The sequence below is a fragment of the Streptomyces sp. NPDC002868 genome, assembly GCF_055563295.1.
Genome location: NZ_JBVHDR010000003.1, coordinates 680,105 through 737,775 on the forward strand (window position 1 = coordinate 680,105; position 57,671 = coordinate 737,775).

Consider the following 57,671-nt stretch of genomic DNA (forward strand, 5'->3'; position numbering starts at 1 on the left):
GGCGACACCTTCGGGAGTCTCTGCGAAGCCGCTCTCCAGGTCCGCGGAGACCGGAAGATGCGTCGCGGCCACGATGTCCCGTGCGTTGCCGATGACCGCGGCACGGTCCAGCAGATTGGCCCCGTCGGGGCAGCCGAGCGCCACGGCGAGGCCCGCACTGGTGGTCGCGAGTGCCGGGAAGCCGAGGCCGGTGAGAATCTGTGCGGTTCCCGCGTTCCACGGGTTCGGAATGACGAATGGTTCGGGTCCCGCGTGCAGATCCCTGAACACGGCGCCCTTTGACTGCTGTTCTGCTGCGGACGGTAACACCGTCACGCCCCCCGTTTCGTCGCTAGATCAATTCGACATGGTGTCCTGCGGGCGTGGCCAGGTCCTCGCTGCCACGCACCAGGGGCAGCAGCACGTCGGTGACGGCAGCGCACCGGTTCATGAAGTAGAAGTGCCCTCCGTCAACCCAGTAGTGGTCCGGCGGGCTTGTGCTCTCGCGGCTCCACGGCTCGAGGCCCGCTGCCTTGACATGCGGGTCGTCCACGCCATTGATCAGCGAGATTCCGATGGTGAGCGGTGCCGCCGACCGGTACCGGTACTCCGCGGAGAGCTGGAAATCGGCCTGGAGTCCGGGCAACAGCAGCCTGCGCAGATCATCGTCCGCGACGGCTTCCGGCGGTATGCCGCCGAAGTAGCTCATGGCCTCGGCGAACTCACGGCCTTCGAGGCGAGCGATCTGGACCGTACGCGCCGACGGTGCCCGCGCGGGGGCATTGGAACCGGACGCCACCAGATGGCGGAGATTGTCCATGTCGCGCAGTCGACGCGCGACCTCGAATGCCACCAGTGCGCCGAGACTGTGCCCGAACAGATAGAACGGCTGCTCGCCGGCGGCTTCGGCGATCGCCGCGGCAGCTCCGTCGGCGAGTTCGGCGATACTCTCCGGGACGGGCTCGTCGGCGCGATAGTCGCGTCCCGGCATGCATATGGGGACAATCTGCGCACTGCCGTCAAGGTCCGGCTGCCAACCGAGGAATGTGCGCGGGCTACCACCCGCATGATGAAAACAGAAGATGTGAGGAACAGATGAGTCGATCTCGTGGGATAAGAACCACTGCTGTTCAGGCATTGACTACCCATCATTCAATTATCTGACTGCTGCCCGCTCGTGCGAAGTTCAGAAAACGGAACTACGCTCCTCCACTTAACTGGACGCATCCCTCGTCACTGAAGTGGTATCGCCTGCTGTTGAGTTGGGGCTCAGCCCCCCCGTAATCAGGAACTTACATGGGCCCTGATCGAACATCAAGCCATTTTGAATTAACGTCCATCTCGGCCGTCGCGTCGAGTGGGCGCCGGGTTCCACGGCTCCGGTGGGGTGGTTGAAACTCATCGGGGTGGGTTGTTGCCGCTGGTCAGCCGAGATTTCCGGAGGGTGTCGAATCGCTGGATCGCGCTGGTGATCACGTCGGTCCCGGGGCAGTGGCGGGTGAACTTCAGGTGCCGGCGGCGGGCGGTGTTGGCGAACTGGGCAGCGGCGGAAAACAGCCGTGGCCACAGGCAGCGGGGCTCCCAGAGCCGGGATCTGCCGGTCAGGGCGAGCATCGGCAGCCGGGCCGGCAGGTCCAGGGCCGAGCTCGACGCTCTCCAGCCAGATCTGGTTCTGCGCGGTTTCGCGCAGGGGCAGGTTGTGCAGACCGGTGGCGGCTACTCCACGGCCCTGATGTGCCACTACCTCGGCGAGGACAACGTCACCACGGTCGAGGTCGACCCGCAGGTGGCGACTCGTGCCGATGCCGCCCTGGAGACCGTCGGCTTCTCGACGTGGACGGTGACGGGCGACGGACTCCTCGGCCACCCGTACCGGGCGCCGTACGACCGCGTCATCGCCACCTGCGCGGTCCGTCGCATCCCGTACACGTGGATCAGGCAGACAAAGCCTGGCGGCATCGTCGTCGGCACGGTCGGCTCCTGGCCGTGGGGAACCGGCCTCGCGAAACTCAGGGTCGACGACGGCGGCACCGCCGAAGGCGCGATCGTCGGGCGCTCCTCCTTCATGCAGGCGCGCGCCCAGGCGATGGTCCCCGTGGCGGGCGATCTCTCCGCCCGGACCGCGTACGCGGACAGCGAGCGGACCGCGCTGGTCTCCCCTCTCGCCCTGGAAGAGTGGATGCCCGCCTTCCTCGCGCAGTTGGCGGCGCCCGGCGCACAGTTCGTCCGCGCCACCCGCAGCGACGGCTCACCCTTGCGGTACCTCTTCGATCCTGAGCCGGAGTCGTTCGCCGAGTTCACCGGCGACGGCGAGAGCTGGACCGTCCGCCAGGGCGGCCCCGCGGCACTCTGGGACGACATCGAACGCTCCCTCACGGCCTGGCAGGACGCCGGGGCGCCAGACATCGACACCATTCGACTCCGCGTGACAACCGCGTCCCACCTGTACTGGATTGACCGGAGCCCGTCACTGCGCTGGGAACACCGGCTCGCCTGAACCACTACCCTCCGAGGATTGGACGACGAATATCAACAAACTGCACCCGCGGTTGGATACCTACGCGGGCCGGCTGGGCCGCGGCACGGGCCTGTGGCACGGCGACGTCACCACCGGGCGTCATCGCCAACTGCAGACTGACCGCCCCGCAAGGGCCACCTCACCGCGGCCGCCGTCCTGACGCCGCCTCCTCGTATCGGTCCTTCCTTGTCGATGCCATGGGGCGTGTGGGACGGTGGGCGGCATGACGAAGTACGTCGCACTGCTGCGCGGCATCAACGTCGGGGGCCACGCCAAGATCGCGATGAAGGATCTCCGCGAGCTGCTCGGCGAGATGGGGTTCGACGAGGTCCAGACGTACCTGCAGAGCGGGAACGTGGTGTTCGCCGACCCTGCGGGTGCCGCGCCGGGCGAACTGCGGGAGCGGATCGAGAAACGCCTCTCCGACGGACTGGGCGTACCGGCCGGCGTGCTGCTACGCACCGGCGAGTCGCTGGCCCGGACGGTCGCCGCCAACCCGTACCTGGACCGCGAGGACGACCCGACCAAGCTGCACGTCACCTTCCTCGCCGAGAGGCCGACCGCCGAGCAGGCGGCCGGCCTACAGACGCCCGCCGCAGAGACTGCCGAGTTCACCCTGGTCGGCGACGAGATCCACCTGCACGTGCCGGGCGGCTACGGGCGGACCAAGCTGAACAACACGTTCATCGAGCGTCGGCTGGGCATCGCCGCCACCACCCGCAACTGGAAGTCCGTCAACGCCCTGCACGTGATGGCGTCCTGACGGGCGCAGGGTCAGCCCCGCAGGTTGATCGGGACGCTGTCGAAGCCCCGGTTGCCGAGGCCCGGGTGGCGCACCGCCGGAGCCGCGGGCTCCAGTTTCGGGAAGCGGGCCAGCAGCCGGCCGAACACCACCTCGGCTTGCAGGCGGGCCAAGTGCGCGCCCAGGCAGTGGTGGATGCCGGCCGCGAAGGAGAGGTGGCCGTTCTCCTTGCGGGCGACGTCGAAGGCGTCCGGGTCGTCGAAACGCTCCGGGTCGTGGTTGGCGGCGCCGAGCATCATCATCACGCCCTGGCCGGGCTTGAGTTCGGTGCCCGCGAAGCTGTGCGGCTCCAGCACGGTGAACACGTCGAACTGGGACGGCGAGTCGAAGCGCAGCATCTCCTCGACCGCCGAGGGCAGCAGTCCGGGGTCCTCGGTGAGGCGCCGCCGCGACTCGGGGAAGCGGAACAGCGCGTCCAGTCCGTTGCCGATCAGGTTGGCGGTGGGCGTGTTGCCCGCGCCGAACAGCAGCAGCGCGGTGGCGATCACTTCGGTCTGGTCCAGCGCGTCGGCCGAGGTGCTCGCGAGCCGGCTGAGCAGGTCATCCTGCGGGCGCTGCCGCTTCTCGGCGATGAGGCCGCCGAGGTAGGAGGCGAGGTGCGCCTGGGCGGCGACGCCGCGGTTGATCTCCGCGGGGCCGGCGGCCGGTTCCATCAGCAGGCCCAACTCGTGGATGACCGGGATCAGTTCGGCCCGGTCGGCCTCCGGGATGCCGAGCAGGTCGCCGATGGTGCTGACCGGCAGCGGCATCGCCAGTTCGGTCATCAGGTCGGCGCCGGGCCGCGCCGCCAGCCGGTCGAGAAGGCCGTCGACGCGCCGGGTGACGCCGTCGCGCAGCGCCTCGACGTGCCGGCCGGTGAAGGCGGAGCTGACGATCCGTCGTAGCCGGGTGTGCTGCGGCGGATTGGTGAGGATCATGCTGTGCTGCATCAGCTCCATGACGCCGCGCAGGTCGTCCTTGGAGACGTCCTTGAGCTGGAGCTTCAGCCACTCGTCGCCCTTGCCGAGCGAGCGGTTGCGCAGCGCCGCGTTGCAGTCGACGTGTCGGCTGAGCACCAGGGTGCCGTCGCTGGTGAGCAGCGCGGGCGCTGCGTTGCGGAGCTGGTGGTAGAGGGGGTAAGGGTCCTCCACCGGCTGCATCATGATCGTGTAGAAGAGCTGTTCGGCTTCGGCGTCGGCGCGAGCGACGACGGGCTCCGCGGGGGGCCTGGCGGGCATGAGTTCTCCCTTCACTGTTCGGAGGGTGACGGATGGTCAGCTACTGGTGAGCTGTGCGCGCAGCTGGTGCTTGAGCACCTTCCCCATCACGCCGCGGGGCAGGGCGTCGACGAGCTGGAAGCGGGTCGGGATCTGGTGCGGCTCGAGCCGCTCGGCGAGCGCCGCCCGGACGGCGGGCAGGCCGTCGTCGGCGAGCACCAGGACGGCAACCAGTTCGACCCGGTCGGTGCCGGCCACCGGCACGCCCAGCACGGCGGCCTGTTCGACGCCGGGGCACTCGTACAGCGCTGCCTCGGTGTAGATGGTGGAGACCAGCTTGCCGTCGACGGTGACGGCGTCGGCCGCCCGGTCGAACAGGTGGAGTTCACCCTCGGCGTCCAGGTAGCCGAGGTCGCGGGTGCGGGTCCAGTCGTCGGTGAGCTGCTCGTCGCGCTCGGCGCCCTCCAGGAAGAGGCGCTTGGGCGCGCCGCAGCGCAGCCAGATCTCGCCGATCTCACCGGTGGCGACGGGGTTGCCGTCGGCGTCGGCAACGAGCAGTTCGGAGCCCTCGCCGGGGCGGCCGACGCAGAACGGCCGGGACACGTCGAAAGTGGCGGCGATCACCGCGGGCACCGCCTCGCGGGCCGCGTACACCGAGGTGACCTGGGCGTTGGGCATCATCCGCTTGAGCGCGGAGGCGGTGGCCGGCGGAAGCGGGGCGGAAGCGGTGGCCAGTGTCTCGACGCAGGACAGGTCGTGGGTCTCGTGGATCTTCCCGGCGACCATCTGGATGCCGATCCACGGGGTGAACATCACCGAGACGATCTGGTACTGCTCGATGAGTTCGCCCATGCGGTTGACGTCGTTGACCGGGCAGAGCACCAGGGTCGCCGGGTTGGTCAGCGCGATGGCCATGGTGGTGGCGCTGGAGGTGGTGCCGAGCGGGATCGGGGCGAGCAGCGGCTTCGGCTTGCCGAGCTGCTTGAAGCCCTCGGGGCCGCGTCCGAAGGTCAGGTTGCCGTGCGGGGTGGCGATCGCCTTGGCCGTTCCGGTGGTGCCGGAGGTGTAGAGGATGTCGGCCAGGTCGTCGGGCCTCAGCTCGACCTTGACGGGGGTGGAGTCGCCGCTGTCGACCTCGTCGACGGTGGCGGCCCAGCCCTCGAAGCCCTCGGGCACCACGACGTCATGGCCGCGGACCAGGCCGGTGACCTGGCACTGGGCGATCCGGCGGTTGAACTCGGCGGCGGAGATGTCCCTGTGCATGTGCACCGCGGTGGCACCGGCGTTGACGATGCCGAGGTAGGCGATCGCGTAGTCGATCCAGTCGAGGCCGCCGAACAGCAGGGCGATCCGCTCGCCGCGGCTGGTGCCCCGGTTGAGCAGGCCACGCGCGACGGCGTTGGCCCTCTTGTACCACTCGCCGTAGCTGAGTGTCCGTTCCCCGTTGATGTTCACGACGATCTGGTCGGGATGGATCTCGGCGCGCAGCCGGAGCAGGTCGGGAACAACCAGCGCGGGTGTGGCGACGGACATGTGCATACCCCCAAGGCCCTGGGATTGTCGGCGGGCCGACGCTACCCAGCGGGCCCGGCCGCCCGACGTACAGGATTGAGCAGTTGAGGGAATCGGTGGATCCGGCGGTGCGGTGGTTCGGGGGAAGCCGAAACGGGCCCGCCGCGGCTGCGGCGGGCCCGTTTCGGCCGGGCGGGTCAGCCCTGGCTGATGCAGAACGGGTGGCCGGCCGGGTCCAGGAAGACCCGCCAGCGCTCGCCGCCGGGCTGGGTCTCCGCCTTGGCGGCGCCGAGCTCCAGCACCCGCTTCTCGGCGGCGTCCAGGTCCTCGGCGGAGAAGTCGAGGTGGAACTGCTGCGGGACGCTCTGGCCGGGCCACTGCGGAGCCTGGTAGTCGGCGACCTTCTGGAATCCCATGGCCGGGCCGCCGTTGCCGTCGAGTCCCGCGAAGTCGTCCGACTTGTACGAGATCTTCAGACCGCTGAGCTCCGAGTAGAACTCGGCCAGCTCGGTGGGGTCGGAACAGTCGAGGGTGACACCGTAGTACTTGGTAAGCACGGGCATGCCGAAACTCCTTCGGTGCAGGTACATGGATTCGGAGGTGGCCGAAAAGCAGCGCACGACATCCGTCGGCTCGGGTCGAGAACCGGCAAGCCGATAGTGACTGTATTTCAGAACTACCGTGGCCACACACAAAAGGCAATGTGCGAGGCCACGCATTCTCGAGTCGAAGGCTACTCGGTGTGGTGACTCAGGACTTGGAGTTCCACACATTCGACTCGGCCGAAGCGTTCGAGACTTGGCTCGCCGAAAACCACGCGTGCTCTCCCGGCATCTGACTCAAGCAAGGTGAACAGCAAGTGGTCCGAGGTCAAACGAACGGGACAAGGGCGAGAAGCTCCACCCGTAGCCGGTCACCGCACTAGCCCTGCAGCAGGGCCAGCAGTTCGGGGGTGTAGAGCTCGGAGACCGGGCGGACCCCGGCCACCGTGTCGAAGTACCGCTGGGTGAGGTCCTCGCTGGTGCTGACCGCCCGCAGCAGCGCCAGGCGCTTCTCGCGGGCGTCGGCCTGGGCGACCAGCAGAGTGCCCTGGTACGGGGGCGTCAACTGCTGGACCACTTCGGTGCCGTAGGCCTCCAGGGCGGCGGTCAGCCGGGCCTCGTCGTGAAGGCCCTCGGCGACCGCGTCGACCAGCAGCTCGGCCTGTAGGAAGGCGTCGCCGATGCCGCGCGCGGTGATCGAGTCCTTGTGGTGGGCGGCATCGCCGACCAGCGCCCAGCCGGGGCCCGACATCTCCCGGAAGTAGTTGCGCTGGTCGCCGGTGCCGCGCAGCCGTTCGGTCTGCTCGGCCCGCTCCATCTGCGCGAACAGTGCCGGGGCGTTGACCTTGACGCCCTCCCGGTAGGCGGCGAAGGCGTCGGTGCGGACCTCCTCGAAGCGGTCCTGCGGGAAGTACGCGGAGATCAGCACCGCGTCGTTGGTGGGGACGGCGGAGACCCAGCCGCGTTCGCCCTCGTACAGCTCGAAGTCGGTCTTCGGGCCGTCCCAGAAGGTGTAGTAGGCGCAGGTCAGCCGCGGGTGTTCGACGGTGGTGCGGGCGCCGACCAGCTCGGCGACGGTGGAGCGCATGCCGTCCGCGCCGACCACCAGCCGGGCGCGTTCGACGGTGGGCCGACCGCCGGGGGTGGTGCAGCGCACGCCGACCACCCGGCTGTCCTCGACCAGCAGCTCGTTGACGCCGCAGTGGTCGCGGAACTCGACGCCGGCGGCCACCGCGCCCTCGACCAGGATCTCGTCCAGCCGGTGGCGGCGGGGGGCGTACGAGGCGTGCACCGTGCCGTTCGGGCTGGCGCAGCCGGCCAGGCGGACGTCGTCGATCTCGTAGACGGTCCGGTCGAGCGGTGGGCAGCCGGTGGCCTTGACGGCGTCCAGCAGGCCCCAGCGCTCCAGGCGGGACACGCCGGGCTGCTGGATGTACAGCGTGGAGAGGGTGTCGGTGCGAAACGCCGCCCGGTCGAGCAGCAGGACCCGGTAGCCCTGCCGGGCGAAGAGCATGGCCGTCGGCCCGCCCGCGCATCGCGCGCCCACCACGATCGCGTCCCACTCCACGACGAGCCACCTCCCGCAGCGGTCCGGGCCAGCGCTGTCTGCGCTGCGCCCACTGCGGGCCCGACCGTACGCAGCCCGGGAGTTCGGGGCCGCCCACTTTTGAGCGTGCCCCGCGGCGACCGGCGGCTACGGGCGGATCAGCGGCAGGATCAGGTCGTCGACCACGGAGACCACCAGTTCGTCGGGGACCGGCGAGGGGTCACTCAGGAAGCGCTGGACCAGCATGGCCGGGCCGATGCCGATGATCAGCGGGCTGATCGAGCCCTTGCGGACCTCGCCGCGTTCGGCGGCCCGTTCCAGGATCCGCCGGAACACGTCCTGGCGGGGGGCGACCACCCGGTCGTTGACGATGCCCATGAACGGCCGGTCCCGGTCCATCTCGGCGAGCAGGCTCTGTACGGCGCGGCCGACCGGGGAGTTGAGCACCGTGGCCTTCTCGCGCATGTGCTCGATCAGGTCCTCGCGGACGCTGGCCCCCTCGGGGAGTTCGTCGGGTGACGGCAGGCTGTTGTCGAGGGCGTCGACCACCAGCGCGGCCTTGTTGGACCAGCGCCGGTAGATCGCGGCCTTGCCGGTGTGCGCGGTGGCGGCGACCGAGTCCATGGTCAGGCCCGCGTAGCCGACGTGGGCCAGCTGTTCGATCACGGCGTCGAAGATGGCCTGCTCAAGGGCCTTCCCCCGGCGCCGAATCGGCGTACCGGCGACCGTGAGTGACCGGGCGTCAGCTGTCATGGCATCCCCCATCCGAGCGACAAGTGAACTCTTGCGTTCCCAATTTGTTGCACGGTAGGGTCCCAGCATAGGAAACTGTGCAGTACCTTATCGAAGATCGAAAGTACGATGACCGAGCTGGACGCTTCCCCCCTGACGGCCTCGGCGCCACGGTGTGGCCGCCGCAGCGGCATGGCTCTTGCCGTGATCGCCGTCGCGCAGCTCATGGTGGTGCTCGATGCGACCATCGTGAACGTCGCCCTGCCGCGGGTCCAGAGCGCCGCCGGGATTTCCACCGAGAACCTGTCCTGGGTGGTCAACACCCACCCGCAACGCGGGTGTACTGATCCGCACCCCCGCGATGCCGGCCGCGCCCGAGGCGGACCTCGACGGGTCCGGCCCCGCGGGCCCGATCGGGGACGTCCCTCCGCTGCGATGAGCGGAACCGGAGCGGGACCCGGGGTGTCCGGCCTGCTACCGGTCGGCCAGTTCCTGGCGCAGGATCCGCTTGAGCACCTTGCCGGTGATGCCGCGCGGCAGCGACTCCCGGGCCTCGACCAGGACGGGCAGCTGGTGCGGCTCGAGCAGTTCGGCGAGGAAGGCGGGCAGTTGGCCGGCGGCCGCCGGGTCCTCCAGTACCACCACCGCGGCCGGGCCCGAGCCCGCGGCGACCACCGCGGCCTCGCGGACCGCCGGGTGCTCGTACAGCGCCGCCTCGACGGCCACCGAGGAGACCCGCACCCCTGCGCCGCTGTCGAGCACGTCGTTGCCGCGGTCGAACAGGTGCAGCCAGCCCTCCTCGTCGAGGTGGCCGAGGTCGCCGGTGCGGATCCAGCCGTCGATCCGCACCTCGGCGTCACGCCGGGCGTCCAGGTAGTGGCGGCCGGGCGCGGCGGAGCGCAACTGAATCTCGCCGACCTCGCCGAGCGGGAGTTCGGCGCCCAGGGCGTCGGCGATCCGGACCTCGCTGCCGCGGGCGGCCCGGCCGAGGGTGCTGGGGCGGGCCGGGTCGAAGGTGTTGACGACAACCGCGGGGACGGCCTCGGACTGCGAGTAGGCGGTGTTCAGCTCCGAGGCGGGGAACAGCTTCAGCAGTCCGCGGCTGAGCGCGGGGGCCAGCGGGGCGGAGGCGATCGCCACCCGCTCGACGCAGCTGAGGTCGTAGCGTTCGCCGAGCCGGGCGGCCAGCATCCGCATCGCGATCCACGGGGTGATCATCACCGAGCCGATCCGGTGACGGCTGATCAGTTCGGCCATCCGCTCCACGTCGTCGACGGCGACCAGCACCAGCGCCGACGGCGAGGTGACCGCGATGATGGCCACCGTGGTGGCGCTGGAGGTGGTGCCCAGCGGCATCGGGGCGAGCAGCGGGGTCGGGTTCTCGAACTGCAGCAGGCCCTCGGGGCCGCGCCCGAAGGTGAGGTTGCCGTGCGGGTTGGTGAATGCCTTGGCCGGCCCGGTGGTGCCGGAGGTGTAGAGCACGTCGGCGATGTCCTCGGGGGCGAGCGGCACGTCGACCGGCGTCTCGTCACCGCTGTCCAGTTCGGCGACCTCGGCGGTCCAGCCGGTGAAGCTCGCGGGCGGGCGCAGCGGGCTGCTGTGGATCACCCCGGCGACCTGGCACTCCGCGAGCCGGCGTTCGATCTCGCGTTCGCCGAGCCGGTCGCTGAGGTGGACGGCGGTGGCGCCGACGCTGAGCACGGCGAGGTAGGCGACCGCGTAGCCGGTCCAGTCCATGCCGCCGTACAGCAGGCCGATCCGGCGGCCCTTGGTGACGCCGGCGGCGAGCAGGCCGTGGGCGGTGCGGTCGACCCGGCGCTGCCAGTCGCCGTAGTTCAGTGCGTCGGTTCCGTCGATGTTGAGTGCAATACGGTCCGGATACCGTTCGGCCCGCTGGCGCAGCAGATCGGTGACTCGGACCACGGTGCTCGCTCGTTCCATGTCGACTCCTCGACCGCAGGGCTGGAAATCCCACGCTACGAAGCCGCTATCGCCTTATCTGCTCAGAATTGCGCGACTGCCGTGGCGCCTTGCGGTATACCGTCGAGAGGTTGGTGAACCAGTACGCATTTTTTCGGACCGACCGGAGAGAGCTGATCATGACTCGGATTGCTAATTCCGCGTGGGAGACATCCTCCTGGGAAGAATCCAACTATTTCGAGCCCGCGGACGGTCCGCCGCTTATCCGCGCCGATGTGAAGCGCGTCTTCCACGGTGATGTGGAGGGCACCGGCGAGGCGGTCCTAATGTGCTGCCGCCCGGACGAGAAATCGGCCGGATACGTCTCCACCGAGCACATCGTCGCCACGCTGGCGGGACTCTCCGGCACCTTCGTGGTCCAGCACGGCGCGTCGATGGGCGCCGACCGGCCGCAGACCATCGGCTTCGTGGTCCCGAACTCCGGCACCGGCGGCCTGACCGGCCTCAGCGGCACCTGTGCCTTCGGCCACGACGAGGAGGGAAAGGCGTACTTCCGCCTGGAGTACCAGCTGCCGTGAGACGACGCCGTCCCCGCACCGGCAGCGGCCGGTCCGGGGACGTCGCGCGTTCAGCGCGCGATGATCTCCAGGGCCACCGCAGGGCGGCCGCCGAACCGCCGGCCGACCAGCTCGGCGAAGGCCTTCATCGGCTCGGCGACGCTGGTGACCGGCGGATTGAGGCCGCCCAGGTAGGCGCGGTGTGCCTCCAGCGAGGCGATGCCCGCCTCCAGATGGTCGGTGACGTCGACGGCGTGGGTGGGCTGCGGGGAGTTGGCCATCGCCACGTACGTGACGCCTGACCAGGGCTCCAGGCCGAGGTCCTCGAAGATCCACCGGTTGCCGGCGTCACCGACGGCGTCCAGTACGGCGTGCGCGGTGTGCCGGTGATCAGGGGTGTTCCACTTGCCGGTCGAGGTGGTCTCCCGGCCGTTGAAGCCGAGCACGAAATCGGGTCGGTGGCGGCGGATCGCGGCGGCGATGTCCCGGCGCAGGCCGAGCCCGTACTCGATCTCGCCGTCGCGGTGGTCCATGAACTCGACCTCGGAGACGCCGACGATCTTGGCGCTGGCCCGCTGTTCGGCCTCGCGGACCGCCGCTGACTCGGCCGGGGTGAGGCCGTCGATGCCGGCCTGGCCCCTCGTCACCAGCAGGTAGGAGACGCTCTTCCCGGCGGCCGTCCAGGCGGCGACGGCGCTTGAGGTCCCGAACTCGATGTCGTCCGGGTGGGCGACCACAGCGAGGGCGCGGTTCCAGTCGTCGGGCAGGCTCTGCAGATCCTCAACGGTCATCGTGACACTCCTTCGGTTGGCAGCTGACGGTTCGTCGGTGCGGACGGCCAGAGGTCGAGGTCCGCCCGGATCTCGTCCAGCAGGCCGGCCGCGTGATCCTTGAGGTAGAAGTGGTCGCCGTCGAACTCGCGGAACCGGAAGGCGCCCGCGGTGACCTGCGCCCAGGCCGCCAGCTCGTCCGTGTCGGCCTCCGGGTCGTCCCGCCCGACGAACGCCGAGATCGGGCAGTCCAGGCGGGGCGCGGGCAGCGGCGTGTAGGTGTCGTTCAACTCGAAGTCGGCACGCAGCGTCGGCAGGAACAGCCGTACCAGTTCGGGCTGTTCCAGCACGTCGGACGGGGTGCCGTTGAGCCGGGCCACCTCGGCGAGGAAGGCCGCGTCGTCGAGCCGCGCGTAGGACGCGCGGCGTGCGGGCAGGTGCGGGGCGCGGCGGGCCGAGACGAACAGCCGCACCGGGGCGGGCAGGCCGAGCGCCACGAACCGCCGGGCCAGCTCGTAGCAGACGGCGGCGCCCAGACTGTGCCCGAACAGGGCGTAGGGCCGGTCGAGTTGAGGGCCGATCAGTTCGGCCAGCGGGCCGATCGCCTGTTCCATCGTCACGTACGGCAGCTCGCGGATCCGGCTCTCCCGGCCGGGCAGCACCACCGGGCGGACCTCGATGCCGGGGGCGAGCGCGGCGCGCCAGGGGTGGAAGAACGCGCCGCCGCCGCCGGCGTGCGGCAGGCAGAACAGCCGGAGCTCCGCCTCGGTCCTGCTCATGTCATACCCCCTCGTTGGCGAAGACCACGGCGGAATGGAAGCCGCCGAAGCCGAAACTGTTGGACAGCGCGAATTCGGCGGCCAGCGGTACGGCGGCGGTGCCGGCGAACCGCAGCCGGGGCTCCACCGGGTCGGTGAGCCACGGGTTGGGGTGCGCGAAGCCGCCGGCCAGCTGAGCGAGCGTGGCGACCGCCTCGACCACCCCGGCCGCGCCCAGGCAGTGCCCGGTCAGGGCCTTGGTGGCGTTCACCAGCGCGGGGGCGTCCGGGCCGAGTACGCGCAGCAGGGCGGCGGCCTCGGTGCGGTCACCGAGCGGCGAGGCGGTGCCATGCGTGTTGACGTAGCCGAGCTGCCCGGGGGCGACTCCGGCCCGCTCCAGGGCGGTCCGCATCACCGCGGCCTCCACCTGCTCGCTCGGGTCGGCGAGGCTGGTACCGCTCAGCCGCAGCGCGTGCCCGGCCAGCCGGGCCAGCACCCGCGCGCCCCGGCGGCGGGCACCCGCGGCGGTCTCCAGCACCACGGCGGCGCCGCCGACACCGTCGGTGAAGCCGCGGTGCGCCCGGTCGAACGGGCGGCAGGGCGGTTCGTGGTCGGTGTCGGCGCCGGTGGCGGCAGGCGTCATCGCGCCCAGCGCGCGGTAGGCCTGGCGTTCCACCGGGGCGAGTTCGGTGGGTGCGCCGAGCACCAGGCAGGCGTCCACCGCTCCCGCGTCGAGCAGCCGGGCGGCGGTGATCAGCGCGATGTTGCCGCTGGCGGACGCGCCGCCCACGGTGCAGCCCTCGCCCTGGATGCCGAGGACCTCGCTGACCACGCCGACCTGATCGGTGTCCTGCATGTGCAGTGCGTACCGGCCGGGGACGGCTGCGGGACGGTCCCGGTAGCGGTCGGCAGCCCGGTGCGCACCCGCGCCGGTGAGGTTGTTGCCGGCCACCACCAGGCCCAGCCGCTCGGGTGGCAGGGCCCCCTCGGCAAGTCCGGCATGCGCCCAGGCCTCCGCGGCGGTCAGCACGGAGACCTGCACGCCGAGCGGCGACCTGGCCGCCGTCCGGGCCGCCTTCTGGGGCACCCACCCGCCGCGGGCCCGCCGCTCCGTGAGCAGGGCCGGGTAGTCGAAGGGCGGCAGCGGCGCGCCGGGTGAGTCGGCGTCCCGGTCGGCGGCGGGCAGCAGGGCGCTGCGGCCGGCCCGCAGCGCGTCGGTGAAGGCCGCCAGGCCCGCGCCGGCCGCACAGTGCACGCCGAGGCCGGTGACCACGACGCCGCCGCCGGGGGTCACGCGGAGTGCCGGGCGAGCAAAGCGACCAGCGAGCGGATGTTCCGGGTCTGCTGGAACTCCATCACGGGCACGCTGATGCCCATGTCCTCCATGGTGAGGGTCACCACCTCGGCCCGGTCGACGCTGTTGCAGCCCAGTTCGGCGAGGCTGTTGTCGAGGGTGACGGTGGAGGTGTCCAGGTCGTACACCACGACGCCCAGATTCCGCCGGACCGCCTCGAAGATGTCGCTGTCGTCCATCTCGCTGTTCTCCTAGACCCACTCGTAGGTGCGGTGGTAGCCCTCGGTGCCGCGGTACGCCAGCACCGGCTCCCGGCCGCCGGGGCCGGCGTCGAAGAAGCGCCGGTAGCGCTCGACCTCGATCTTGCGGTTCTCGACCGGGACCAGGCAACGGCTGTTCTCGGCGAGCAGCTCGGTGTACTCGGCGAAGCCCAGTTCGACCCGGGCGTTCAGCCGGCCCGCGATGTCCAGCTCGGCGAGCGCGGCGCGGGAGCCCTCGTCGATGAGTCCGCTGAAGAACTCGGAGGCGCAGCCCGAGCCGTACGAGAACAGGCCGACCCGGGCGGTGCCCCGGTACGGGGCGTTGTCGATGAGGCTGGCCAGGGCCAGGTAGACGGAACCGGAACAAAGGTTGCCGACCTGGCTGGGGTAGACCAGCGAAGGCGACACCCGGGCGGCGAAGTCCGCCTCGATGGCGTCAGGGGTGGCCCGGGCCTGTTCCCGCATGAGTTTGCGGTGTGCGGCCCTGACCAGCCCGGCGAACGGGGTGTGCAGGGCGAGTTGGTCGAAGGTGGTCCGCAGGTCGACTTCGGCGACCTTGCCGCAGTAGTCGGCGAAGCTGTTGGACAGGCAGTCCAGGTAGGCGAACAGCGAGCCGTCGACGTCGGCGATGTCGTAGTCCGGCATCGGCCGCGCCGAGTCCATGGTCTCGTAGGCGTGCGCGCCGAACGCGCCGAGGTCGAGGGCGAGGACCCGAGGATCGTCGCCGAGCAGCATGGCGGAGGCGCCGGTGCCGGTGGCGGGTTCCGCGTAGCCGGCCCGGGCGTCCACCATGGACACGTCGGTGGCGATCACCAGCGCCTTGGCGCCCGGGGAGACGCCGGAGGCCAGGTAGCCGGCGGCGATCTGCAGGGCGCCGGTGGCGGCGTAGCAGGCCTGCTTGACCTCCATCACCCGGCACTTGCGGCTCAGGCCCAGGAACTCGTGGACGTACGAGGCGATCGACTTGCTGAAGTCGACGCCGGACTCGCTGGAGGTGAGGATCAGTTCGATCCGCTCCTTGTCCTGCGGGGCGAGCCGGTTGACGATCGGAGCGGCGGCGTTGACGGCGTTGGTGATCGGGTCCTCGCAGGGCAGGGCGATCGAGCGGGCCCGCATCATCAGGTGGCCGATCCGCTCCTGATCCAGGCCGCGACCCTCGAACAGCTCGGCGGTGGACAGTTGGGCGAAGCCGGCGTGGACGTTCAGCGCCTCGATGCCGATCCGGACGGTCATCGCTGCTTCACCTCCACCAGGAAGTCGATCAGGGCGTCGATGTCGGGCACGGTGCTGAAGCCGGCCATCGGCTCGCGCACTCCGAGCGCGTCGATCAGCGCCATGATGATCTCCACCCGGTCCACCGAGTCCGCGCCGAGGTCCTTGAGGTGCTTGTCGCCGGTGATCTGCTCGGCGGGCACCTGGGGCAGGATGGCGGCGACGGTCTCGTGCACCAGGCGGGCCACTGCGGCGCGGTCGGTGTCACTGCGCTGCGGCATTCGAGCCCTCCAGTCGTACGTGCAGGGTGCAGACCGCCAGGCAGCGGCCGCTCGCGGCGTCCTCGACCACCGCGTTCCAGCGTTCCTCGGCCGGGTCGTCGCGGCGCCGCCAGGAGCGCAGCCGGATCCGCAGCACCGAGTCTCCGTCGGCATTGCCGAGGTAGCAGAGCTGGTGATCCAGCACCGTTCGATCGAGGAATCTACGGTCGGCGCGTCCCTGGTTCCGCCACATTTTGAGCAGGGCGCCGTCGATGATGGAGAAGTACGAGGCGAAGTACAGGAGTCCGACGCCGTTGATGTCACGGGTGATGTCGATCGGGTACTCGACCTCGTCCGCGGCCACCAGCTCCTCCCACTCCGGGTCCTGCGGGTCGTGGAAGGTCTGCCGGACCCGGGCCGACCCGTACGCGGCCCGCGGCGAGTAGGCGGCGGGCAGCTGCGGCAGGTGGGCGTGCCGGAAGTCGGCCGGCGCGGAGGTGATCAGTCCCTCGTTGCTGTCGGCGTGACTACGGGTGACCCAACGGTTGAAGTTCTGCACGTACAGGCAGTCGGGCTGCCGGGCCGCGAAGAACTCGTCCGGATCCAGGCCCTGTTCGGGCTTCGCCTCGGAGCCGGGCGGCAGTCGGCGGATCCGGTGCAGGGTCAGCACCGACTCGCTGCCGTAGCCGAACACCCGCGAGGTGGTCTCGATCCGGTCGCCGAAGGTCAGCGCGCCCGGGTGGAGCTGCCCGCCGGAGCGGACCCTGAAGTAGTAGAAGGAGAGGTAGGTGGGCTGGCCCCGGTCGTTGAACGCGTTGAACGCGTCGGTGTCGCAGACCTCGCTGACGGTCTCCCAGGTCCAGTCGCCCACCTGGCCGACGAACAGCGAATTGTGCCCGCACATCCCGGGTTTGACGGTGACCAGCCGGCCGACCGAGCCGTCGGGGGCGCGCCACACCTCCGGCCGCAGCAGCGAATCCTGGGTCCCGGGCATCACTGCGCCCCCTTCACGGTGGTCGGTGTGTCGTGCCCGGTGTCGTGCTCGGTGTCGGGCCCGGTGTCGTGCTCGGTGTCGTGCTCGGAGAGGAAGGCGGTGAGAACGGAGTTGAACACCTCCGGCTGGGTGAGCGCCGGGAAGTGGCCGGCCCCGTCGATCTCCGCGTACCGGGAGTCGGCGATCGCGCCGTGCAGCAGGTGTGCGGTCTTCTGCGGGATCACCGAGTCGTAGCGGCCCTGGACGACCAGCGTCGGCACCGCGATCAGGGGCAGCCGGGACAGCAGGTCCGGTTCGGTGGCGAACACGTCCAGGTAGCGCAGACCGGTCTGCGGGTCCATGCTCTCGGAACGCAGCAGCACTCCCTCCAGTTGCAGGCGCCGCTGCTCGTCGGGAGCCTGCGCGCCGCTGGCGGCGATCTTGTCGAAGTCCTCCTGCAGCACCACGTCCAGGCGGTTGACCTCGCCGACCCGGTTGGCGCACTTGTACGAGCTGCAGATCAGGGTCAGCGACGCCACCTCGTCCGGGTGCTCCAGCGCGTAGGTCTGAGCGGTCAGGCCGCCGAACGAGGCACCCGCGAGGTGCACCGGCCCGGTCGCGCCGAGTTCGCGCAGGGCCGCCCGGTGCACCTGGGCGAGGCCGTGCAGGGTGAGGTCGGCGGAGGCGTTGGTGCGGCCGATGCCCGGGGCGTGCAGCACCACCACCCGGTAGCGGTCGCAGAGGTCGGCGAACTGGTGGCGGAACACCCCGGCCCCGATGTTGAACGGGTGGATGAACAGCAGCGTCGGCCCGGTGCCCGCTATGAAGGCCTCTACCTCGCCGCCCTGCGGGACACTGACGATCCGGTGCTCCACCGGCGCGCCGAAGTCGGTCAGCACGCCCAGGTTGTCGTCCTTCGCGCGGACGCCCTCGCGCAGAGCCGCCTTGATGTCCTCCGGCACCACCGCCGCAGGGTGGAACACCGCCTGCGCGGGGGCCGCGGTCGGGTCGACCGGGATGAGCTCGACCGGCGCCGGGCCGGAACGGTGCAGCCCGGCCAGCCGCTTGCCGATCTCCCGGATGTCCGAGGTCTCGGTGCCGACCGGGACCGCGAGCCGGATCAGCGGCGCCGCGCCCGCACCGGTGGCCAGGTGCGGGCCGCCCCGGACGCCGGTGTGCTCGAAGATCCAGTCCAGGCAGGACGGCACCGGGTGCTCGAAGTCCTCGAACTGCTTCATCGCGCCGGTGTCCAGCAGCACGCAGTGCCCGGCCGCCGGGCCGATCACCGGCAGGCCCGCCCGTGACAGCAGGCCCCACAGCATCTTCACCGCGGCCCGGCGCCGGCCCACCTGCTCGGCCACGCCGCCGGAGTCCGCGAGGGCCGCCGCGATCTGCCGCCGGCCTGCCAGGTTGACCTGGTGGCCGCGGGTCGAGATCTGCTCCCGCAACCGCTCGACCAGGCCCGGGCGGGAGGTGGCGACCAGACCGCCGAAGTCGATGCCGAAGTCCTTCGACAGGCCCATCGTCACCGCGTCCGCGGTGGCCAGCAGATCCGCCGTCACCTTCCAGATGCCCCGCCTCTGTGCGCTCTCCTCGTGCTCCGCCACGAACGCCGCGTTCTCCAGCGCCCGGGTGGCGTCCAGCACCAGCGGGACCCCGGCCGCCACCGCGATCCGGCGCACCTCGCGCAGGTTCGCCAGCGAGATCGGGTATCCGCCCTGGGCGTTGTCACTGAGTTCCAGGCAGATCATCGACACCCCGCCCGGCCGCTCCGCGAGGATCCGCTCCAGGGCCGCCACGTCGACATCCCGGAACGGGCCGGTCCTGGTGACAGGCCGGCAGTCGGGCAGCGCGACCGGCTCGAAGCCGTTGTCGGCCAGGCTCATCAGAAAGGTCGGGAACAGCCCGTTGTGCACGGCCGCCTGCCGGATGCCCGGCCAGGAACGGCACAGCAGCGCCTCCGCGGTCCGCCCCGACGGGGTCGGCACCACGCACTCGAAGTCCAGCCATGGCACTCGGGGCAGGCCCTCCGCCCCGAGTTCCACGCCCGCCGCCGCCTTGGTCAGCCGGGCCGTCCGCTCGGCCACCGCCGGGGTGGCCAGCTCGGCCCACGAGTCGGTGATCAGGTCGAACCGCACCGCGGAGGTGGGCAGGGTGATCGGGTTGTGGCCGTACGCGGAGACGCTGTCGGCCGGCTGCGGGACGGCGGCCCGAGCGGGTGCCGGACGCTCCGGAGCGGGAGCCGCGGCCGGCTCGGGCGAAGCAGGCCGGACCGGGTCCGGAGCCTCGGCCATGGCCATGGACGCGGCCTTGGATTCAGCCTTGGATTCGGCCCTTGAATCGGCCTCGGAGTCGGCCTTGGATTCGGCCCTTGATTCAGCCTTGGAGTCAGCCTTGGAGTCGGAATGGGCCCAGACGTCGTCAAGGGCCTCCGGCGCGGTGGTCTCCAGGTCCGGGCTGGCGATCATCAGGATCACGTCGGCGACCGCGCTGCGCCGCTCGTCGTCCGGCTGGCACAGGTAGATCGTCGAGTTGGTCGGGCGGAACTTGTTCTTGAACTGGAAGTTGCCCTCGTCGAAGATGCCGACCGTCCGCAGCTCGGCCAGGCCGTTCTCCACCTCGGGCGAGGAGTTAGGGGACTCGCCCGCCTTGACGCCGAAGCTCGCGCCGAAGCTGAAGATCTCGACGCCCTCGGCCGCCAGTTTCTCGATGATCCGGACGATCGCGAACTCGAGACCGCCGAGCGGCGCCTCCTTCGGGTAGAACTCCAGGTCGAGCAGCCAGCCGGACTCCGACGGGATCTTCGTCACGATGATCGCGCTGGCCAGCTCACCGTCCACCCGGGTCAGGAACATCCGGTGCCGATCGGCGAGTTGGCCCCGGCCGATTTCTTCGCTGACCACCGCCACGTACGGGTTGACCATCTGCTTGGTCTCGCCCCAGCGGCTCATCATCGCCACGATCTCCTGGTCGACCGCGTGATCGCTGCCCACCCGGTACTCCTCGGTGGCGCACTCCCCCGCCGCGGCGAACCGGTTCACCATGTAGCGCAGCCGGCGCATCCGGGTGCCCGCCATGGTGAAGGTGCTCAGATCGTCCAGCCGCTGCACCGCGCCGAACGGCGTGGCCGTGAACGGCTGACCGGCCACCGACTCGATGTGTTCCACCGAGAGGAAGTTGGGCTGCAGACCGTGCCGGTCCGCGTAGGCGACGTACTGCTCGATCAGCTTCGGGAAGTACTCGCGCGAGCCGACATAGCTCCACGCGAACAGCACCCCGCCCTTCCGCGAGAAGTTGAAGTACCCCTCCCGCTCGGTGCCCAGGAACATCAGCGGCGCGATGTCACGCCCCGCGAGGCCACCTTCCTTCGCCCACCGCGCGTCGACCTCCGCGACCGCCGCCGCCAGCTCCGGACGCTGCGGCAACTGTCGCTTGCGCAGCACCGTCCAGCCGCCGGCCGGCTGCTGCGACCGCGCCGCGACCTGCGTCGGGGTGGCGGGCTGCTCCGGACCGGCCGCCGTCGAGGACAGCACCTCGCGCAGGCCGACGGTCGTGGCCGGGCCGTATTCGGCGAGCAGGTGCTCGGTCAGGGCGGGCACCGTCGGGTGGTCGAACATCAGAGTCTTGCGCTGGGCACCGAACCTCTTCTCCAGCGCGCCCACGGTGCGCAGCATGTCGAAGGACGTCAGGCCGTCGTCGGCGAACGCGACACCCGGGGTGAGGGTGCGGCCGGAGATCATCGAGATCAGGTCGCCCAGCAGCTCCTGCGGGTCGAGCGCGGACCCGACGGGCGGTGCGCCGACGGGGGCGGGGGTGGGGGTGGGGAGGGAGAGGGGGACGGGCTCGGGCGCCGGTGCCGGTACCTGTGCTGGCGCTGACTGCTGCTCGGGTGCGGGTGGCTCCTCCATGGCGACCACCACGGCCGCGGTCAACTGCTCGACGCTGTCGTAGTCGTAGAGGTCGGCCGCCTTGAGGTCCAGGCCGTAGTGGTCGTTGAGGCCGCGGACCAGTTCCATCCGGAAGATCGAGTCCAGGCCCAGGTCGACGAACGAACTGGTCATCGAGATCGTCGCCGGATCCAGGCCGAGGATCTCCGCCAGCCGCAGGTGGATCAGGCCGGCGATCTCCTCCCGGACCTCCGCCGACACGTGGACGACAACAGGCTCCGGGACGGAGGCCGAGGCCGGGGCCGGAGCGGAGACAACGGCCAGGTCCGGGACGGCGACAACGGCAGGAATCGGGGCCGCAGGCACACCGGCCGTAGCGGCGGCGGCAGTTGTTGTCGCGGTCGCTGTCAGCTTGATCAGGCCGCCCGGGCTCCGGACCGGGGTGGTGTCAGGTGTCGGGAGCGGAGCGGTGCGGGCCACAAGCTCGGCGGTCGCGGGGACCGCCGGGGCGGGGGTGGCGGTGCGGGGGGTGAACCAATGGCGCACGGGGTTGAGGGGGAAGCCGGGAAGCGGGAGGCGTCGCGGGCGCGTGGCGGGCCAGTGGGACGCCCATGCGGTCCGGCCGGTGTCCAGCCACTCGCGGGCGGCGGGGTCGGAGGGGACGTCGGTGGACTCACCCCTGGAGAGGGCGACGAGTTGGGCCAGCAGCCGGTCGCGGTCGGCGGACGTGAGGACCACGCGTTCGGCGTGGGCGTCGCGTCCGGTCTGCAGGGTCCAGGCGACACGGGCGGCCTCGACGTCGGGGTTGGCCTCCAGGTGCCGGGCGAGTGTCGCCGCGTAGTCGCGCAGGGCCGCGGCGGTCGGCGCGGAGAGCGGGAAGAGCCGGGCGGCGGGCGGGAGTTCGGTGGACCCCGGGGTCTCGTCGTGGTACTCCTCGAGCACCACGTGGGCGTTGGAGCCGCCGAAACCGAAGGAGCTGACGCCCGCCCTGCGGACGGTCCGGCCGGCGCCGTCGACGACGCCGTCCCAGCGTGCGGCACGGTCGTTGACGTAGAAGGGGGTGCCGTCCAGGCGGAGGTACGGGTTGAGTTCGGTGAGGTGCAAGGAGGCGGGCAACTGACGGTGCTTCAAGCTGAGCAGGGTCTTCAGCACGCCGGCGATTCCGGAGGCGGCTTCCAGGTGGCCGATGTTGGTCTTCACCGCGCCGAGGGCGATGTGCGGGCGGGCGGCCGGCGGCAGGCCGGCCTCGGCGTACAGCTGGGCGAAGGCGCGCTTCAGGCCCTCGGTCTCCACCGGGTCGCCGAGCGAGGTGCCTGTGCCGTGGGCCTCGATGTAGCTGACAGTGCCCGGCGACAGTGCGGCCCGGTGGTACGCCTGGACCAGGACCTGGGCCTGGGCCTCGGGGTTGGGGGCGGTGAGCGAGGTGGAGCGGCCGCCGTGGTTGACGGCGGTGGCGCGGATCACGCCGTGGATGTGGTCGCCGTCGGCCTGCGCCCGGTCGAGCCGCTTGAGCACCACCGCGCCCGCGCCTTCGCCTCGCACATAGCCGTCGGCCGCGGTGTCGAAGGTCTTGCACCGGCCGTCGGAGCTGAGCATCCCGGACTTGGTGAACGCGGTGAACAGGCCTGGGCTGAGCGTCGCGTTGACGCCCCCGGCGATCGCGAGGTCGCAGTCGCCGTCCAGGATCGCCCGGACTGCCCGGTGGATCGCCACCAGCGCGCTCGAGCACGCGGTGTCCACCGCCTCGCTGGGGCCGCGCAGGTCGAGCAGCCGGGAGACCCGGTTGGCGAGCACCGCGTGCGACAGGCCGGTGGCGGTGTGCGCCTGGACCGCGACGCCGTTGGTGCGCATCAGGTCGTCGTAGTCGGTGGTGGAGACTCCCGCGAACAGGCCGGTGGCGCTGCCCGCGAGTGCGGACGGCCGGTAGCCCGCATTCTCCACGGCCCGCCACACCACCTCGAGGAAGAGCCGCTGCTGCGGGTCCATCAGGCCCGCCTCCGTGGCGGAGATCCCGAAGAACGCGGCGTCGAAGTCGGCGATGTTCTCCAGGAACCCGCCACGCAGCTCCCGGGTCTCCGGGTCCTGGCGCAGGTCGGTGCGGTCGGCGGGGACAGGGCCGACGAGGTGGTCCCCGGCGGCGAGGTGCCGCCAGAACGCGTCCAGGTCGGTCGAGCCGGGCAGCCGGCCGGCGACGCCGACGACCGCGATGGGCGTCGGGCCGTACAGCGACTCCGGCTCCGACTCCGGCTCCGACTCCGGCTCCGGCTCGGGCTCGGGCTCGACGACGACGGCTGCGGCGGGTGCGACCGGCCGGGGTGTCACCACCGCCGCGGGCCCGGCCGGCGGCGGTGCCGACTCGGCGATGGTCGCCGTCGCCTGGCGGACCGTCCCTGAGATGACGTCCGCGTGGTGGGTCACCAGGTAGCGGGCGAAGTCGTCGAGGGTCGGGCATTCGAACAGGACGGTGGGCAGCAGGTCGAGACCGTAGGTCTCGTTGACGTCGACCGAGAGCTGGGTGAGCGTGATCGAGTCGAAGCCCGAGTCCAGCAGCTCCCCGTCCATATCGACCTCGTGCTCGTCGACCAGCAGGAACCCGGCGGCGATCCGGCGCAGTTCGGCCCGCACCGCGAGGTCCGGGTCGACCGCCGTACGAACGGGTGCCGGGGCCGGAGCGGACACCTGCGCAGCTGCGGACGCGGAGGCGGCCGCGGCCGCGGGCACCGCGGTGGCGGCGCCCTCGACAGCGACCAGCACCGGCTCCTCACCGCCCAGTGCCTGGCAGAACACCCGCAGGCCGGTCTCGGTGGTCATCGGGATCATGTTCCAGCGCTGGGCGTACAGCCGGAGGGTGGCGTCGTCGACCCGCATGCCGCCGTCCTTCCACAGCGGCCACGCGATGGCGACGGTACGTCCGTTCCGCAGGCCTTGCGCGCGCAGGCGTTCGCGTGTCTCGGCGAAGCCGTTCAGGTAGGCGTTGGCGTAGGCGTAGTCGACCTGGCCGATGTTGCCGACCTCGCCGGCCAGCGAGGAGAAGACGGCGAAGAAGTCGAGTGGCCGCTCGCCGATCGCGTGGTCGAGGTGGGCGACGGCGAGCTTCGGAGCCAGCACGGCCTCGACCTCGGCGCGTTCCTTGCCGACGGCGCGGCCGTCGTGCACGACCCCGGCGGCGTGAATGACGCCGTGCAGTGCGCCGTAGAGGTCGATGGTCTCCTCGACCACCAGGCGGGCCTGTTCGGCGTCGGTGACGTCGGCGCGCTCCCAGTGCACGGTGACGCCCCTGCCGGCGATTTCGTCGAGGCGGTTGCGGGCGGAGCGGTCGGGTCCGCTGCGGGTGACCAGGACCAGGTTGATCGGGCGGCCGTGGACGGCCATGAACTCGGCGACCCGGACGCCGAGGGCGCCGGCGCCGCCGGTGATCAGGTAGGTGCCGCCGGGGCGGAGCGCGAGGTCGGCGGGCTCGCCACCGGTGGCAGGGGTGAACTCGGTGAGCCGGCGCAGCAGTCGGGCGCCGTCCTGGTAGCCGGTCTGGACCACCGCGTCGTCCGCGGCGGGAGCGGTGAGGTCGGCGAGGATCCGCCCGGCGGTGTCTCCGTCCGGGCCGACCGCGAGGCAGCTGCCGGTGAACGAGCTGTCCTCCAGGGCGAGGCTGCGCAGTGCGGCGGCCACGGCGGTGTGCTCGGGCTGGGCGTCCTGCGGCGCTCCGCGGTGCGCGTAGACGGCGCGCAGCGCGGTGCCCGCGGGGGCGGCGGCCAGCAGGGCGGTACAGGACCACAGCAGCGGGAGGAATCCCGCGTCCGGATCGGCTCCGTCGGCGCCGGCTGCGACCACGACCGCGTTCGGCAGCGCGCCGGTCTCGGCGAGGTGGGCAGCGAGCCGCCGCAGGTCCTCGCGGTCTCCGGTGGCTACCGTGTACCGGTCCTCGCCGGTGGCGGCGAAGACGGCGCCGGGGCGGGCCAGGACGGCGCGGGTGCCGCGTCCGTCGAGTCGGCGAGCGAGTTCCCCACCGAGTTCCTCGTCCACCGCGACGATCAGCACCGTCGACGGGAGCGGGGTGGCGACACGGGCGAGCGGCTCGGGTTCCCAGACCGGGCGCAGGTACCGGCAGGCGGTGGCCGGCTCGGCCGGTGCGGCGGGCGCCGCGGTCGCGGGGAGCGGCTCGGCGGAGTAGTCGGGCAGCCAGTGCCGACTGCGCTCGAACGGGTAGGGCGGCAAGTGAACCCTGCGGGGGGGCGGCGCGATCCAGCAGACCTGCCAGTCGACGGGCACGCCGGCCGTCCAGAGCCGGGCCAGCTTCGGGAGTCGACGCTTCGCCAGCATGGTGGCGACCAGCGCGGCCCCGTCCTCGTCGTCGAGCAGCGACCAGCCGCCGACGTCCCCGCCGGCGCTGCCCGCGACCACCCCGGAGCTCTCCGTCCCGCTCACGAAGTCGCGTAGGCGGTCGGCGAGTTGCGGGGTGTCGGTAGCCAGCACGGCGAGCCGCTCGGCCATCTCGCGGCGCCCGATCTGGCTGGTGCGGGCCAGTGCGGCGAGCGGGAGTTCGGCGCCGCCGGGGGTGGCGAGCAGTTCGGCGACCCGCTCGGCGTAGCGGACCAGCTGGCCCCGGGTGCGCGCGGACAGCAGGAACAGCTGCTCGCCGTCGTCCGGTCGGGGCTTCGCGGGGGCGGTGCGGGGGCGGTACTCCTCCAGCACCACGTGGGCGTTCGCGCCGCCCGCGCCGAAGGCGCTGACGCCGGCCCGGCGCGGGGAGCCGTCGGCGGGCGCGGGCCAGTCGACCGTCTCGCGCGGCGGGTAGAACGGCGAACCGGAGAAGGCGATCTTCGGGTTGACGTTCTCCAGGTTGACGCATCGGGTGATCCTGCCGTGCTGGAGCTGGAGCACGGCCCGGGTGAGTCCGGCGATTCCGGCCGCGCCCTCCAGGTGGCCGATGGCGGCCTTGACGGAGGAGACGGCGCAGCGGAACTCCTCGGGGGCCGCTCCCAGTTCCTTGAAGGCCCGGGTGAGGCTGGCGATCTCGATCGGGTCTCCGAGGGCGGTACCGGTGCCGTGCGCCTCCAGGCTGCCGATGGTGCGCGCATCGACGCCGGAGCGGCGCACCGCCTCGGCGATCAGCGCGGCCTGCGCCTGCGGGTTGGGGACCGTGTAACCGCCGGTCTTACCACCGGCGTTGACGGTGCTGCCCTTGATCACGGCAAGGATCTCGTCGCCGTCGCGTTCGGCGTCGGCGAGCGGCTTGAGCAACACGGCGCCGACGCCCTCCCCGGGCACGAAGCCGTCGGCGCGCTCGTCGAAGACCTTGCAGGCGCCGTCCCCGGCCAGCATGTTGAGCGAGGACAGCGACACGTGGTGCGCAGGGTGCAGGATCAGGTTCACGCCGCCCGCGAGGGCCATCCGGCACTCGCCGCGGCGCAGGCTCTCGACGGCGAGGTGGACCGCTGTCAGCGAGGAGGAGCAGGCGGAGTCGACGGCGAAGCTGGGGCCCTGGAAGTCGAAGTGGTAGGAGACCCTGTTGGCCACCGACCAGTACGCGGAGTGTGCGCCGGAGAGCTTGCCGTGCGCCCAGCCGGTGGCGGCGAGTCGCCCGTACGAGCCGTACATGACGCCGGCGAACACCCCGGTCATCGTCTCGTGGGTGGAGCCGCCGAGGTAGCCGGCGCGGTCGAGCAGGTCCCAGCAGGTCTCCAGGAACAGGCGTTCCTGCGGGTCGATGTCGGCGGCGTCGCGCGGCAGGATGTTGAAGAAGGCGGGGTCGAACTTGTCGATGTCGTCGAGGAATCCGCCCCACCGGCTGTAGCTGCGGTCGCTGCGGCCGCGCTCGGCGTCGAAGGTGGCCCGCCAGTCCCAGCGGTCTGCGGGGACCTCGGTGATGGCGTCGCGGCCGTCCTCCAGGTTGCGCCAGAAGGTCTCCACGTCCGGCGCGCCCGGGTAGCGTCCGCTGACCGCGATCACGGCGATGTCGGCGGCCTCGCCGTGCGCCGCCGGTCGGGGGCGGGCTGGCTCCGCGACGGGCACGGGCGGCGGCGTCCGCACGGCCTGGGCAGCCGGGGCGACCGGCGCGGGGTCCGGCGGCGCGGCCTCGACCTGCGGTGCGGCGGGGCGGAGCAGTGCGGTCAGCTGCTCGGCGCGGTCGGTGCGCAGGTGGTGGGCGAGCTGATCGATGGTCAGCTGCTCGAACAGCAGGGTGGCGGGCAGCGCGCCGAGGTCCTGCTCCATCCGGTAGACGATGTTCTGGCCGACCAGGGAGTCGATCCCGTACGTCTCGAAGGTCGCGTGGTCGTCGAGTTCCGCGGCCCGGAACTTCAGCACCTCGGCGAAGATCTGCCGCACGTAGTCGCGGACCTGCGCCGCGGTCAGCTCCGGTGTCTGCTCGGCTGTCACGTTCAACTCCCGTTCGCTCGTCACCAGGCATTGCTCGAGTTCGTCCTCGGGGGTGCCGGGGATCCCGCACACCCCCGTCACCCGGAATCCCGCATCGGCCAGGGCGGCCCGCCACTGGGCGGGGCCGAGCAACGCGGAGTCCGGGAGGCGGCGCTGCGGATCCTCGAATCGCCACCAGCCCTCGGTGAGGCCGAAGGTGAGGGTGACGAACGCGGAGGAGCGGGTCACCTCGTTCACCGCGAGCACGCCGCCGGGCCGCAGCAGCGTGCGGACGTTGGCCAGGGTGCGGCCGAGGTCCCGGGTGGCGTGCAGCACGTTGGTGGCCAGCACGATGTCGGCGCAGCCCGGCTCGAAGCCCTGGGCGGCGGGGTCGCGCTCGATGTCCAGAAGCTCGTAACGCATCCCGGCCGCACGGTGGTTGGCCTCGCCGTGTCGTAGGAAGGCCGGCGAGATGTCGGTGTAGCGGTATGCGGTCGGCAGTCCGGCCGCGGCGCAGGCGGCCAGCACGTGGCGGGTGGCGGAACCGGTCCCGGCTCCGATCTCGACGATCCGCAGCGGCCGCTCGCCGCCAGTGAGCCGCTGCGCGGAGCCGACCACCTCGGCGGCCATCAGCCGGTGGAAGTGCTCCGCGCCCGGCCCGTCGGCGTAGACCGGTTCGACAAGGGCGGGCGAGCCCTTCGGGAACAGCACCTCGGTTGCGGCGACCCGGCCGGACAGGATGCCCGGGAGGCCGGCCACGCAGACCCGGAGCAGCTTCAGGTGCGGCGCCATCGCGGGGTGGGCGGCGGCGAACTCGGCGACCGGCAGCCGCGCCGGGCCGAGCAGGGCACGCCGGAAGGTCAGCGTCCCGTCGCTGTCCAGGGTGGCGGCGCCGGATCGTTCCAGCACCCGCAGCACCGCGCCCAGCACGGAGCGGTTGCGGCCGCCGGCGCCGAGCCGATCGGCGAACTCGTCGAACGCCAACGGCTGGTCCAGCGCGGGCAGTTCGGGCAGTGCGGCGAACTCGGCGCGGAGCAGGTCGGCGGCCACCACGTCGAGTGCGGCGAAGCCGGCCCTGGCCCGGGTCAGCGGGTCGTCGGCCTCGGCGCGGACGCCGAGCCGGGCCAGTCCGCACGCGTCGGCCTTGACCACCACGGCCTGCGGCAGGCCGGCGGCCAGCACCCGGTCGAGCGCGGCGAGTCCTTCGGCGGGCTCGATCGAGCCGACGCCGAAGCCGGCCAGCCGTTCGCCGTAGCGCTCATCGGCGACCACCCCGACACTGCCCCAGAAACCCCAGTTGAGCACCTGCACGGGGTAGCGGACCCGGGAGTCCAGCCACTGCGCGTAGGCGTCCTGGAAGGTGCTGGCGGCGGCGTACGCGGCCTGGCCCGCCGAGTCGGTGAAGGAGACCGCGGAGGAGAACACCGCCAGCAGGTCGAGCGGGTCCTCGCGCAGCGCCTCGGCGAGTGCGGCGGTGCCGGCCACCTTGGGCGCGAGCACCTCGCGGAAGGTCCCCGGGTCGGCGTGCAGCAGCGTCCGGTCACGCAGGTCGAGGGCGGCGTGCACGGCGCCGTTCAGGGTGCCGAAGCGGGCCCGGGCGGCGGCCACCGCCCTGTCGAGCTGTGCCGGATCGGCGGCGTCGGCCCGCAAGTAAACGGCCTCGCCGCCGAGTTCGGCGATCTCCGCGAGCGCCGCGTCGATCGCCGGGTCCTGGGCGCGGCGGCCGATCAGCGCCAGCCGGGCCCGGTGGGTGCGGGCCAGGTGGCGGCCGAGGGTGCGGCCGAGGCCGCCCGCCCCGCCGAGGATCACGTACGCGCCGCCCTCGCGCCAGGGCAGTTCGCCGCCGGTCGGCCGGGCGGCCACCAGGGTGCGCCGCAGGCGCTGCCCGTCGCGCAGCGCGATCAGCCGGTCGGCGGCGGGTTCGCGGGAGAGGAGCGCGGCCAACTGCTCGGGGGCGGCCGGTGTCGTCCCGGCGTCCACGCAGCCGACCGTCCAGCGCGGGTACTCGGCGGCCGCGGTGGCGCACAGGCCGAGCAGCCCGGCAGCGTGCGGCTGCAGCGGCTCGCCGCCGGTCACCGCGACCGCGCCGAACAGGACGGCGCGCACGCCGAGTCCGGTGTGCGCCGCGCCGAGGGCCAGCAGCCGCTGGACCAGCCGGAGCATCGCCGGCACGCTCCGGTCCTGCTCGGGCCGGTGGGCGGGCGCGGGGTCGGTGAGGAAGTAGACGAGGTCGGGGACCTCGGTCACCGCGTCGCTGTCGTCATAGCCCACCATCTGTACGGCGCAACCCGTATGACGATGCGTCAGCGCGTCGGCAAGCGCACCGGCGGCCTCGGGGCGGCAGATCAGCACGGTGCCGCCACCCGCGGCCTCCTCCGGGGCGGGGCCTGCGTTCTCCCAGGCCGGCCGGAAGATCCCCGGGCCCTCGGGTACTACGGCGGCAGCGGCTGCCTCGCGGGGCACAGCGCGCAGCGAGACGCCGTCGAACCTGACGCACAGCACGCCGGACTTGTCGGTCAGCGACACGGTGAACCGGTCCTTGCCGGTGCGCCGGGCGTACGAGTACCGGGCGAGTTCGGGCGAGCGCAGCACCGTCACCCGGTCCACGGCGAACGGCAGCAGCGCCTGCGGGCCGTCCGCGTCCAGCAGCGGGGCGAGAACCTGCAGCCCGGCGTCCAGCACCGCTGTCAGCCCCTGCCACCCGGCGGGCCCGTCGGCGGGACGCAGCGTGCCCAGCGTCTCACCGCCACCGACCCGCACCTGCTCGAGGCGGCGGAACGACGGCCCGTACGCCAGGCCCGCGGCGCTGAACGCCCCGTACAGCTCGTCGGCGTCCCGGACGCCCCGGCAGCGGTCGGCGGTCAACCCGATGTCCAGCGGCGGCTCGGCGGCGAACGCAGCCGCCTCCTCGGCGGTCAGCGCCGCGAACTCGCCGCGCACGTACGGGCCGTCTCCGTCCTCCGCCTCCAGCCTGAACGAGCGGCCCGCGGCCGACTCCTCCCCCGCCAGCCGCAGCCGGCGCGGCTCCGACAGCTCGCACGGCCGCAGCCAGCGCACCGCGGACAGCCGGTACGGCAGCCCTGCGAGGTCGGCGGCCAGTGCGAGCGCCGCCGTGCCGGGCAGCAGGGGACGGCCCGCCACCCGGTGGTCGGTGGCGACGGGGTCTTCGGGGCGCACCACCGCCACGCTGCCGGCCCCACCGCCCGGGCCCGCCGACCGGTCCGGCTCCTGGGCCGACCGCCCCGTCGGAGCCGGGAACCGACGGCCGTCCGCCGTGCCGGGCACCACCGCGTGGTCGGTGACGGACGGGCCGGTGATCCAGTAGTGCTCCTGCGCGAAGGGGTACGTCGGCACCGTCACCCGCCGCCCGCCGGCCGTGAGCGCCGCCCAGTCGGGAGTGCCGCCCCGGACGTACGCGGCGGCCGCCCGCACCAGCGGGTCGTCCGAACCGGCGGCCTCCTCCTCCAGGCCCGCGGAGTCCGCGAGGTAGCAGCCGCGGTGCTCCCCGCCTGCCGTCAACTTGCGTAGCTGCACAAGGAGTTCTTCGCGGCCTTGGGTGAGCAGCGCGGCGCGGACCGGCAGGTGTGTGCGGCCCAGTGCGCGGGTGTAGGCGATGTCGGCGGGTTCCAGCGCGGGGTCGCGCTCCAGCGCCTCCGCGAGGTCCGCGGCGACCTGGGTGAGCGTCTCGGGCGTCCGGGCCGACAGCGGGACCAGGCGGCGGGCCGCCTCCGGCCGGCGCTCCGGCGCGGGGCGGGCGGGCGGTTCGGCCAGCACCACATGGCAGTTGGTGCCACTGAAACCGAAGCTGCTGACCGTGCCGACCCGGACGCCGTTCGCGCCCGGATCCCACGGCGTCAGTTCGCGGACCACCCGCAGGCGGCCGCCCGACAGGTCGAGCTTGGGGTTGGCCTCGTCGAAGCCGGGCAGCGGGGGCAGAGCGCGGTGGCGCAGCGCGAGCACGACCTTGAGCAGCCCGGCGATGCCGGCGGCCGTGGTGGTGTGGCCGATGTTGGCCTTCACCGAGCCGAGGGCGGTGAAGCCCGGCCCGTCGGCGGTGCCCAACACCTGGTTGAGGGCCTTGACCTCGATCGGGTCGCCGAGGTTGGTGGCGGTGCCGTGCGCCTCCACGTACCCGATGTCGCCGGCCTCCACGCCGGCCCTGCGGTGCACCGCGCGCAGCAGTTCGGCCTGCGAGGTGGCGCTCGGCGCGGTGATGCCGTTGGTGCGGCCGTCGCCGTTGACGCCGCTGGCCCTGATCACCGCGTGGATCCGGTCGCCGTCGGCGAGCGCCGCCTTCAGACTCTTCAGCACCACCGCACCGACGCCCTCGCCGAGCACGATGCCGTCCGCCTCGGCGTCGAACGGGATGGACCGCCCGGTCGGCGAGAGCATGCCGACCCGGCTGCTCCACACCTGCATCTGCGCCGTCGTCATGACCGCCACTCCGCCCGCGATCGCCACGTCGCAGTCGCCGCCCCTGATCGCCTCGCAGGCCAGGTGAACGGCCGTCAGCGAGGAGGAGCACGCGGTGTCGACCGTCATCGTGGGGCCACTCAGGTCGAGCAGGTACGCCACCCGGGCCGCCAGGATCGCCATGCTGTTGCCGAGGAACGCCTGCCCGGTGTCCGCCTGGCCAGCCGCCCGCAGCAAGTGGTAGTAGTCACCGCCGCTGGCCCCCACATACACGCCGCACCGGCGCCGCTCCCCCGGGGTCGCGTAGCCCGCGTCCTCCAGCGCCGTCCACGCCTGCTGCAGGAACTGGCGCTGCTGCGGGTCCATCGCCTCCGCCTCCATCGGAGACAGCTGGAAGAACCGCGGGTCGAAGCCGCCGAGGTCCGGCAGCAGCGCCGCCCACTTGCTGTACGAGCGGTCCGGGACGCGGCGGTCCGGGTCGAACCAGCGGGCGCCCCAACGGGACTCCGGCACCTCGGAGATGCTGGTCCGGCCGGCGGCCAGGTTCGCCCAGAACGCGTCCAGGTTCTCGGCGTCCGGGAAGCGGCCGGCCACACCGGTGATCGCGATGCCGTCAGTGTCGTACGCCGGCCGCTGCGTCGGCTCCGCGGCCTCGCCCCGGGGCGCGAGTGGCGCGAGTGGCGCGAGTGGCGCGAGTGGCGCGAGTGGCGCGAGCTGAACAGACTGGGCGGGCTGCACGGGCTGGGGCTGTACGGGCTGGGGCTGTACGGGCTGGACAGGAGTGCCGCGCAGCGGCCGAAGGCTCACCTGTCCGGGGGTGGCAGGGGCGACGGAGACGGCAGCAGCGGCGGAGACGGCAGCGGCGACGGGCGCGGCAGGGGCAACGGGTGCGGCAGGGGCCGGCGGCGCGAGCTGCACCGGCGGTGCGGCGGGCGGTTCGGTCGCCGGCGGCGGCTCCGGCGCGGCAGACACCGGCGCGGGCGCGGGCGCAGGCGCGGGAGCGGGCGCAGGCGCGGGTGCAGGCGCGGGGGCGGGGGCAAGCGCCGAGCGGTGCAGCGCACGGGCCTGCTCGGCGGTCTCCAGGACGTGCCCCGTCAGCCGGGCCACCGTGGGGTGGTCGTAGACGGCGACCGAGTCGATGTCCAGGCCGAAGCGCTGGTTGAGGCTCCGCACGATCTCCACCGCGCCGATCGAGTCCACGCCCAGCTCGCTGAAGCTGAGCTGACGGTCGATCTCCTCCTCGGTGGCGTACACAATCGCGCAGAGCGCGTCGACCACCAGTTGCTCCACCTCTGACGGGTCGGGGAGCGCGGCCTCGGGGGCGTCGACCGGCTGCGCCGCCACCGGCACCTCGACGGGCGCGGCAGGCGTGACGACCGGCACCGCATCGGGCACGGCGACCGGCGGAGCGAGCGGTACCTCGACCGGCGCGGCAGCGGTGGCCGTCGCGCCGTAGTCGCGGACCTTGCGGAAGTGCTCCCGGACCAGGTCCAACGACCCTCCACCGAGCACCCGTTCGTGCATCCGGACCTCGCGCTCGACGACCTCCGGCAGCTGGGCGAGCAGCCGGCCGGCGAGTTCCGCCTTGACCTCGGCGACCGCCTCGGCGGGCTTGGCGGCGATCGAGCGGGCCAGGTCGAGCGCGGTCGACAGCACGTCCGCCCCCGGGACGACGGTCACCGAGGCACCGCGGCGGGCGAGTTCCTCGCCGCGGTAGCTGCGGCCGGTGAGGAACATCTCGGTTGCCAGGGTGCGGCCGAATCGCTGCTCCAGCACCAGCGTGGCGCCCATGCCGGGCGTGAAGCCGTACTTGAGGAAGTTGGCCCCGTACGAGCCCTCGTAGGCGAGCACCACCAGGTCGGCGTAGAGGCCGAAGGCGAGGCCGCCGCCGGAGGCCTGGCCGCGCATCGCGGAGACCACGGGGCGGCGGCAGCGCAGCAGGCCCTCGTAGACGAACGGGGTGTCGGTGAACCTGGTGTGCTTCTCGGCCAGCTCCTCCAAGGACTGCGGTGTCGCGCCGAGGTTGAAGACGGTCTCGGTGCCGGTGAGCACCACGGCGCGGATGTCCTCGCGGGTGTCGATCTCCGCGAAGACGGCCTCCAGACCGTGCGTGAGTCCGGCCGTGAACATGTTGCGGTGCGCGTGGTCGTGCATGGTGACCAGCGCGATCCCGTGTTCCAGGACCCGCAGGTCGACCTCGTCGCCGTGGTACGGCTCGGCCACCGCGGGGGCAGCGGGCGCGACGGGCGCGACGCCCACCGCCGGTGCGGTGACGGCGGGTTCGCCGTTGCGGCGCTGCCAGCCGCCCAGCCAGTGGCGTTCCTCGCGCAGCGGCGGGACCGGCAGCGACGCCCGGCGCGGGACCGGGCCGCTCGGCACGCAGTCCACCCACGGCACGTCGGCCCCGGCGCTCCATGCCTGCGCGACCTCCTCCAGCCGTCCGGCACGGACCAGTTCACCGAGGTCGGGGCGCGGCTCGGCGGCGTCGGCCCTCTCACGTCCCCAGTACTGGCCGGTCCCGGGGGCGGCGCCGCTCAGGTAGCGGTCGAGGGCGGCGAGCAGCTGCGCGTGGTCGGCGGCGAGGACCGCGAGGCGGCTGCTCAGCTGGTCGCGGCCGACCCGCAGGGTGTGGGCGAGGGCGGCGAGCGGGACGGTGGGCTGCCGCTCGGTGTCGAGCTGTCCGGCGAGCTGGTCGATCGACCGGTCGCCCTCGGCCGGCAGCAGCCGGCCGAGGCCGGGCCGGTTCTCGTCCAACACCTTGCGGACCAGGTCCAGGCCGGTGCGGTCCACACCGAGGTCGACCAGCGGCTCGGCCGGGTCGACGGCCTCGTCCGGGACTCCCAGCACCTGGGCGACGGCGCCGGTGAGCACCCGGCGCAGTTCCGCTGCCCCGGCGGGCGACGGCTCCGCCGACCCGTGCAGCACGGCCCTGATCCGCTCGGCGTACACCCGCAGGGCGTCCGCGTCGCGCGCCGACAGCACGATCAACTCCCGTCCGCCGCGGGCGGGCTGTTCCGCGGGGGCGCGGTACTCCTCCAGCACCAGGTGCGCGTTGGAGCCGCCCGCGCCGAAGGCGCTGACGCCGGCCCGGCGCGGGGAGCCGTCGGCCGGGGCGGGCCAGTCGGTGAGCTCGCGCTGCAGGCGGAACGGCGTGGCGGCGAGGTCGATGGCCGGGTTGACCACCTCCGCGTGCAGCGAGGGCACCAGTTGACGGTGCTTCAGCTGCAGCAGGGTCTTGGTGACGCCGGCGATTCCGGCGGCGCTCTCCAGGTGGCCGATGTTGGACTTCACCGACCCGATCGCGCAGCCGCCCGACCCGGTGTGGGCTGCGGCGAAGGCCTTGCGCAGGCCGTCGATCTCGATCGGGTCGCCGAGCGCGGTGCCGGTGCCGTGCGCCTCCAGGTAGCCGATCCCGGACGGCGGCAGGCCGGCGGCGTCCAGTGCGTCGCGGATCAGCGCGGCTTGCGAGGTGGGGCTGGGCACGGTGAAGCCGCTGGTCCGGCCGGTGTGGTTGAGCCGGGTGGCCCGGATCACCCCGTAGATGTGGTCGCCGTCGGCCTCGGCCTTCGCGAGCGGTTTGAGCAGCACCGCGCCGACGCCCTCGCCGGGCACGTAGCCGGTGCCGCCCGCGCCGAAGCTGCGGCAGCGGCCGTCGTCGGAGAGGAAGCGGCCCTGGGCGAGTTGCAGGTACTTCTGCGGGTGGGCGGCGACGTTCACCCCGCCGGCCAGCGCCGTCTCGCACTCGCCGCGGCGCAGGCTCTCCACGGCGAGGTGCAGGGCCGTCAGCGACGAGGAGCAGGCGGTGTCGACGGCCATGCTGGGGCCGGTCAGGTTGAGCGTGTACGAGACCCGGTTGGCGACGGCGGCGTGCATCGCGGTCGGCTGGACGCCGTCCTCGGCGCCCTGCACCAGTTGGTAGTGGTTCCACATCACGCCGGCGAACACGCCGACGGACGCGGCGGTGGTCCGGGACGCCGGGTATCCGGCGTCCTGCAAGGTCTGCCAGCAGGTGGTGAGGAACAGGCGTTCCTGCGGGTCCATCCGTTCGGCGTCGCGCCGGGAGATGCCGAAGAACGCCGGGTCGAAGAGGTCCATGCCGTCCAGGAACCCGCCCCAGCGGCCGTAGGTGCGGCCGGGTCGGCCGTGCTCCGGATCGTGGATCGCTGCGTGGTCCCAGCGGTCCTGCGGCACCTCGGTGATGCAGTCGCGGCCTTCGGCGAGCACCCGCCAGAACGCGTCGACGTCGGCGGCCTGCGGATACTGTCCGGCCAGGCCGATCACCGCGATGGCGTCCGGTCGGTGCCCGCTCGGCCCGGCGGCGTCCGGCTCGACGGCGTCCGGCTCGACGAGCTCGCGGTCGGCGAGCGGCAGGCGGTCGTCGGGCCGCGCGGGGTCGGCGTGGGTGACGACCAGTCGGCTGTCGTCGCCGGCCAGCGCCCGCTCGAACAGCTCGAGGCCGGTGCCGGTCGGCAGCGGGCTGGCGCCATGGGTGCGGGCGGCCCGCTCGATGACCTCGGCGTCGACCCGCATGCCGCCCTCGGCCCACAGCGGCCAGTCGACGGAGACGCTCCGGCCCGGCCGGGCCGCCAGGTAGTGGTCGAGGTAGGCGTTGGCGTAGGCGTAGTCGCTCTGGCCGGAGTTGCCGATGGCGGCGGAGAGCGAGGAGTAGGCGGCCAGGAAGTCCAGTCCGTCGGCGCGGGTCGCCTCGTCGAGGTGGCGGATGCCGGCGATCTTGGGGGCCAGCACCTCTCGGATCTGCTCGGGCCGCTTCGCCAGGAAGATGCCGTCCCGGACCACCCCGGCGCAGTGCACGACGCCGTCGATCCGGCCGTACAACTCGCGTGCGGTTGCGACCAGTTCGCGCACCTGGGTGGGGTCGGTGACATCGGCGGTCCGGTAGTGCGCGTCCGCGCCGTACCGCTGCCACTCCCGCATCCGCCCGAGCAACGCCTCGCTGGGCGCGGAGCGGCCGGACAGCAGGATGCGGGCGCGGCGGGTGCGGGCGAGGTGCTCGGCCAGCATCGGGCCGAGGCCGCCGCCCCCGCCGGTGATCAGGTAGACGCCGCGCTCGCGCAGCACCGCTTCCCCGACCGGCGCGGGGCTCTCCACCGGCTGGAAGCGCCGGGCCCGGCGCGCCCCGCCCGCGTGCCGGACCTCGCTCTCCGCGGACGGGTCGGCGGCCTCGGCGAGCAGCAGCGCGGCGAGCTCGGCGGGACCAGCGACGTCCACCTCGACGGCGCGGACGGTCAACGTCGGCAGCTCGGCCGTCACGGTGCGGCCGAGCGCGGCGACCGCCGCGTACTCCGGCTGCTGACGGTGCGCGAACAGCACCGCGCGCAGCCGGGTGGGCCGCCGTTCGCTCGCCGCCGCGCAGGCCGCCCACGCGGCGACCGCGACCTCGGCCGGGTCGGCGGCCGGCCCGCCGAGCCCGGTGGCGTCCAGCAGTGCCCAGGACCGGCCGTCACGCTCCGGCAGCGCGCTGAGCTGCGCGCCGAGCAGCGCCCGATCGCCCGGGTCGACCGCGACCACCAGCGCGCCCGCCGCGGCGGCCCATTCGGTCAGCGCGGCGAGCAGCGCCGGGTCGGCGCCGAGCACGGCGAGGTCGGTGGGCACGGTCCGCGCGGAGTGCGCGACCCGCTGCCAGACCGGGCGCAGCAACTGCGCCCGGTGCGGGCGGGCGGGCTCGGTGGGCTCGGCGGACGCGGACGCCTGCGGTGCCGGTGCGGCGGACGCGGACGCCTGCGGAACAGCCGGGGCGGGTGCGCCGTACGTCTCCTCCAGGTGGCTGGCCAGCCCGTCCACCGTGGTGTGTTCGAACAGCAGCGTCGGGTAGAGCGCGGAGCCGACAACCTCCTCGAGCTCGGTGCTGATCCGCAGCATGTCGGTGGAGGACAGGCCCATGTCGTAGAAGCCGGCCCCGTTGTCGACGGTGTCGGCGCTCCGGTCGAGTATCCGGGCGATCCGCTCGCGCAGCCAGTGCCGGTAGTCGGCGGCGGGCACGGTGACGGGCTGCGGGTCGGCGGCGGCGGGCTGCTGCGCGCCGGCCGCCTCCAGCAGCAGGTCGCGGATCGACTCGGGGCGGCGGATCCGCTTGCAGGTGAGGCGGTCGAACTCGGCGACGGTGCGGCCCTGCCGGTCGTGCAGCGAGAAGGTGCTGCGGAACAGCTCGCCGGACGCGGTGAGTTCCTCGGGCCGCGGTACGTGCACCAGGAACGTGCCGTGCAGCGGGCCGTGCGCGCGAAACCGGTCGATGAACATCGGGATGAACGGCTCGGCGGTGGTGATCTCGCGCTGCCCGTACGCGACGATGGTCGCGGCGTCCATCTTCGCCGGGTGCAGCAGGAACGCGCGGTCCTCGGCGGTCTCCGGCAGGACCAGCGAGAGTTCGGCCAGCAGGCGGCCCGGTGCGAGGTGCATCGGTCCCGCGCACTGCATGGCCGCGCCGTGCACGATCTGCCGGGAGCGCGTGTGCGCGTACATGTCCGCCATCGGCCGGGTGCGGGCCGCGCCCGCCACCAGTGCGGCGGCGTCCAGGTCCGGGACGGCGGACGGGCCGGCCGGGTGCAGTTCGGCGCGGATGTTCTCCCGCCACTCGCCGTACGGTTCGTCACCGCGAAGCCAGCGGCTGGTGCCGGTGACCGGGCGGACGCCGTCCACCGGCTCGCCGATCACCACACGGATCTCCCGGTCGTTGCCCTCGACGGTGGCGATCGCCTCGGCGAAGACGATGCCGCGCAGCTCGACGGCGGTCGGGTCCAGGCCCTGGGCCGCGAGGATCCGCAGCACGATGTCGAGGAAAGTGACTCCCGGCATCACCGACACCCCGTGCACCCGGTGGTTCTGCATGATGAAGTCGCCGTGCCGCAGCACGAGTCGACAGTCGATGGTGGGGTCGCTCATCGGTGGGTCCTCTCCGGGATGCCAAGGACGGCCCCTGCGGCGGGGTTCGCTTCGAAGCGCAGGTCGAGGATCGAGGCGGCACGGACCGGCCGCCCGGCAGTGGCGGGCGCGGCGGGCGCGGGCGACGGGGTGGCCGTGCGGTGCGCGGACGGGGCCTCCAGCCAGAGCCGGCGGCGGACGAAGACCGGCCGGGGCAGCGGGTGGCGGGTCGGCGGGTGCTCGGCGACCGTCCGCGCGTCGGGCTCGCTGACGATCAGGTGGGCGTTGGTGCCGCCGAGCCCGAAGGCGCTGACGGCGGCGACCCTGGGACGGCCGGGGTCGGGCCAGTCCCGCAGGGCGGTGTTCGGATAGAACGGGGAGTCGGCGAAGTCGAAGCGCGGGTTGGGGTTCTCGCAGTGCAGGGTCGGCGCGAGTTGACGGTTCCTCAGCGCCAGTACCGCCTTGACCAGCCCGGCCGCGCCGGCCGCGCTGAGCAGGTGGCCGATGTTGGATTTGACGCTGCCGATCGCGCAGAAGCCTCGCGCGTCGGTGGTCTCCCGGTAGACGTCGGTGAGCGCCCGCAGCTCGATCGGGTCGCCGATCATCGTGCCCGTACCGTGCGCCTCGACCATGCCGACCCGTTCCGCGGACATTCCCGCGGTGGCCAGCGCACGGCGGATCGCCTTGGCCTGGGCGACCGGGTTCGGGGTGGTCAGGCCCATGGTGCGGCCGTCGTTGTTGACGGCCACCGCGTCGACCACCGCGAGCACCCGGTCACCGTCCTCGATCGCCCGGGCGAGCGGCTTGAGCAGCACCAGGCCGCAGCCCTCGCCGGGCACGAAGCCGTCGGCGTCCCGGTCGAAGGTGGCGCACCGTCCGGTCGGCGAGAGCGCCCGGACGGCGCTGAACTCCAGGTAGGGGCGCTCGTCCAGCAGGATGTCCACGCCGCCGGCGATCGCCAGTTCGGACTCGCCCTCCAGCAGGCTGCGGCAGGCGAGTTGGACCGCGGCGAGGGCGGAGGAGCAGGCGCTGTCGACGACCAGGTTCGGGCCGTGCAGGTCGAAGTGGTGGGCGACCCGGGCGGCGACGAAGTTCTGGTCGCCGCCGAGCGCGGCCGCGCCGGAGCGCAGGCCTATCCGCCGGCCGTAGTCGCCGAGCCGGGCGCCGACGAACACCCCGACCTCGCGGCCTTGCAGCTCCTCGGTCCGGTACCCCGCGTCGGCGAGACAGTTGACGGTCCCTTCGAGGACCAGCCGGACCGCCGGGTCGAGGCAGCGGGCCTCTTCCTCGGTCATCCCGAACCACTCCGGGTCGAAGTCCTCGATGCCGTCGACGAAACCGCCCCACCGGCTGATGCTGCTGCCGATCCGGTGTTCCGGCCGGTACAGCGCCCGATGGTCCCAGCGGCTCGGCGGGATCTCGGTGATGCAGTCCCGGCCCGCCGCCAGGGCGGCCCAGAAGGCGTCGGGGTCGGGGGCGCCGGGGAACCTGCAGTCCAGGCCGATGATCGCGATCCTGCGGTCGACAGGTTCCTGCGATGCGACCGGAAGCGCGACCGGAACCGGGACCGGGACCGGGGCGGGCTGAGTGACCGCCGTCGGGGGAGCGGCGGGCGCATGTCCGCGAGCTGACGGGATGTCGACGGCCGTGCGGTCCAGTCCGGCCTTCCGGAGGTGTGCGGCGAGCCGTTCGAGGGTCTGGTGCTCCAGCAGCACGGCCGGCTCCAGGCTGCTGCCGGTCTGCTGCTCGATCAGTTCGACGAGTTCGCCGAGCATCACCGACTCCACGCCCAGGTCGGCGAACGGCGCGGTGGCGTCGAGGTCGGGCAGCGGGATCCCCAGCGCCTCGGAGAACAGTGTGAGCAGCCAGTCCGGCGGCGCGTCGGAGGGCGTCGGGGCAGCCGTGGCCGACGGTGCGTCGACGGGCGCTGCCGCTGCGCGGTTCGCGTGCAGCAGGGTCGCCGGGTCGAAGCGTCCGGGCAGCGGGACGGCGGGCAGCAGCTGGGCGGGCAGCGTGCCGGTGAGGACAGCTTCGAGTACCCGCAGCCCCTCCTCGACGGTGATCGCGTCCAGCCCGGCGGGCGCGCAGCCGTCCGGCTGGTCGGCGCCCATGCCGGTGCCGAGCCAGGTCGGCCAGTGCACGCTGTGGAAGCGGGTGCGGCCGGTGCGGGTCCGGTCGGCGAGGTACTCCAGGTGCGCGTTGGCGGCGGCGTAGTCGGTGACGCCCGCGCCGAGACGGGGAACCAGGGTGCTGGCAGAGGACATCAGGACGAAGAACTCGGGCTGGACGGCGGCGCACAGACGTACCAGCAGCTCGATGCCCGCCGTCTTCGGCTCGAACACCTCGGCGATGTCCGCGACCGCCTTGTGGACGAAGGAGGGCCGTCCCCGGCTGGGCAGTCCGGCGCAGTGCACCACGCCCTCGATCGGGCCGAGCGAGCTGCGGACCTGGGCGAGGAACGCGCCGAGCCCGGCCTCGGTGGCGGGGGCCTCGCCGTGCAGCATCACCTGGGCGCCGGCCCGTTCCAGCGCCTGCACGTTGCGCACCGCGATCGCCTCACGGTCCGTCAGCTCGGGCGCCGCCCAGCGGTGGCGCGGCGGCAGCGGGTGGGCGGCGGTCAGGGCGAGGCGGCGAGCGCCCCGTTCCACGAGGCGGCGGGCGACCTCGGCGCCGATGCCCCGGGTGCCGCCGGTGACCAGGTAGACCTTGGCCGGGTCGGCCAGGAACTCGGCGTGGGCCGGAACCCGCACCGGTTCCAGCACGGGCGCCAGCCGCTCGCCGCCGCGGTGCCTGACCTCGGCGGTGGGCTCGTAGCCCGCCCATTCGGCGAGCAGTTGCCGGGCCAGTTCGGCGGGCCCGGCGTCGCTCTCGACGACGGTGGCGCGGACGGTGCGGTACTCCGCGCCGAGCAGCCGCACCACGCCCGCCAGGCGGCGGCCGTCCGCGCCGCAGCGGTCGCGCACCGCGTGCACGATCCGCAACGGGATGCCGGGGCGGCGGACCAGCAGACGCTGCAGGGCGCCGAGTCGGGCCGTCCAAGGGCCGGGATCGAGGACAGGGCGGTCGAGTTCGCTCAGGTCGAGCCAGCCGGTGAGGTCGGGGTGCCGGTCGGCGAGGCTGTCCAGCAGGGCGATCGCGTCCCGCTCGCCGGTGAACCCGGCGTCGCCGTCGGCGGGCCCGCCCTCGCGGACCAGGATCACCCGGTCGCGCCCGAAGGCCTCGGCCACCTGCCGGGCGGCCTCCCGGGAGCAGTCGGTGTACAGGCAGACGATCCGTCCGGTCACCGGCTCGGGCCGGGGCTGCGCGGCGCTCCGCCAGCTCTTGGTGAAGAGCAGGGGCTGCCGCCCGTCGGGCTCCTGCACGGGTGGAGCCTCCACGATCATCGCGGGCTCGGGCCAGTAGCGTCCGCGGGCGAACGGATAGCTGGGGGCGGCGGCCCAGCGGGGCCGGTCGCCGGTGTGCAGGCGGGACCAGTCGACCCGGCCGCCGGACGTCCAGTGCCGGGCGAGCGAGAGCAGGTCACGGTACGAGCCGTCGACGGGGTGCGGTCCGGCGGGGGCGTCGGCCCCCGGCGTGCGGCCGCGGACCACCCCGCCGCTGTCGCCGTCAAGGAAGCGCAGCAGTTTCCCGCGCAGCTCGGCCGGGTCGGCGGCAACGACGGCGAGGCGTTCGCGCAGCGGTTCGCGACCGGACTGCGCGGTGTGCGCGAGGTCGGCGAACGGCGGCAGCTCCGGACGGGTCAGGAACTCGGTCCAGCGGACCGCGAGTTCGGTGAGCCGCTGCTCGTCTCGGGCAGACAGCACGAACAGCTGCGGGCCGGCCGGGCGAACCACCTCGGCGGGCGGATCCGGCAGGTACTCCTCGATCACCAGGTGGGCGTTGGCCCCGCCCGCGCCGAACGCGCTCAGTCCGGCCCGGCGCGGCGCCGGGGCGCCGTCGGCGGCGCGGCGGACGGGCCACGGCGCGGCCTCGTGCTGGACGGTGAACGGGCTGCGCACCCAGTCGATGTCGGGGTTGAGCTGCTCGGCGTGCAGCGAGGGCACGAGCCTGCGGTGCCGCAGTTGCAGCAGCACCTTGGTGAGTCCGGCCAGCCCGGCGGCGGCCTCCAGGTGACCGATGTTGGACTTCACCGAGCCGATCGGGCACGTCCCCGCCTCGACCCCGGCGAACGCCCGGGCCAGGCCGTTGATCTCCACGGGGTCACCGAGCGCGGTGCCGGTGCCGTGCGCCTCCAGGTAGCCGATGCTGCTCGCCTCGACGCCCGCGTCGCGCAGCGCCGCGGCCGCCAACTCTCCCTGGGCGACCGGGTTCGGCACCATGTAGCCGCTGGTGCGGCCGCCGTGGTTGACGGCGGTGCCGCGGATCACGCCGTGGATCCGGTCGCCGTCGGCGAGCGCCCGGGCCAGCGGTTTCAGCAGTACCACGCCGACGCCCTCGCCGGGCGTGAAGCCGTCGCCACCGGCGCCGAAGCTGCGGCAGCGGTGGTCGGTGGACGCCATGCGCAGCCGGTGCTGCTGGCGGAACTTGTGCGGGTGCGCGGACAGGTTGACGCCTCCGACCAGCGCGGCCTCGCACTCGCCCTGGCGAAGCGCGCGGACGGCCAGGTGAATGGCCGTCAGGGAGGCCGAGCACATGGTGTCGACGGTCAGGCTGGGGCCGTTCAGGTCCAGGAAGTACGAGACCCGGTTGGCGATCCCCGCGAGCGCGGATCCGGTGTCGGCGGCCGGGCCGACGAGTGACTGCTCGACGCCGAGGAAGGGGTACTCGTTGTACATCGCGCCCGCGAACACGCCGACCCGTCCGCCGTGCTGCTCACGCAGCCGGGCCCGGGTGTAGCCGGCGTCCTCCAGCGCCTCCCAGGCGACCTCGAGGAAGAGTCGTTCCTGCGGGTCCATCAGGACCGCGTCGCGCGGGGAGATGGCGAAGAACAGCGGGTCGAACCTGTCGATGCCGTCCAGGAACGCGCCCCACATCAGGTCCACGGGCCAGCCCGGCCGGTGCCGGTCGGAGGGCAGCGGCCCGATCGCGTCGTAGCCCTGCTCCAGCAGCTGCCAGAACCGGTCCAGGTCCGCCGCCTTCGGGTAGCGGCCGGCCAGGCCGACGACGGCGATCGCCGTGTCCTCGGGCCGGTTCTCGGCAGGTTCGCGCCGGCCGGCGGTGGCCTCGGTCCTGGCGGGCTGCCAGGGGCCGTCGGCGCGGACGGCGAGTTCGGCGGCGATGCCGGCCAGGTCCTGGTGCTCGAAGAACAGGGTGCGGGAGACGGGCTCGGCGAAGTCCTCGGCGAGGCGGGCGTTCAGCAGCCCGACCACGTACGAGGTGAGGCCGTAGTGCTCCAATTGCACCTGCGGGTCGAGCCGTTCGACGGGGATGCCGGACGCCTCGGCGTAGACGGCGAGCACGTACTGCTGGACGGCGTCGGGCACCTCGGCAACGGGTGCGGGCGCAGCCACGGGCGCCGGCGCTTCCATGGTCGCGGGGCGCGCGGGCTCGGTCAGGCGGTACTCCTCCCCCGCGAACACCGTGCCCGGCAGCGGCACCCGGCGGCGGCCGGGCGACCACAGGGTGTGCCAGGCGACGGGTGCTCCCCGCAGCCACCCCGCGGCCGCGGCGTCGGCGTGCGCCGGGACCAGCTCGGCCACCGGACGGCTGGGCTTCACCACCGCGTCCGCCAGCGACGGGGCGGTCCGCCCAGCCGCGAACTCCCGCAGCGCGGCGCGCACTTCGGCGAGGTCGGAGGTCACCACGGCGAGGCGGTGCGGCATAGGGACGCGGCCGTCCTGCAAGGTGAACGCCAGGTCGGCGAGAGCCGGCGACGCGCCGTTCTCCAGGTACGCGGCGAACCTTTCGGCGGCGAGCCGCAGGCCGTCGGCGGAGCCGGCGGACAGCACCACCGCCTGCCGGCCGGGCGCGTACCCGTGGGCAGTGGCGGCGGCCGCGGGCCCGCCGTCGGCGGCGGACGGTGCGGCCCGCAGCACCGCGTGGGCGTAGGCGCCGGAGGCGCCGACCGCGTTGACCACGGCGCGGCGGGGGGTCGCGGCCGACGGCCAGTCGACGAGCTGCTCGGGGACCCGCAGCGGCAGGTCGTCCCAGTCGACAAGGTCGCTGCGCCGCTCCGCGGTGAGCGTCGGGGCGATCCGGCCGTGCTCGAACTGGAGCAGCACTTTGAGCAGTTGGGACAGACCCGAGGCGGACTCCAGGTGGCCGATGTTCGGCTTCACCGTCCCGGCCAGCACCGGGTTGCCCGCGAACACCGTGGCGAGTGCCTCGAGTTCGGCGGCATCGGCTACCCCCGCTCCGGCCACCGCGAGTTCCACGTAGTCGACCTGGGCGGGCGTGATCCCGGCCCGGTCCAGGGCCGTGCCGACCGAGCCGGCCAGCGCCTGCGGGTTGGGCACGCCGAAGCGTCCGCCGCCGCCGGCATGTCCGATCCAGGTGGCCTCCAGCACGCCCCGGACACGGTCGCCGTCCCGGTCGGCGGCCGCCGCCGGGCGCAGCAGGACGGCGGCCACGCCTTCGCCGGGGCACCAGCCGGAGCTGTCGGCGGCGAAGGCCCGGACCGGTCCGCCCTCGGCGAGCAGTCCTGCCTCGGCGAGCAGGGCGAGGTGGTACGGGTGGGCGACCAGGTTGACCGCGCCGACCACGGCAGCGTCGCACTCGCCGCGCCGTAGGGCCTCGGCGGCGAGATGGAGGGCCGTCAGGGAGGAGGAGCAGGCGGTGTCGACGGCGACGCTCGGGCCGTCGAAGCCGAAGTGGTGCGAGATCCGGCCGGGTATGTCGCCGGCCAGGGCGGCGACCCGGGCGGCGGCGTCGGCGTCCCAGGTCTCCTTGCCGCTGTGCTGGTGGTCGTGCCACATGGCCGCGGTGAACACGCCGACCCGGGGCGCGGTGGCGCGCAGCGATTCAGCGGTGTGACCGGCGTCCTCCAGGCAGGTCCAGACGGTCTGCAGCAGCAGCCGTAGCTGCGGGTCGAGCGCGGCGGCCTCGACCGGGGCAACCCGGAAGTGCAGGCTGTCGAACCTGTCGATGTCGGTGAGGAAGCCGCCGTGCAGTCCGGCGGGCAGCCGGCCGTCCTCGGCGACGCCCCGCCCGGCGGGCAGCGGGCCGACGGCGCACTGACCGGTGCGGAGTTGCCGCCAGTACTCCCCCAGGTCCTCGGCGCCGGGGAAGCGCCCGGCCATGCCGACCACCGCGACCTCGGCGGGCTTCGGCTCCGCGCCGGCCGCGGCCCGCGCGGGCTGCTCGGCGAAGGGTGGCCGCAGTTCGGCGGTGCCGGTCCGGTCGACACCGCCGCCCATGAAGGAGTGCAGGAAGACGTGGCCGTCGTCGAGGGCGAACTGGTCGCGGATGTCGTCGAAGGTCAGCGTGCCGACCGGGCAGAGCCCGATGCCGCAGGCCGCCTGACCGGTCATCAGCAGTTGCCCGATGTACCCGGCCTCCAGCATCAGGAAGCGCTCGGCGACCTCCTGGTAGAGCGGGGCGATGCCGCGGGTCTGGCCGATCAGGAAGATCCCGAACGCGGACCCGTCGAACACCGGCCGGTTGTAGTAGAAGTGCACGGCGCGGTCGATCCGCGGCTCGGCGTGGACCAGTTCCAGCGCGTGCCCGCGCGGGTCGTAGTAGTAGATGCCGCCGGCCAGCCCGTCGACGGCGTCCGGCTTGACATGCACGTACGCCTGCACCGAATAGGTGTCCCCGGCCGACGGGTACAGGCGGCGGGTGCCGCCCTCCGCCGGGGCCTCGCGCAGCAGGCCGAGCAGCCGGGTGAGCGCCTCGGCCGGCAACGGGGTGTCCCGGTAGTCGCGGCGGCTGCCGCGCCAGTCGTAGTACGCGGGGTGGACCGTCGCTTCCGGCAGCGCGACGCGCTGTGCGCCGGGCGCGGGGCGGCGCAGGTTCCAGGAGGCGGCCTTGAACGCGTCCCGCTCCTGCGGCGAGAACATGTCGACGGTGCCGGGGCCCGTCTCCGGTTCCGGCACGGCGGGGGCGGCGGCCGGTTCGGGCTGGGCCTGAAGGCCGAGGCGGTCAGCGAGGATCCGGGCGATGCCGGCGGCGGTCGGCTCGGAGATCAGCGCCGAGACCGGCACCCGCTGCCGGTACTGCTGACGCAGCCCGGCCGAGACCTGGACCATGGTGAAAGAGGTTGCGCCCTGGTCCCAGAGGTCCCGCGCCTGGTCGACGGTGTCGACGCCGAGGTGGCGGGCGAACATGGCCGCGACCTCCTCGGCCAGCCCGGCCGCGGCCGCGGCCGGGGGACCTGGTGCGGGTGCGGGCGGTACCTCGAGGGCGGCTTCGGTGACCGGAGTCGACGGTGCCTCGGGTTCGACGAGCGGTGCGGTGTCCAGCGGCCAGGGCAGCGCCTCGCGGTCCAGCTTGCCGTTGGCGGTGGCCGGGAAGGACGGCAGCAGCGCCACGAAGTTCGGCACCATGTACCCGGGCAGGGCCTCGGCGGTGTGCGCGCGCAGCTCGGCGGCGGTGACGGCGGGGGCTGCCGGGTCGGTGATGACGTAGGCGACGAGTTTGGCGTCGCCGCCGGGCGGTTCGTTGTCGCGCAGCACGGCGACGGCCTCCTGCACGGCGGGGTGCGCGCGCAGGCGGTGCTCGACCTCGCCGAGTTCGACCCGGTGGCCGCGGATCTTCACCTGGCGGTCGCCGCGCCCGGCGATCTGCAGGTTGCCGTCGGGGAGCCAGAGCGCCCGGTCCCCGGTGCGGTACATCCGCTCGCCGGGGGTGCCGGCGAACGGGTCCGGCAGGAACAGACGGGCCGTCAGTTCCGACTGGTTGCAGAAGCCGACTGCCAGGCATTCGCCGCCGGTGTACAGGTCGCCCTCGACGCCGATCGGGCAGGGCTCGAGGCGTTCGTCGAGCACGTAGTGCCGGGTGTTGTCGATCGGCTTGCCGTAGGGGATGCTGCGCCACCCGGGGTCGACGCCGGTCACCCGGTAGATGTTCGACCAGACGGTGGTCTCGGTGGGCCCGCCCATGGCGATGGTCTCGGCGTTCGGAAACGCCTCGCGGATCGCACCGGGCAGGGACAGCGGGATGAAGTCGCCGGCCAGCGCGACGATCCGCAGGTGCGCGGCGGCGGGGTCGCCGGTGTCGGGGGTGAGCAGCGGGATGAGCTGGTGCAGGGTGGTGGGTGCCGAGTTCCAGAGCGTGATCGGCTCGGAGAGCAGGACGTCGAGCAGCAGTTCCGGGTCGCGCTGCTGGGTCTCGTCGGCGAGGTAGACGCCCGCGCCGCCGCCGAGCAGGCCGAGCATGTCGAAGACGGAGAGGTCGAAGCTGAGCGAGGTGACGGCGAGTCCGATGTCGGACGGCCGCAGCTCGAAGGTGCGGTGGCAGAAGTTCAGCAGGTTGCGCACCGAGCGGTGGGCGACCTGGACACCCTTGGGGGTGCCGGTGGAGCCGGAGGTGAAGATGACGTACGCGGTGTCGTCCCGGGTGCTGCGGGTCTCCGGGTCGTCCTCGCGGGCGGCGGGCCCGGTGATCGCCGGGTCGCTGTCGGTCTCGAGGGCGGTGACCCCGGCGGGCAGCGGCACGGCGAGGGTGTCGGAGGTGGTCAGCACGGTGGTGGCCCGGGCGAGTTCGAGCATCGCGGCGACCCGGGCGCCGGGCAGCGCGGGGTCGATCGGCAGGTAGCCGGCGCCGGCCTTGAGGATGCCGTAGAGGGCGGCGACCATCTCGGGTGTGCGCCGGATCCGCACGCCGACCAGCTGCTGCGGGCCGACGCCTGCGGCGATCAGACGGTGGGCGATCCGGTTCGCGCGGCGGTTGAGTTCCCCGTAGGTCATGGTGCCGCCGCGCCAGCGCAGGGCCACCGCTTCGGGAGCACTGACGGCCTGACGCTGGAACATCAGGTGCACGGGGCCGTCGTCGGGCACCGGGACGCTGGTCTCGTTCCAGGTGTACAACACGGTGTGCCGTTCCTCCGCCGTGAGCCCGCCGGTGGGGGGTTCGGCCCAGGTGGCGTCGTCGGCGAGCAGCCGCAGGTCGTTCTCGAAGGCGGCGAACATCTGCTCGGAGAGGCCGGCCGGGAAGTCGGCGTCGACGATGTCCCAGCAGTAGCGCAGTTCGTCGCCCTCGGCGACGGCGACGCTGTCCAGGGCGCAGCCGGGGGTGCTGGTCAGCCATTCGCCCTGGCGGACGCCGTCCGGCAGCGGCCGGTCGGTGAGGTCGACGAGGGCGGTGTAGACCACGGGGTAGGCGGCGTCGCTGCCGCGGAGCACCTGGCGGCGCATCTCGCCGAGGCCGCCGGAGCCGCCCTCGGCGAGGTCGGCGTCGAGGACGCGGCGGTAGCGGACCGCGGTGGCGGTGAGCGGGAGCTCGGCGGGCGCGGCGGTGACCCAGGTCATGAAGGAGTGCTCGCCCGGGCGGGCGGCCTCGGCGCTCTCCGGCCAGAGCACCACGGGCAGTGCGTAGGGCTGTTCGGTGCGGCTGGAGACGGCCCGGGTGAGCGCGGCGAGCAGCAGGTCGTCGGGGTGCAGGCCGTACTCGGCGGCCCGGCGGACCAGCCGGCGGTAGCCGTCGATCCGGCCGGCCAGGCGGGTGCGGCCGCGGCCGGCCTGGGCGGGGCCGCCGGGCGGGGCGAGTTGCGGTCCGGCGGGCAGTTCGGCGAGCCGCTCGCGCCAGTAGAGGGCTTGCTCGGCGGCGGGGCTCGCGGGGACCGGGTCGGATCCGGCCGGTACGGGCCGGGCGGCCGGGTCGGCGTACAGCCGCCACAGGTCGCGGAACAGGCGGTGGATGCTCAGGCCGTCGGCGACCAGCAGGTCGAAGGCGCAGTGCACGACGCAGGACCCGCCGTCGTCGCGGGTCACCCGCACGTCGAACAGCGGCCAACTGCCGAGCGGAAACGCCCGGTTGGTCATCTCCTCGCGGATCACTGCGCGCAGCGCGGGGTGCGCGGCCGGGTCGCCGGCCTGGATCACCGGAACGGACCACTGCTCAGGACCGTGCTGACGGACCCTCACTCCGTCGGCGGCGAAAGCGGTGCGCAGTACCGCGTGGCCGTCGACCAGGCGGCGCAGCGCGTCGGCGAGTGCCTCGAGGTCGAGTGCGTCGACCTCGAAGCTCTGGTAGCACTGGCAGCCCTCGGTGGGCCCGTCGCCGGGGACCGTGCGGGCGACCATGTACGCCTCCTGGAGGGCGCGGGGCGGCCGCGGGTCCAGGGCGGCTTCGGTACAGGCGGCGGTCAGGGCGTTGCCGAAGGCGGCGAAGGCGGTCTCGACGGCGCCGGGGGCGAACCGGGTGGGGTCGATGTCCCAGCGGTAGCGCAGTGCGCCGTCCTGCTCCCACATCTGGTGGTCGAGGGCGACGTCGGCGGTCTGGCTGACGCCGTACTCGATGACCGCGCCGAAGCCGCCGGCGACGCCGGGCGGCGGGCCGACGTTGAGCAGGCTGGTGAAGACGACGGCGGGCGCAGGCAGGCCGGTGCGCTGTTCGCGCAGCGCCTCGATGCCGGAGACCAGGCCGTGCCGCAGGTGTTCGCCGAGGCGGGCGTGCACCGCGGCCGCCTGCTCGTCGAGGGTCTCGTCGGCCTCGCGTTCCAGGACCAGGACCGCGGTCGAGGTGAACGGGCCGACCAGGTGGGGAGTTTCTGTGGGCAGGTACGGGCGGCTGCTGGTGGTGACCACCAGGGCGGTGCGCTGCTGCGGGTGCCGGCGGTCCAGCGCCTCGGCGAACAGGGCGAGCACCAGGGCGGTCGGCGAGACGCCGAGCCGGACGGCCCGCGCGGTCAGAGCCTGCCACTGGGCGGCGGGCAGTACGGCGTCCAGCGGGCGGCGTTCGCGGCAGCCGCCGACGGGGGCGGGGGCGGAGACCGGGGCGACCAGCCCGGGCCCGGCCGGCAGCTCGGCCAGTTCGGCGGCCCAGTAGTCGCGATCCGCTCGGTGGGCGTCCGTGCCGCGTTCGGCGAGCAGAGCGGGCACCAGTTCGGCGACGGACGGTCCGGCGGCGGGCAGCGGCTGCTCGGGGCGGTGGTAGCGCTGGTGCCACTGCTGGAGCAGCACCGCGTAGCCGTGGCCGTCGGTGATCAGGGTGTCCAGGCTCAGGTGGACGATGTCGGGGCCGGTTCCGGTGCGGGTGACCTCGATGGCGAACAGCGGCCATTCGCCGGGCCGGTAGCAGCGGTGCGAGAGGCGGGCGCGGACGGTGTCGCGGTCCTCCGCGCCGCCGGGTCGGTGCACGGGCAGCTGCCAGTCGTCGGCTGCCGGCCGGATGTGCTGCCGCCCGTCGTCGTCGACGACCGCGCGGAGCATGCCGTGCTGGTCGATCAGGTCCTGCCAGGCCTGCCGCAGCCGGTCAGGGTCGAGGTCGGAGACGGCGAACTCGCGGTACAGGTGGCAGCCGACCGCCTCACCGCCCAGGTCGCTGCACTTGGCGACCAGGTAGGACTGCTGCAGGTCGGTGACCGGGAACGGCTCCCGCTCGTCGGCGCGGACCTCGGCGGCCGGTCGCGGGGCGGTCTCGGCGGTCTTCGCCGCCACCCTCGCGATGAGCTCGTCGAGGGTGGCGGCGGCGAGCCAGGCCGGTGGCAGGTCGAGGCCGAACTCGCGCCGTACGCCCGCCCACAGTCGGGTCAGCGCCAGCGAGGTGAGGCCCCAGTCGGCCAGTCCGCCCGGCGGCAGTGGTTCCGCTCCGTCCGGGCGCACCTCGGCCAGTATCCGGTGCAGGATCCGGACAGCCGTCATCCCTGTCTCGTTGCTCGTTTCCACGTGAGTCCCGTCTCAGCGCGGGGCGGCCTGGCCGCCGGGGTGCTCGCGCAGAAAGCCCAGCGCGAGTTCGCCCAGTCGGCCGCCCAACTTGAAGAGTGAGATGTGATCGCCGGTGGGCTCGACGCTGAGCGTCGCGTTGGGCAGCCGCCGGGCCACCTCGGCCGATCCGAGCGGATTGGCCGTGCTGTCGTCCTCGCTGGTGACCACCAGCGTGGGGTGGTCGACGCCGACCAGCAGCGGGTTGACGTCGATGTCGGTGATCGCGCCGTTCAACCGGCAGTAGCGGTAGAAGAGTTCGGCGGTGGCGAACGGGTAGAGCACCAGGTGGGCCAGGTCCGGCGGGGTGCCGCCGAGCATGGTGCCGAGGAACACCGCGTGCACGGCGGCGGCGGTGTCGCGGTCCTCTGCGGCCATGGCCATCAGCGCCTGGATGTTCCGATGGTGGTCCAACTTCGGTGAGTCCGGGCCGAGTTCGTACGCGCCGTGCCAGAGGCTGAGCGAGTGGATCCGCTCCGGGCTGCGGCGGGCCGCGGCGAGCGCGATCACGCTGCCGCCACAGAACCCCAGCAGGTGGGCGGTGTGGATGCCGAGGTGGTCCATGACCGCGAAGACGTCCTCGGCCTGCGCCTCCGTGTCCCATGCGAGTGCGTCGAAGTCGGGTTCGTCGGCGAAAAGGCCGCGGGTCTCCCAGGTGACGACCCGGTATTCGCCGCCGAGCAATTCCAGCCAGCCGCGGCACAGTTCGGCTGGCATTCCGCAGGCGGAGGCGATCAGGACCGCGGGCGCGGCCGGGTCGCCGGCCGTGTAGACGGGTATACGGGCGCCGTCGGGGGCGACGGCGTCGGCGGCGGTGCGGAACCTGTCGAAGGAGGCGGCGGCCACCCGGTCGGCGATCCCGGTGATCTCGGCCGGGTCCTTCGGGAGGTCGTCCAGCTCGGGCCGGCCGAGGGCCGGCCCGAGCCGTTCGCCGATGATCTGTTCGAAGACGCCGCTCTCACCGTCCGGGGCGGCCGGCCCGAGGGCCAGCGGGACGCCGAGCCGCTCGGCCAGCGCGACCAGCAGCTGGGCGCGCGGGTCGGCGGGAGCGGCCACCCGGGCGGGCGGGTCGAGGCGCAGGGCCAGCACCCGCAAGCCGTGCACCGCCTCGGCGAGTGCGGCCGCGGCGGCCCGGGCCTGGTGCTCGGTCATCGGCTCGAACGCCTTCCGGTCGATGTCGGTCGGTGTCAGCGGGTGGTGAACGGGTGGCCGAGGGTGGTCCGCGTAACCATCCGGTTGTGGTCGTACCGGTTCTCGCCGCCGACCAGGACGGCGCCGTAGCGCTCCAGCGAGACGGTGCCGCCGTACTCCTCGATCTGCTCGGTGTCGGGGTAGACCCGCACCGAGGTCGGCACGTACCGGCCGGCGAAGCCCAGGCGCATCTCGTCGGTCTTGCCGCTGTGCGGCCAGGAGGCGTGCATCAGGGTCGACCAGAACATGATCGCCTCGCCCGGGCGCATCACCATCGACACCGCCTGCGACTCGTCGGGCTTGAAGTCGGGGTCGACCTGCAGCTCGCGGTAGTCGTAGCCGAAGAAGCCACGGCGGATGCCGCCCTTGTCCACCTGGTTGATGGAGTCCGGGGTGTAGTGCATCTTCTTGGTCTCGTCGTAGTTCATCCGGGTGTGGGTGCCGGGGATGAACTGCAGGCAGCCGTTGTCCTCGTTCGCCTCGGTGAACGCCGTCCACACGGTGATGGTGCCGCCGAAGTCCTTGTGCTCGTCGGGCCACAGGATCTGCGGCTCGCCGGAGGCGTTGGCGAAGGTGTCGGCCTGGTGCCAGTCGGTGCCCTCGTCGCCCGGGTACTTCGGGAAGAACTCGCTGCGCCAGCACAGCACGTCGGGCCCGAGCACGCCGGCCACCCGGCCGACGATCTCCGGCCGGCAGATGTGGTCCGCGAGGAACTGCGAGTCCAGGTGCCGGTCGTAGTTGGAGATGTTGGTGTTGCCGGACTGCGCCGCCTCGTCCTGGTAGACCGCGTTGCTGCGGTCCATCAGCCTCAGCCGCTCGACCCGCCAGCGGCGCTGCATCTCCTCGATCTCGTACACCTTGAACGGGCCGAAGTAGCCGCGCTCGTGGAAGCTCGCACGCTCCTCGGGCGTCAGCGTGAAACCGCCGGTCACCTCGGGCACGGTGGTGCTCCTCTCTTCATTCACTTCGGGTCCTGCGCGTCCACGCAGGCGGACAGGTGGCGGACGGTCGCCGCGTCGAGTTCCGCGCCGGTCAGCGACAGCTTCCAGCGCCGGTTGACGGAGGCGATCACCCGCATGAACGCCAGCGAGGTGGCGCCGTGCTCGAACAGGTCGTCGTCGAGGCCGATGCCCGGCCGGGCCAGCACCTCGGTGACGATCGCGTCGACCTGCTGCTGCGTGGGCGTCAGTTCCGCGCCGCCGCCCGCCGGGCCGGCCGGGGCCTGCCGGTGCCGCAGGGTGGGCAGGGCCGAGCGGTCGACCTTGCCCTGCGCGGTGGTCGGCACCTCGGTGATCAGCCGGTACGCGGAGGGCCGCATGTGCTCGGGCAGCGTGTTCGCGGCCCGGGCGGACACCTCGGCGACCAGCCGGCCGAGCGCCTCGTCGTCGATCTCGGCGTCGGGCGGCGGCACCAGGTAGGCCGTCAGGCGGACGTCGCCCTCGCCGTGGTCCTGCGGGACGACGATCGCCGAGGCCAGCCGCGGGTCGTCGGCGAGCAGCGCCTCGATCTCGCCGGGCTCGATCCGGAAACCGCGGATCTTGATCTGGTCGTCGGCCCGGCCGACGTACAGGTACTCGCCGTCGGCGGTGCGCACCGCGCGGTCGCCCGAGCGGTACAGGCGCACCGCGTCCGCGCCGGTGCCGACGGTGCGGAAGCGCTCGGCGGTCAGCTCGGGGCGGCGGTGGTAGCCGCGGGCCACGCCGGTACCGCCGACGTACAGCTCACCGGGGGTGCCGTCGGCGACCGGGCTGCCGTCCTCGTCGAGCAGGTGCAAGGTGACCTCGGGCAGCGGGCGGCCGATCGGGCTGACACCGGGCTCGTCGAGGTCGGCCCGGGTGATCGCACGGGCCGTCACATGGACCGTGGTCTCGGTGATGCCGTACATGTTGACCAGGGCGGGCCGGTCGTCGCCGTAGCGGGCGAACCAGGGCTCCAGCAGCTTCACGTCCAGGCGCTCGCCGCCGAACACCACCAGGCGCAGCGCGGGCAGCGTCGCGGTGGAGGCGCCCACCAGGCGGCGGAAGGCGGACGGGGTCTGGTTGAGCACCGTGACGCCCTCGTCCGCGAGCAGCTTGTGGAGCAGCTCCGGGGAGCGGACGGTCTCGGTGCCGGCCACCACCAGGCGGCCGCCGTGCAGCAGCGCGCCCCACAGCTCCCAGACCGAGAAGTCGAAGCTGATCGAGTGGAACAGCGTCCACACGTCGTCAGCGCGGTAGCCGACCAGCTCGGCGGTCTGCTCGAACAGCCGGGTCACGTTGCGGTGTTCGACCAGCACGCCCTTCGGAACGCCGGTCGACCCGGAGGTGTAGATGACGTACGCGAGGTCGCTCTCCCGGGACTCCTCGACCGCGGCGGGCGCGGTCGGCGCGGCCGGCACCTCGGTGTCGCGGTCGAGCCAGACCACCGGGGCCGCGCAGTCCGTGAGGCGCTCGGCGACCCGGGACACCGAGACCACCGCGGAGACCTGGCTGTCGTCGAGCAGGAAGGCGACCCGGTCGGCAGGGTAGGCCGGGTCGACGGGCACGTACGCGGCCCCCGCCTTGAGAATGCCGAGCAGGCCGACCACCAGGTCGGCACTGCGGTCGACGCACAGGCCGATCAGCCGGTCGGGGCCGGCGCCGCCCGCCCGCAGCCGGGCGGCCACCGCGTCGGCCTCGGCGTTCAGCTCGCGATAGGTGAGGGCGCGGTCCGCCCCGCTCACCGCCACGCGGTCCGGCGTCCTGGCGGCCTGGACTTCGAAGAGTTGGTGCAGCGTCTTGCCGGAAACCATGGCGGATCTCCCATCCGGTACGGGTTCGCGGGGCGGGCGGCCGAAAGCCCGCGGGGACGGTCAGTCCTGGGCGGCGGCGATCTTGGTGGCGTACATGCCCCAGTGCTGCGGGGTCAGGGCCAGGTCCTGCAAGCTGCTCTGGACGAACATCCGCTCCCAGCCACCGCCGCCCTTCTCCGCCGGGATCCACTGCTTGGTGAACACCTCGCGCGCGGCCGGCATGGTGCGCGCCCGAAGGCCCATCAGGTTGTAGTAGGAGGTCAGCTTCCGCAGGTGGATGAACCAGTGGATCCGGTCGGACAGGCCGAACGCCTCCTCGTAGAGGAAGATGGTCGCCTCGCCGCCCAGCGAGGCGTTCCAGCTCTCGGTCAGCGCGCGGGCGAACTCCCGTCCCTCGGCCCGGAACTCGTACTTCAGCTCGCCGGTGCGGTGCATGATGATGCCGGAGTTCGCGGAGTGCAGCAGCTCATCGGGCTTTTGCGAGGTCTGATGCTCCGCGGTCGGCACCACGAAGCGGTCCACGCCACCGTCGTCGACCACCGAGGACAGCTCGGTGTCGGCCGTGCCGTACATCCCGAAGCTCTGCGGGATCAGCACCGTCTCCTTCAGGCCGCCGTCCAGGAACATCCGGTCCCAGGAACCTCCGCCGCGCTCCTCCGGGATGCGGTTGCGGAACATCACCTCGCGCCAGCCCTCGTCCTGGGAACCCATCCTGACGAGGGTCTCGTACGCCTCCAGGGAGCGCATGTGCAGAAGCCAGTGCAGGGTGTCCTTGGTCCCGAAGGTCTCCTCGTAGACGAAGGTGGTCGCCACGCCGACGTATTGGGTGTTCAGGTACTCGGACAGGTCACGGGCGAACTGCCTGCCCTCCGAGCGGAATTCGGCCCGCAGCTGCCCGACGCGCTCGACCACGACACCGGCGTTCGCCGAGTGCAGGATATCCGTGACCGGAAGGGACGTCTGCTGCTGCGCGACCGGGGTGGAGAATTCGGAATCGGCCTTCTCGGTCATGAAAAAACTCCTTGGCGAATGGTTCGAATTTCTTCTTCCCGCAGCACAATTAGGTCATTTCTCCGGAGAACTGCGCAGCTCACTATTGAGCAGGCCGGGCAATTTATCGGCCCAGTGAGGAGAAACGGTCTCGGAGGACCTGGGCCGCGCCGGCCATCAATGCCTCGGCGACGGCGTCGACATGGCGGTTGCGCCAGTCGGCGAGCGCGGTCCCGGCGGCGAAGCGGTTGAACGCACCGATCGCCGGGCCGGTGTGAATCTGGTAGTTGACGCGCTCGGCCGGGTCGCCGCGCATCGCCATCCGGGTGCTGTGCACGAAGTACCAGCGGAACACCAGCGCCATCCGGTGCTTGGGGTCCTGCTCGGCCCGCTCGACCTCCTGCGGACGGCCGACCCGCAGGTAGTACTCGCGGGTCTCCTTCCAGACCTGCTCGAGGTCGCGGCGGAACCAGCCCTCCTCGATCGTCCGCCGCAGCTTGGCGTCGATCGACTCCAGGCCGTCGTACTGCCGGTACACCTGGTACAGCTTGTTGGCGCGTGCCGCGAACAGCGTGCCGCGCCACAGCACCTGCACCCGCGCCCCGATCTCGAACATGTCACCGGCCGGCGCGTACCCGGTGTCCTGAACGTCGGCCTGCGCCAGCAGGTCCTTCACCGTGTCGGACGTCCCGGCCTGCGGGGTGCACTGGTTGACCGAGCCGGTGACCACGAAGTCCGCGCCCAGCACGAACGCCGCCGCCAGGCCCTCCGGCGCGCCGAGGCCGCCCGCCGCGCCGATCCGGATGCCGTCGGGGTAGCCGCGCTCGGCCACGATCCGGTCCCGCAGGCCCGTCATCGCGGGCATCAGGGTGTACGCCACCGCGGCGTCGGTGTGCCCGCCCGAGTCAGCCTCCGCGCACACCTCCCCCGCCAGCGGCAGCGCGCGGCCCGCCTCGGCCTCCGCGGCGCTCAGCAGCCCGTCGGCGAGCAGCGACCGCACCAGCGCCTCCGGCGCGGGCTCCATGAACGCCGTCGCCACCTCCGGCCGGGACACCTTGGCCAGCAGCCGGTTCGGCGCCACGGCCCGGCCCGCGCCGTCCCGGTGCGCCCGGCTCAGCCGGTACAGCACCAGAGCCCGGGTCGGCCGGGTGAACCCCGACGCCTCGACGAACCGCACCCCGTGCCGCAGGAACAGCCGCACGGTGGACTCCTCCAGCTCCGGGTCGTGCAGCGCGTGCAGCAGGTTCATCCCGAAGCTGCCGTCCGGGCCCAGCTCGCCGCGGAGCGTGGCGATCGCCGCCTCGATCCGCTCGGTGCGCAGTCCGCCGGTCCCGAAGTACCCGAGCAGCCCCGCCCGCGCCATCCTGGCCACCAGTTCGGTGGAGGCGATGCCCTTGTACATCGACCCGGCCAGGTACGCGTAGCGCACCCCGTAGTCGGCCCGGAACGCCGCCGAGCCCAGCCGCTCCGGGGTCAGTGTGGTCATACCGTCAGCGGAACGCTCGGACACAGGAGTTGCCGAGCCCGCGGCCGAGCCGACCCGGGACGGGGAAGGCGCCAGGACGGCGGCCGGGGCCGAAGCGGGCGCGGCAGGTGCCGCCCGCCCGGCAGCGGAT

Annotated in this window: 25 protein-coding genes (2 of these 25 running past the window's edge); 3 read left to right on the plus strand and 22 right to left on the minus strand. The window is 73.0% G+C overall.

Going from position 1 to position 57,671, the window contains the following annotated elements; genetic code table 11:
* Both ACZ3H8_RS13775 and ACZ3H8_RS13780 read right to left on the minus strand, forming a co-directional pair.
* Window positions 1-315, minus strand: partial view of an isocitrate lyase/PEP mutase family protein gene (locus ACZ3H8_RS13775; protein WP_467401181.1) — the 5' portion only. The gene continues 561 nt to the left of window position 1, outside the view; only the first 315 of its 876 coding nucleotides appear in the window; it begins with the start codon at window positions 313-315; its stop codon lies off the left edge, out of view.
* A 16-nt stretch (window positions 316-331) separates the two neighbouring features.
* Window positions 332-1,117, minus strand: a complete 786-nt coding sequence (locus ACZ3H8_RS13780) for a thioesterase II family protein (protein WP_467401182.1) — start codon at window positions 1,115-1,117, stop codon at window positions 332-334.
* Between the two features lie 306 nt (window positions 1,118-1,423).
* Between ACZ3H8_RS13780 and ACZ3H8_RS13785 the strand changes: the two genes are divergently transcribed.
* Window positions 1,424-2,476, plus strand: a complete 1,053-nt coding sequence (locus ACZ3H8_RS13785) for a methyltransferase domain-containing protein (RefSeq protein ID WP_467401184.1) — start codon at window positions 1,424-1,426, stop codon at window positions 2,474-2,476.
* Window positions 2,477-2,720: 244 nt separating this feature from the next.
* On the plus strand, window positions 2,721-3,260 hold the full coding sequence (locus ACZ3H8_RS13790; RefSeq protein WP_467401187.1) for a DUF1697 domain-containing protein: 540 nt from the start codon (window positions 2,721-2,723) through the stop codon (window positions 3,258-3,260).
* Window positions 3,261-3,271: 11 nt separating this feature from the next.
* Here ACZ3H8_RS13790 and ACZ3H8_RS13795 read toward each other — a convergent pair whose 3' ends face one another.
* The 6 genes from ACZ3H8_RS13795 to ACZ3H8_RS13820 form a co-directional block, all read right to left on the minus strand.
* Window positions 3,272-4,516, minus strand: a complete 1,245-nt coding sequence (locus ACZ3H8_RS13795) for a cytochrome P450 (RefSeq protein ID WP_467401189.1) — start codon at window positions 4,514-4,516, stop codon at window positions 3,272-3,274.
* Between the two features lie 36 nt (window positions 4,517-4,552).
* Window positions 4,553-6,028, minus strand: a complete 1,476-nt coding sequence (locus ACZ3H8_RS13800; protein ID WP_467401191.1) for a class I adenylate-forming enzyme family protein — start codon at window positions 6,026-6,028, stop codon at window positions 4,553-4,555.
* 176 nt (window positions 6,029-6,204) lie between these two features.
* Window positions 6,205-6,570 (minus strand): VOC family protein, encoded by a 366-nt coding sequence (locus tag ACZ3H8_RS13805; RefSeq protein ID WP_467401194.1) that lies wholly within the window; start codon window positions 6,568-6,570, stop codon window positions 6,205-6,207.
* Window positions 6,571-6,928: 358 nt separating this feature from the next.
* The gene (locus ACZ3H8_RS13810) at window positions 6,929-8,116 is read right to left on the minus strand and encodes an NAD(P)/FAD-dependent oxidoreductase (RefSeq protein WP_467401196.1); all 1,188 of its coding nucleotides are present in this window, start codon (window positions 8,114-8,116) and stop codon (window positions 6,929-6,931) included.
* A 126-nt stretch (window positions 8,117-8,242) separates the two neighbouring features.
* Window positions 8,243-8,848, minus strand: coding sequence for a TetR/AcrR family transcriptional regulator (locus ACZ3H8_RS13815; protein ID WP_467401199.1), 606 nt, complete (start codon window positions 8,846-8,848; stop codon window positions 8,243-8,245).
* A 453-nt stretch (window positions 8,849-9,301) separates the two neighbouring features.
* Window positions 9,302-10,768, minus strand: coding sequence for a class I adenylate-forming enzyme family protein (locus ACZ3H8_RS13820; protein WP_467401200.1), 1,467 nt, complete (start codon window positions 10,766-10,768; stop codon window positions 9,302-9,304).
* A 158-nt stretch (window positions 10,769-10,926) separates the two neighbouring features.
* Between ACZ3H8_RS13820 and ACZ3H8_RS13825 the strand changes: the two genes are divergently transcribed.
* The gene (locus ACZ3H8_RS13825; RefSeq protein ID WP_467401203.1) at window positions 10,927-11,325 is read left to right on the plus strand and encodes a DUF3224 domain-containing protein; all 399 of its coding nucleotides are present in this window, start codon (window positions 10,927-10,929) and stop codon (window positions 11,323-11,325) included.
* 50 nt (window positions 11,326-11,375) lie between these two features.
* On the opposite strand, the gene ACZ3H8_RS13830 is transcribed toward ACZ3H8_RS13825, so the two are convergent.
* From ACZ3H8_RS13830 to fabD, 14 genes are all read right to left on the minus strand, one after another.
* Window positions 11,376-12,095 carry a PIG-L deacetylase family protein gene (locus ACZ3H8_RS13830; RefSeq protein WP_467401205.1) on the minus strand — a complete coding sequence of 240 codons (720 nt, stop codon included), beginning with the start codon at window positions 12,093-12,095 and terminating at the stop codon, window positions 11,376-11,378.
* Window positions 12,092-12,853 carry a thioesterase II family protein gene (locus ACZ3H8_RS13835; protein ID WP_467401207.1) on the minus strand — a complete coding sequence of 254 codons (762 nt, stop codon included), beginning with the start codon at window positions 12,851-12,853 and terminating at the stop codon, window positions 12,092-12,094. The genes ACZ3H8_RS13830 and ACZ3H8_RS13835 overlap by 4 nt, the downstream gene beginning before the upstream one ends.
* Before the next feature lies 1 nt (window position 12,854).
* Complete coding sequence (locus ACZ3H8_RS13840; protein ID WP_391976594.1) at window positions 12,855-14,126, minus strand: beta-ketoacyl synthase N-terminal-like domain-containing protein; 1,272 nt, start codon at window positions 14,124-14,126, stop codon at window positions 12,855-12,857.
* Window positions 14,123-14,365, minus strand: coding sequence for a phosphopantetheine-binding protein (locus tag ACZ3H8_RS13845; RefSeq protein ID WP_355902804.1), 243 nt, complete (start codon window positions 14,363-14,365; stop codon window positions 14,123-14,125). Before ACZ3H8_RS13845 ends, ACZ3H8_RS13840 begins: the two co-directional genes overlap by 4 nt.
* A gap of 12 nt (window positions 14,366-14,377) precedes the next feature.
* The gene (locus ACZ3H8_RS13850; RefSeq protein ID WP_467401210.1) at window positions 14,378-15,619 is read right to left on the minus strand and encodes a hydroxymethylglutaryl-CoA synthase family protein; all 1,242 of its coding nucleotides are present in this window, start codon (window positions 15,617-15,619) and stop codon (window positions 14,378-14,380) included.
* Window positions 15,616-15,879 carry an acyl carrier protein gene (locus ACZ3H8_RS13855; protein WP_391976592.1) on the minus strand — a complete coding sequence of 88 codons (264 nt, stop codon included), beginning with the start codon at window positions 15,877-15,879 and terminating at the stop codon, window positions 15,616-15,618. The genes ACZ3H8_RS13850 and ACZ3H8_RS13855 overlap by 4 nt, the downstream gene beginning before the upstream one ends.
* Window positions 15,863-16,852: an LnmK family bifunctional acyltransferase/decarboxylase gene (locus ACZ3H8_RS13860; protein WP_467401214.1), complete on the minus strand. Its 990-nt coding sequence runs from the start codon at window positions 16,850-16,852 to the stop codon at window positions 15,863-15,865. The genes ACZ3H8_RS13855 and ACZ3H8_RS13860 overlap by 17 nt, the downstream gene beginning before the upstream one ends.
* The gene (locus ACZ3H8_RS13865; protein WP_467401216.1) at window positions 16,852-38,385 is read right to left on the minus strand and encodes an SDR family NAD(P)-dependent oxidoreductase; all 21,534 of its coding nucleotides are present in this window, start codon (window positions 38,383-38,385) and stop codon (window positions 16,852-16,854) included. Before ACZ3H8_RS13865 ends, ACZ3H8_RS13860 begins: the two co-directional genes overlap by 1 nt.
* Window positions 38,382-51,044, minus strand: a complete 12,663-nt coding sequence (locus ACZ3H8_RS13870) for an amino acid adenylation domain-containing protein (protein ID WP_467401219.1) — start codon at window positions 51,042-51,044, stop codon at window positions 38,382-38,384. The genes ACZ3H8_RS13865 and ACZ3H8_RS13870 overlap by 4 nt, the downstream gene beginning before the upstream one ends.
* A 36-nt stretch (window positions 51,045-51,080) precedes the next feature.
* Window positions 51,081-52,256, minus strand: coding sequence for an alpha/beta fold hydrolase (locus ACZ3H8_RS13875; protein ID WP_467401221.1), 1,176 nt, complete (start codon window positions 52,254-52,256; stop codon window positions 51,081-51,083).
* Window positions 52,257-52,291: 35 nt separating this feature from the next.
* The gene (locus ACZ3H8_RS13880) at window positions 52,292-53,236 is read right to left on the minus strand and encodes a chlorinating enzyme (RefSeq protein WP_355902819.1); all 945 of its coding nucleotides are present in this window, start codon (window positions 53,234-53,236) and stop codon (window positions 52,292-52,294) included.
* A 20-nt stretch (window positions 53,237-53,256) separates the two neighbouring features.
* Entirely contained in the window at window positions 53,257-55,065 is a 1,809-nt protein-coding gene (locus tag ACZ3H8_RS13885; RefSeq protein WP_467401225.1) for an amino acid adenylation domain-containing protein, read from the minus strand.
* Window positions 55,066-55,125: 60 nt separating this feature from the next.
* Entirely contained in the window at window positions 55,126-56,076 is a 951-nt protein-coding gene (locus tag ACZ3H8_RS13890; protein WP_467401226.1) for a DUF6039 family protein, read from the minus strand.
* Window positions 56,077-56,179: 103 nt separating this feature from the next.
* Window positions 56,180-57,671: the 3' portion of an ACP S-malonyltransferase gene (gene fabD, locus ACZ3H8_RS13895; RefSeq protein ID WP_467401229.1), read on the minus strand. Its footprint extends 920 nt past the window's final position; 1,492 of the gene's 2,412 nt are visible here — the last part of the coding sequence; the start codon falls outside the window, past its right edge; the stop codon is at window positions 56,180-56,182.

Excerpts from the sequence above, each read along its gene's own strand:
- ACZ3H8_RS13885 (WP_467401225.1), bottom strand. The coding sequence starts at position 55,065 with ATGGTTTCCGGCAAGACGCTGCACCAACTCTTCGAAGTCCAGGCCGCC.
- ACZ3H8_RS13795 (WP_467401189.1), bottom strand. The coding sequence starts at position 4,516 with ATGCCCGCCAGGCCCCCCGCGGAGCCCGTCGTCGCTCGCGCCGACGCC.
- ACZ3H8_RS13890 (WP_467401226.1), bottom strand. The coding sequence starts at position 56,076 with ATGACCGAGAAGGCCGATTCCGAATTCTCCACCCCGGTCGCGCAGCAG.
- ACZ3H8_RS13855 (WP_391976592.1), bottom strand. The coding sequence starts at position 15,879 with ATGCCGCAGCGCAGTGACACCGACCGCGCCGCAGTGGCCCGCCTGGTG.
- ACZ3H8_RS13800 (WP_467401191.1), bottom strand. The coding sequence starts at position 6,028 with ATGTCCGTCGCCACACCCGCGCTGGTTGTTCCCGACCTGCTCCGGCTG.
- ACZ3H8_RS13815 (WP_467401199.1), bottom strand. The coding sequence starts at position 8,848 with ATGACAGCTGACGCCCGGTCACTCACGGTCGCCGGTACGCCGATTCGG.
- ACZ3H8_RS13875 (WP_467401221.1), bottom strand. The coding sequence starts at position 52,256 with ATGACCGAGCACCAGGCCCGGGCCGCCGCGGCCGCACTCGCCGAGGCG.
- ACZ3H8_RS13870 (WP_467401219.1), bottom strand. The coding sequence starts at position 51,044 with ATGACGGCTGTCCGGATCCTGCACCGGATACTGGCCGAGGTGCGCCCG.
- ACZ3H8_RS13820 (WP_467401200.1), bottom strand. The coding sequence starts at position 10,768 with ATGGAACGAGCGAGCACCGTGGTCCGAGTCACCGATCTGCTGCGCCAG.
- ACZ3H8_RS13850 (WP_467401210.1), bottom strand. The coding sequence starts at position 15,619 with ATGACCGTCCGGATCGGCATCGAGGCGCTGAACGTCCACGCCGGCTTC.
- ACZ3H8_RS13865 (WP_467401216.1), bottom strand. The coding sequence starts at position 38,385 with ATGAGCGACCCCACCATCGACTGTCGACTCGTGCTGCGGCACGGCGAC.
- ACZ3H8_RS13790 (WP_467401187.1), top strand. The coding sequence starts at position 2,721 with ATGACGAAGTACGTCGCACTGCTGCGCGGCATCAACGTCGGGGGCCAC.
- ACZ3H8_RS13860 (WP_467401214.1), bottom strand. The coding sequence starts at position 16,852 with ATGCCCGGGACCCAGGATTCGCTGCTGCGGCCGGAGGTGTGGCGCGCC.
- ACZ3H8_RS13835 (WP_467401207.1), bottom strand. The coding sequence starts at position 12,853 with ATGAGCAGGACCGAGGCGGAGCTCCGGCTGTTCTGCCTGCCGCACGCC.
- ACZ3H8_RS13830 (WP_467401205.1), bottom strand. The coding sequence starts at position 12,095 with ATGACCGTTGAGGATCTGCAGAGCCTGCCCGACGACTGGAACCGCGCC.
- ACZ3H8_RS13845 (WP_355902804.1), bottom strand. The coding sequence starts at position 14,365 with ATGGACGACAGCGACATCTTCGAGGCGGTCCGGCGGAATCTGGGCGTC.
- ACZ3H8_RS13805 (WP_467401194.1), bottom strand. The coding sequence starts at position 6,570 with ATGCCCGTGCTTACCAAGTACTACGGTGTCACCCTCGACTGTTCCGAC.
- ACZ3H8_RS13780 (WP_467401182.1), bottom strand. The coding sequence starts at position 1,117 with ATGCCTGAACAGCAGTGGTTCTTATCCCACGAGATCGACTCATCTGTT.
- ACZ3H8_RS13825 (WP_467401203.1), top strand. The coding sequence starts at position 10,927 with ATGACTCGGATTGCTAATTCCGCGTGGGAGACATCCTCCTGGGAAGAA.